A 56,123-nucleotide genomic window follows, 5' to 3' on the forward strand; every position below is an offset into this window, starting at 1 on the left:
CGGAGGAGGCGGAGGAGGCGGCGGCGGGGGCGGCGGAGGCGGCGGCGGTGCCGCATCTTCACCACCGAGCGAGAAGCGCAGACCGAAAGCAGCGATGTGCTGCACAGGGTCGGTTTCCAGCGTACCCGGCAGAAGCAGGTTGTTCAGGCCGGCTTCTTCGAAAAGGCGACGATACTTGTACTCGCCGAAAGCTTCGACGCGGTCAGAAAGCTGACCGGACACACCGACGATGCCCTGATAGGCGAAAGTCGTGTCGGCATCGTTCACGATCGGCAGACCGCTCGGCGCGTAATCGGCGTCGATAACATAGATACCCGCACCCGCTCCGATATACGGCGTGACTGCACCCAGATCGAAATCATACAGGATGTTCAGGAAAGCGCCGTAGGTTTCGATATCGCCGGTGCCATCAGCCAGTGCTGCAGCAATTGTCGTACCGGTGCCCGGGCCGCCGGTCAGGCGGTTGAGGTCGGTGATGCCGACAGCTGCGCCACCAACGGTGAGGTCACGGTGAAATTCGATGTCATAGGTGACATAGCTGCCGTCAAGTTCAACGCGCAGTCCGCTGTCGAATTCATAGCCGATCTGGCCCTGAACGTTCCAGCCGAGATCTGTATTGGTCTCGAACGCATAGGCGGTTCCAGCCGGAATTGCCAACACATCATTGTCGAATTCGGCGTCCAGAACGCCTTCATTCACTACATTTTCCTGAGTGGCGACGCCGCCACTGATTGCGATATACGGGTCTGCATGAGCCACGCCCGGAAGGGCAATGGCCAAGACAGACGCTGAAAGCAGAAGTCTTTTCATTTCACGTCCTCATACGACGCTGGGTTCCTCCCCAGCCTGTTACTCGCAACGGCAATTATGCCGTATTGTTCCGCACATGCGAAGTAAAAAATTCAGTAGTCTTCAGTGTGTTGCTAAATTACAGCACCTGAGGCGGCTGACCGTGTATTCAGAAGGCTGAAATACCTGTAATCGCACGCCCCAGGATGAGCGCGTGTACATCGTGAGTGCCTTCATAGGTGTTAACGGTTTCGAGGTTCAGCATATGCCTCATCACTTGATATTCCTCGGAAATTCCGTTGCCGCCATGCATGTCACGCGCCATGCGGGCGACATCGAGCGCCTTGCCGACATTGTTGCGCTTGACGACGCTGATCATCTCGGGCGCAAACTTGCCTTTATCCATTAGCCGGCCGACGCGCAGGGAGCCCTGCAGGCCGAGGGAAATTTCCGTCAGCATATCGGCCAATTTGAGCTGGTAGATCTGCTTGGAGGCAAGCGGCACACCGAATTGATGGCGATCGAGGCCATATTGCCGCGCGGCGTGATAGCAGAATTCGGCCGCCCCCATGCTGCCCCATGAAATGCCGTATCGCGCACGGTTGAGGCAGCCAAACGGGCCTTTCATACCTTCGACATCGGGCAGAAGCGCTTCGGCAGGAAGCTTGACCTCATCCATCTGGATCATGCCGGTGGTGCTGGCACGAAGGCTCAGCTTGCCGCCGATTTTCGGCGCTTCAAGGCCGGCCATGCCTTTTTGAAGCACGAAGCCGCGGACCTTGTCGCCATGTGCTTCGCTCTTGGCCCACACAACGAATACGTCAGCGAAAGGTGCGTTGGAAATCCACGTTTTTGCGCCCGAAATCGAATATCCGTCGCCGTCTTTCTTTGCGTATGTGCGCATGCCGGCAGGATCGGAGCCCGCGTCCGGTTCGGTAAGTCCGAAGCAACCGATCAGTTCGCCGCTGGCAAGTCCCGGAAGGTATTTCCGGCGCTGCTCGTCCGAGCCATAGGCGTGGATCGGGTACATGACGAGCGAAGATTGCACGCTTGCCATTGAGCGATAGCCGCTATCCACTCGCTCGATTTCCCGTGCCACAAGGCCATAGGCGACATAGCTCGCGCCCGATCCGCCGAATTCCTCGGGAATGGTCACGCCGAGCATGCCAGCTTCGCCCATCAGCGGGAACAGTTCGGGCGTGTCGGCCTCTGTCGCATACGCCTCGATGACGCGCGGTTGCAGTACGCTTTGGGCAAAGCCGTGCGCGGAATCGCGCACCATGCGCTCTTCCTCGGTCAGCTGGTCATCGATATTGAAGGGGTCGGCCCAGTCGAAAGGTGCCATTGCAGCCATGAAAGTGGTCTCCTTTGAAACCACCCACTAGATAGTCTGCTGCCGCGCGGCAAGCGGGCATATGGGCCTATACCGAAACCTGCCGCGAGGAGTGAATTCGCGGCTTAGTGCACCAATTCCCGCGCGCGCTCGATCATGGTGATCAGCTGGTCGGGCGGGCAGGGTTTGGAAACGGCCTGCGCCTCCGGATAACGCTCTGCCACATCTTTCTCGGTGACATGGCCGGAATGGAAGATAATCGGCACGCCGGCTTCGGTCAGCGCATCGGCCAATGGAAAGACTTCGCCATCCGCGGTCATCACGTCGAGGATCGCAAGATCGGGCAATTTTCCATCGATGGCGATCATTGCGTGATCCTTGCAAGCGAATGGGCCTTCTACCCGGTAGCCAAGATCACGCACCGTCTCTGTTAAATCGAGCGCGATGATGAATTCGTCTTCCACTACGAGAACCTTTGGAGGTCCGTCCTTAATCTGCGTTGCCATAGTTCCACCCTCGGCATGAATTGTCTTCTTACTGCAACATACGCAGGGTTTCCGGGAGCGTTCCCAAATAGCTTACCGGGTGGTTAATCTTGCCTCGAGGGAGGATTTAGAGATTACCGTATTTCTCATTGTATCCAGCCAGATCATCCTTGGCGAGAAACTGTGCTTGCTCCACCCAATTGTCGCGCCGGATGCGGCCCTGAAAGCGGCCGAGCTTTGCATCCATGCGTTCGATATCGGCATCGTCCCACGCAGCGATCTGGGCGAAACGCCGGACGCCATTATCGTGCAGGATGGTCACAAGCTTCGGCCCCAGGCCCTTGATCCGGCGCAGATCGTCGCCGTTTTCATCTGCGGCCTCGGCCGGGGCTGCAGGCGTTTCGGATGCATTACGAGCTTCGAGCGGAGAAACGCCCGCGCCGGCTTCGGAATCGGCCTCTACCGGCGCAGCTGCGACCCTGTCCGTATTTGCGGCGGCCGAGACGGGACCTGCTGCTGCAGCGGGCGCGTCAATCAACGCCTGGTTACGCTTGATGCTGCTTTCACCATCGACGATATCTTCACGCGTAACCTTCGTCCGGCGAGAGGATTGCAGCAGCCAGAAAATCAGCAGGAACAGGAATACCAGCGCAATGAGGATAAAGATCCAGTATTGCTGAAGTATGTCCTGCATCGCGTAATTTCCTCATTCTCTGTTTGCCGGGCGCATCGTCACGCGCACCTACGATCGATTTTTGCCGTTCATGTAGGCCAACGCATGAGAAGCGCAATGTTTCACCTTTGCGGGACTTTCTTTACTCGCGCCGAGCAAATGGCGACAACCGATTAGCTAGGTTCGGACTTCGCATCATTGGCACGCTTGAACAAAACTTTGTCTTCCGGACCAAAGCCATATTTCCAGATCACCAGCAGGTAGATTGCGAGGATCGCCGGGATGCCGAAGATCAGCTCGGCCCATTCAGGCAGCAGGATTGCGATTTGGCCGACCAGCACCGCCGCGCCTGTCGCCCAGACAAGCGCAAAGCGCAGATTGCCGACCGGCGCTTTGAGCAGCCGTTTTAAGAGCAGCGCCTTGATCAGGCTGGACGCGCCGAGCGCCAGCAGCAATGCCGCCGCCGCACCGCTCGCCATATAGCCTTCATCGAGGCCCCAATGTTGCGCGAGCATGATCAGGCCCACAGTCAGCGCAGCCTGCAAGGCGATGACGCCAACGGAAATCGCCAGATTGCGTTTCTTGGCGATGTAGACGAGCACGCCTTCGGAAACGACCGCCATGCTCGCCACCGCTTCGGCAACCAGCAGCAGGGCGAGAGCAGCCGTGCCGCCCACAATGTCCGGCCCGCCCAGCCCCATCACCGCTTCGCCCGGAATGGCGAGCGCGAGCGCAATTCCCAATTGCAGCGCGATAATCCAGAAGCCGACTTGCCGCACCTGCTTGGCAATCGCGGCATAATTTCCGGTTTTCAGGTTTTTGGTGATGACGGGTGAGAGCACGGGTTCGAAACTGGTCTTCAGTTTTTGCGGCAGGCTCGCGATTTCCTTCGCAAAATAATAGATGCCCACCGCCGTAGGAGACGTGGCCAGGCCGAGCAGGAACACATCAATCAAACGCGTGCCGCGCTCGATCACGTCCGCACCTGCCAGCGGAAAGGCGCGGCCGATCATCTGGCCGAGATAACGCGGGCGGGGGCGCCATGCCCTGGGCTTGCCGTAGGTGCGGAAGAATGACCATGCGGCGGTGAAAAGCGCAGCATAAACCGCCGCCAGATACGCCAGCGCAACGCCTCCATCGCGCAGCGGCGGAATGAAGAAGAAAGCCACCACCGCGATAGAGCGTGTCCACGGCTCGACAATGGCGCGGGCGCGCACGGTTGTCGCGATGTCGAATTTATAGGCCTGCGCGGCGAGCAGGATTTCCGTCAGGGCAAAAGCCGGAATCGCTGCGATAATGAGAATGTCATATTGGCCGCTCGTCCCATTCGGGAAAATCGGATCCGGCCAGATCACCAGCATTGCCACAAAGATCGCGGAGATCAGCAGCGAGGCCAAAATGCCGTCAAACACCAGATTGACGCGGCGCTGCCCGTCCTCTTCCGCTCCCTGCGTCAGCCTCTGCGCTAGGCCGCGTTTTTCACCAAGCGCACAAATCAACGCGAACAGCTCCACCACCACCACGGCAGAGGCGAAGCGGCCCATTTCCTCGGTGCCGTAAAGGCGATAACCGAGGAAGAGAAAGGGAATGCCGCCGATCAGCCGCAGCACAAAGCCAAGCGTATTCGTGCGCCCACCTTTGACGAGCGCATTCATGTCATCGCGCTGATCGGCGCTTTCAGGGCCGGGAGCGGCGGGTTGGCTCAAGCCTCGTGGCCTTCTGCCTTGAGCGGGCGGGAGAGCAGTTCGGCCACGACTTCACGCGCGCCGCGTCCTTCGAGCAGGTGATTGACCGCTTCGACGATAGGCATTTGCACGCCTTTGTCGCGCGCGATTTGGCGCAGCACCGACGCGGTGTGCGCGCCCTCTGCAACTGTGCGCTTGTCTGCCAAAGCTTCCTCAGCGCTCATGCCTTCGCCGAGTGCCTTGCCCAGCGAGAAATTGCGGCTGGAGGTGGAGGAGCAGGTGAGGACCAGATCGCCGAGGCCGCACAGGCCGTTCAGAGTCTCCGGTTTGCCCCCAAAGGCAACGCCAAAGCGCAGCATTTCGGCAAAGCCGCGGGTGATGAGCGCGTTGCGGGCGTTTTGCCCCAGTTCCAGCCCGTCAACGACACCGCAGGCGATGGCGAGCACGTTCTTCACCGCGCCGCCCACTTCCGCGCCGACGACATCATCGGAATAGTAGGGGCGGAAATTGTGCCGCGCGATGGCAGGGGAAATGCGATCCCACTGATCCTCACCGCCGCCGCAAGCGAGGGTGACAGCGCAGGGCAGGCCATCGGCCACTTCATGCGCGAATGTGGGTCCGGACAGGACAGCAAGATCGCTAGCGGGCGCAATATCATGCGCGACGTGGTGCATCATGCGGCCTGTGCTCGCTTCGATACCTTTGGAGCACAGCACGAGGTCGCGCGGGTAACTGCCGAGCTTCTCCAGCGTCGCGCCCATATGCTGCGCCGGCGTGACCAGCAGCAGGATATCGCACGCGGCCATTTCCGACAGATCGCCGGTCGCCGCGATGGACGGAGAAAGCTCGGCAGAGGGCAGGTAGGGCATATTGCGATGCGAAGTGTTGATCGCGTCTGCCAGCCCGTCTTCCATCGCCCAGAGCTTCACCGTGCGGCCATCGCTGCCGAGCGATTGCGCAAGCGCAGTGCCCCAGGCGCCTGCGCCAACTACACCTATAGAAGCCTGCGTCATGCCTTTACTCCTGCGCCCCTTGCGGGCTCTGCATCGGGATCGAGCGGCCAGCGCGGCCTTGCTTTCAGATCGAGCGGATCGGCATCGAAGCCTGCTTCCAGCCGCTCGACACCCGCCCAGGCGATCATCGCGGCATTATCGGTGCACAGCGGCAGTGGCGGCGCGGCGAAGGGCAGGCCGAATTCGCCTGCGAGTGTCTCCAGCCCGCCGCGCACGGTCTGGTTTGCGGCAACGCCGCCTGCCACCACCAATGCGCTTACCTCGTCCATCGTCTCCAGCGCCTTTCGCGTCCGGTCGAGGATACAGTCTAGCGCCGCCTGCTGAAAGCTTGCCGCCAGATCGGCTCTGGAAAACTCTCCGGTTTCATGCGCGCGCAGGACGGCGCTCTTGAGGCCGGCGAAACTGAAATGAGGCTCCTTGCTGCCTTTGAGCGGCCGGGGCAGGGGCACGGCTTTGGGATTGCCTTCCAGCGCCAGTTTCTCGACTGCAGGTCCGCCCGGATAGCCAAGCCCCATGATCTTCGCGCTTTTGTCGAAAGCTTCACCGAGCGCATCGTCGATGGTGGTGGCGAGGCGTTGGTATTTGCCGACACCTTCCACTCGCAGGATCTGGCAATGCCCACCACTCACCAGCAGCAGGGCGTAGGGGTATCGAAGTGAGGCATCAGCGAGGCGCGGGCTCAGCGCATGGCCTTCCAAGTGATTGACGGCATAGAGCGGCTTGGCGCTCGCCATCGCCAGCGCCTTTGCAGTGACAAGGCCTACCATAACGCCGCCGATGAGGCCGGGGCCTGCGGTCGCGGCAATCGCATCGCAATCGGCAAGCGGAACGTCGGCTTCGCGCAGCACCTTGTCGATCAGAGGAGTGAGCCGCTCGGCATGGGCGCGTGCGGCGATTTCGGGGACAACACCGCCATAGGGTGCGTGCTCTTCCTCCTGGCTGGCGATAGCCTGTGCCAGAATGCGCCTGTCCCCCATCACCAGCGCGGCGGCGGTTTCATCGCAGGAGCTTTCTATGCCGAGAACCAGCGTCATGGCGCTTCCCCTTAGACGAGTCCCTCGCTAGGGCAAGCAAACGCATGTCTGAATATCCCTTTCTGAAGCTCGGAACCCGTCAGTCCCCGCTCGCCATGGTGCAGGCGGAAGAGACCCGCCGCCGACTGTGCGAAGCGCATGGCTGGCCCGAAGAGGCAGTCGAGCTGGTGCCGGTGGTGGCAAGCGGCGACAAGGTGCTCGACAGGCCGCTGGCGGAGATCGGCGGCAAGGCCCTGTGGACCAAGGAGTTGGATGCGTGGCTGGCCGAGGGCAAGATCGACGCGTCGGTCCACTCGCTGAAAGATGTCGAAACAATCCGCCCCGAAGTGTTCACGCTCCATGCCATCCTGCCGCGCGCGGACAAGCGTGACCGGCTGATTGGCGCCGCGAGCATTGCGGAGCTGAAGGAAGGTGCGGTTGTCGGGACCAGTGCCCCGCGCCGGGCAGCGCAATTGCTCAACCAGCGGCCCGATTGTTCGGTCGTGATGTTTCGCGGCAATGTTGCGACAAGGCTCGGCAAGCTGGACGCGGGCGAAGCGGATGCGACTTTCCTTGCCGCCGCCGGTCTTGAGCGGCTGGGGCAGGATAACATTGGGGCGCCGCTCGATGCCGAAAATTGGCTGCCTGCGCCCTCGCAAGGGGCGATTGCGGTGGAATGCCGCGCTGACGATGCACGCACGCAGGAATTGCTCGCGCCGCTCGATCACGCGCCGAGCCGGGCGGAAGTGATGGCTGAACGCGCTCTTTTGCTGGCGTTGGGAGGCAATTGCCACTCGCCCATCGCCGTGCTGTGCACTCATCACGAGGGCAAACTAACCATGTGCGCCGCCATTTTCAGCGCCGATGGGGCGGAGCGGGTTGAGGAGAGCGCGACTTTCGCCGCCGGTGATAACGAGGCTCCCAAGGCTCTCGGCACAGCCTTGCTCGACAAGGCCACGCCCGCGATCCGCGCGGTGTTTGACGAGGCTCCATGATTTTTGCGATCCGCCCCGAACCCGGCCTGCAATCCACTCTGCAAAAGGCGCGCAGTCGAAATCTGGCGATCATCGGTCGTCCGCTCTTCGAAGTGGTGCCGATGAGCTGGGAGGTACCCGATGCCAAGGACTTCGACGCACTGCTGATTGGCAGCGCCAATGCTTTTCGTCACGGCGGGGAGGGGCTGGAGAGCCTCAAATCACTGCCGGTCCATGCGGTTGGCGAAGCAACGGCTGATGCTGCGCGCGAGGCTGGTTTTGCCGTAGCAGAAACCGGCACGGGCGGTCTGCAAAAGCTGGTGGATAGCGCAAAGGGTGAAGTGCATTTCCTGCGGCTGGCAGGCGAAGAGCATGTCACTCTCGGTTTGCCTGCCAAGGTGAAAATCACCACACGCGTGGTCTATTCGGTCCGCACAATTCCCCTTACGGGCAGCGATGAAGTCAGCCTGCGAGCTGGCGACCCCATCGTCCTGCTGCATTCTGCCAAGGCGGCTGAGCATTTTGCTTCCGAATGCGATCGGCGTGGGCTCGATCGCGGCGCATTTGCGCTTGCGTGCATCGGTCCGCGCGTTGCGAATGCGGCCGGCACGGGCTGGAAAGCCTGCAAGAGCGCTCCACAGCCTGATGATGATGCGCTCTTGGCCTTGGCCGATGACATGTGTCATTAATGTGAACCGCGCTTAAGGGAAGGCAGCGAGCACCTGAATTCGGGCGCGCAGAAGGACGCAATGGACCAAGGTTTTGATTTCCAGCCCGCCACAAAGCGGCAGGCCAAATCGCCCTATCGGCCAATCTTGATCGCCGTAGGTGCTGCATTCCTGCTGGGCGGCGCGAGCATGTATGCGCTTGCGCAAAGCGAATTGTTCTCCGGCCTTATCAATGTGCGCGAGGATGCAGGCGAAGTTGCCGCTGAGAGCGACACGCCCGCTTTGCCGGCAGCCGGAGCAACGGCAGAACCAACCGCCGAACCGACAACGCCTGTCGAAGAGGCAGCGCAAGAAGCGCGCCAGGCGGCCGAGCAAGTGGAGCAGGTGGTGGAGCAGCAGGGCGGTCTTGATAGCCGCATTGCAGCGATGGAACAGCGCCTCACCCGGCTTGACCTGCAATCGCAAGCTGCTGCCGGGAATGCGGCCCGTGCCGAGGCGCTGTTGATCGCGTTTGCCAGCCGCCGTGCGCTCGAACGCGGAGCTCCGCTGGGATATCTTGCGGACCAGCTGCGGCTGCGCTTTGGCGAAAATCGGCCGAATGCCGTGCAAACGGTGATCGACGCGGCGCAGGAGCCCGTCACGCTGGATCAATTGCTCGCCCGACTGGAAGGCCTCGCTCCGCAGCTGGACGATGCGCCCGAAGGTGAGGATGTATTCACTCGCCTGGGCCGGGAATTATCGGAAGTGTTCGTTGTGCGCCGCGAAGATACCGCTTCGCCTGTGGCAGAGCGTCGCCTCGAACGCGCGCGGCTGTTCCTGCAGAGCGGACGTATCGAAGCGGCGATTTCGGAAATCCGCAACATGCCCAATGCGGTGATCGCGCGCGAGTGGATAGACGATGCAGAGCGTTTCGCAGCCGCCCAGCGTGCATTGGAAACCCTTGAGACCGCTGCTGTGCTCGATCCACGCGAATTGCGCGATGGAGAAGGCTCACGCGTGGAGCAGCGCAGCCCGGCGGGCAATTCGCGCAACTAAGCCCAAGGCTTTGAGGGCGCCTAGCCTTTGAGCAATTCGGGCAGATCGCCGCTCATTCCGCGTGCTTCATCCATGAACCAGCGCTTCAGCGTCGGCATACGCTGCACCGCGCCCATGCCAAGACGACGGATGGCGCTGGGCGCTTTGCCCGGAATGCCGAACAGGCGGGTGAGCCCATCGGTGGCGAGCGCGACCATGAAACTATCCAGCCCGCGCCATTTCTCATAGCGAGCGAGCACTTGCGCATCGCCCGGATCGAGACCGATCCGCATACCTTCCGCAATGACCTGCACCAGCGCGCCGACATCGCGCAGGCCAAGATTGAGACCTTGCCCCGCAATGGGATGAATGCCGTGTGCAGCATCGCCCACGAGTGCGAGGCGATTGTCGACGATCTTGGCCGTGTGATGGAAGCCGAGCGGGTAGGAGCTGCGCCCGCCGTTGAGTTCGATGTCGCCGAAAATACCATGCAGGCGCTTTTCGACTTCGGCTTTGAAGGCGCGCGGGCCAAGCTTCATCACGCCTTCGCCATCGGCCTCGCTGACGGTCCAGACAAGTGCCGAGCGGTGGCGGCCCTGATCGTCATCGAGCAACGGCAACAGGGCGAAGGGCCCCGCTTCGTAGAATATTTCCCAGGCGACACCGTCATGCGGCTTCTCGTGGATAAGGCCCTGGATGATTGCTCGGTGGCTGTAATCCCATTTGGCGATGGAAATGCCGGCCCCGTCTCGTGTGGGTGAACCACGACCCTCCGCGCCGACGAGGAGGCTCGCTTCCAGCACAGCGCCATCTTCCAGCGTGACCGACACGCCATGTTCGCCGCGATGCCGCTCGACGACATTGGCCTTGGCATGCCAGCTGATAAGCTTCTCATCCTTGGCCGCTTCGAACAGCGCGAGACGAAGCTGGCGGTTGGCGAACATCCGGCCGAGCGTGCCTTCATGCTCTTCGGGCACGAAATCGATCCGGCCTGGGCGCATGTTGTCGGTGACGGCAATGCTTTCGATCCGGCAGCCATGCGGTTCCAGCTGATCGGCAAGGCCGATATTCTTGAACAGGTTCCAACTCGCGGTCGAAATCGCCGAAGCGCGCCCGTCAAAGCCCTCTGCCAGAAGATCCGCCGGGTCGGCCCGGTCTACCACATGCGATGAAATGCCCTTGCGCGCAGCCGCCAGTGCGAGGGTCATACCCACGAGGCCGCCACCAAGGATCAGGAGTTCGCGCTTGTCCGCCATCGCCAAGCTACCTAGGTGTGCGGGCATATGCAGGCAAGTCTATCCTTTGGCCTATTGTTGTGGCGGCTGGTGCTTGCTGTGCTGGTGCCCGTGCTCATGCTGGCCGGGGCGAGTGTGCCTGCGGCGGCGCAGGTCCAACGCGAAAACCAGATTTCCGCCGATCTCAAGGCGGAGAATGCGCCTGCCGCCGGAGAAACCCTGTGGGTCGCGCTGCGCTTCAGCCCGAATGAAGGCTGGCACGGCTATTGGTCCAATCCGGGCGAGGCGGGCCTTGGCATGGAGCTCGACTGGCGATTGCCCGATGGCTGGCAGGCAGGCGAGCCGCTCTATCCGGTGCCGCACGTCCTCACGCTCTTCAACATCGCCAACCACGCCTACAAGGATGACTACGCGGTCCTGATCCCGCTTGAGGTGAGCGGTGATCCGAATGGCAATGTCACTCTCGACGCGCGCTGGCTCGCCTGTTCGGATGAGCTGTGCATTCCGGAGCAAGAGACGCTGTCCCTTCGCTTCCCGCAGGAGGGCGCGGCGCTGGATGCGCAATTCGATGCGCACCGCGGAGCGATACCGCCCATGCTCGATCAGCAGGGAAGTTATGCGTTTACGGATAATCTGGTGAGGCTCGCCATCCCGCTCGCGGAAGGCGTGGAGCTGGCGCAGCCGCATGCCTTTATCGAAATTCGCGACACAATTGATTACGGCGCGCAGCAGCGCTTCTTCCGCAATGGCGATATGGTGGTGGTCGAAATCCAGCGCGGACAGCTGCGGGCTGAGCCTGATGCGCTGAGCGGGATCCTCGCTTTCGACGATGCGGGCAATGGTGTGCGCTTTACAGCAACTCCCGGCGAAGTGCCGACAGGCGGAACACCAATTGGCGGTTCGCTTTCCAGCAGCCCGTTGCCTCTCCTGCTGGGCGGAGCGCTACTTGGCGGCTTGCTGCTCAATCTGATGCCTTGTGTCTTCCCCATCCTGAGCCTGAAAGCGCTGACGCTGGCGCGCGCAGGCGAAAGCGAAGGGCAGGCGCGGCGTGAGGGGCTCGCCTACACGGCAGGGGTCTTGCTGGCGGTGCTCGCGCTCGGCGCGCTGATGCTGGCCTTGCGCGCAGCAGGAGAGCAAGTGGGCTGGGCGTTTCAATTGCAGCAGCCGCTGGTGGTAGCCGCATTGCTGGTGCTCGCGGTATTGATCACGGCAAACCTTGCTGGTTTCTTCGAGATACCCAGCATGCCCATCCGCACCGGCGGTCGCGGGAGCGCTTTTGCGACCGGTCTGCTGGCGGCCGTTGTCGCGACACCATGCACCGGGCCTTTCATGGCCGCAGCGCTTGGCGCGGCGCTCTTGCTGCCTGTGCCGCAGGCGCTTCTGCTGTTTGCCGCGCTGGGGTTTGGGCTCGCGTTGCCGTTCCTGCTGCTGGGTTTAATACCCGCTTTGCGAAGCCGCTTGCCCAAGCCGGGGCCGTGGATGGAGAAATTCCGCAAGATCATGGCGGTGCCGATGGGTTTGACGGCGCTCGCGCTGGTCTGGCTCGCTTGGCGGCTGGGTGGACTGCATTTCGCCTTCAGCGCGCTTGGCGCTGGTGTGACACTCGCGGTGCTGTTCGGCTCTTTCAGCCGCGCGGCGCCTGCGATGAAGGCAATCCTGCTCATCATCCCCGCCTATTTCCTGATCGCCACACCGTTCCGCGTGGATGAGGCGGCGAGCGTGACGGAGGAAAGCGTGCTGGAGCCGGTGATCTTCAGCGAGCAGGCGCTGGCCGAGGCGCGCGCATCCGGCCAGCCGGTCTTCCTCTGGTTCACCGCCGATTGGTGTGTCAGCTGCAAAGTAAACGAAGGCGTGGCCATCGAACGTGAGGCGACCCGCGCGGCTTTTGAAGAGGTAGGCGTCATCGCGATGCGTGGTGATTGGACGAGGGCCGATCCGGAGATCACGCGCTATCTGGAGCAATGGGGCGTCGCGGGAGTACCGCTCTATGTGTGGTTCCCGGCGGGTGGCGAAGGTGAGCAATTGCCTCAGGTTCTCACGCCAAACAGTTTGGTCGATCGGGCCGAAGCCGCAGACTAGCTCTCGCTTTCCGCTTCGGCTTCCGTCTCCTCTTCGGGCTCCGCAACCTCACCACCCGCACGGCACCAGTCGAGGAATTGCCCGGGTATCCGGCTACTCGAAATCTCCAGCATTCCGCGCCCCGGCAAAGTCGCCGTCAAATCGCGTGTGCCGGCAAAGACATCGAGCTGCGGATCGTCTACCGGCAGCACGGCTTCCCACCGCCATTCGCCGCCATCCTCGGTCTGCCCGAGCGTCGCATCGGCAAGAAAGCGGCTGCGCATGCCATTTCCGACAAAGGGGAAAAGCGCGCTTTGCCCCGGCAGGGCCGCTGCATGGCGGATAATCGTGAAGCGCGCCGGGTCTTCGGACAGGTCGCATGCGAGTGTCAGCCACGGGTCGGCTCCTGGATCGCTGAAGAGGATAGCCTGTCCGTTCGCGGCGACCGTCCATCCTGCGCCGGACGTATCGGGAGAGGGGAAAGCGCGGGCTTGCGGCGGGCCGGTGTCGTCCAAGGCGATCTGCTGCACGCCGTCGGGCACCTGCTCAGGCGCGCTGCGATCGCAGGCTGAGAGAGCGAGTGAAGATGCAAGAAGAAGCGCGCAGGATCGCATGCCATGCAAATGATGCGGGCCTTTTCGCTTATCAAGTGAGATCGCAGGATTTTGCCCCGCGTTGGTGATTAGTCGACGCGGCGGGGTTGGTCAGTCTGTGGCCTCACGGATTGAGATCAATACTGTAAAGCGTACCATCGAAACCGAGCATGTAGATGGGCGTGGCATTGCCGACATCGATGTCACCGTCATCCATCGAGACGATGCGCGGCCTGTCGGCTTCCGGCACATCGCCCCAGAAATCGAGATTACGGTTTTCCAGCGGGCCATTATTGTTACGGTCCCAGGTCCAAATATTGTTGCTGGTGTCGGCTATCACGATGACACCGAACCAGGTATCGCCTTGCAGACTTTCCGACGCATCGACCCAGCGGCCAGCACCATCGGTATCGACTTCCTGAACCAGGACCGGACTGACAAATGTGCCCGGATAGGTTGCAGGCGGGGTCTGTAGGTCGGTGAGGCCATCGCGATAAGGCCATTCGAAATTCGCATCCGCTTGGCCCAGCTCGAAATCTGCCTGGTTAAGCTCGTTGAAACTTGCCCCCTGGTCGATCACCCAGCCTTGCAGATTGGTCGAAGTGAGGAGGCGCGGGCTTCGCACTCCCCACCCACGTGGAACAAGGTTTAGGGTAGCGAAGGGATCGGTCCCGTTGCCGGAGAACTGAAATTCGGTAATACTTCCTGCCGGAATACTTGGCGACTGAGCGAAGTTGCCGTTATCGAAAAGGCCAAGCAAGATATTGTTGCCGCGCCTCCCGAGCGAAGCGAAAAACTCCCGCCCTTCTCTTAGCCATAGCCGCCGCTCGCTCAGATCGCTCAGTCGAATGGAGCTCAATGTCAGCTTGCTTCCTTCGTAGAAAGCGACAAAAAACCTGCCGCTTCCGGTGAAATTCCCGTCAGTGACCATGTCTTCGATTTCGACAGCGCCTGAGAAAAGGACGCCATGATCTGTCACCGCCCCGGTTTGCGCATCGACTGTAGAGACCTGTCCATTGCGGCTTACCACAAGCAACTCATTGGTATCGTCGATATATTCGACATGGCCGTTCTGCCCGAGGCCGCTGGCCACTTCCGCGACCAGCAGGTTTTCGCGATCGTTGGTGATAGTGATCATTAGCGTCTGGCGCGTGGTGGCTGTGCCGTCGCTCACGCTGACGTCGATTTCGTAAACATTGTCGCCATTCGCATCGCGCGGCGTTTCGAAGCTGACCGGATCGTTGAAACCGACAGCACCTGCTGCACCGAAAAAGCTGAAGAGTGCGGCATCCTTCCCGGCGACGAAATCGAAAGTCAGAGGATCGCCGTCCACGTCAGTCGCGGAGAGTTGGACTACCGTGCGCGTGTCAGTGGATGTGGTGCTTTCGACGAAAGAAATATTGTTGCTGTTGGTAAAGCTCGGCGGGGTATTAGCCGTGCCGCCTCCGCCGCCTCCGCCGCCTCCACCGCCATTGTTGCCCCCACCTGAGCCACCGCCTCCGCAACTGGCGAGCGCGAGGCTGAACGCGCACAGGATGGCTTTCGAGTTGGTCAATTTCATAATGCGTCCCTCCAACCGCCTGTGTTCGCAAGGCGATATCGCGAGGAACTATGCGTAATTGCCGCAGAACTTCAATGTATCACAGCGACATTTTCGCAGCTTATGCCTACTTCCCAAATTTCCGCTGCGTCTTGCCATACCGCAGCTTGCGCGTACCCGGGCGGCCTTCATTCGAGCGGCCCACGACAGGCGCCTTCTTCGCCTTGTCCGGCAGGCCGAGCTCGTCATTCTCCAGCCGGCGGATTTCATCGCGCAGGCGCCCGGCTTCTTCGAACTCGAGATCGGCTGCGGCGGCGCGCATGCGTTTTTCGAGGTCTTCGATATAGGCGCGCAGATTGTGGCCGACGAGGTTGTTAACCTCGTCGTCGCCAGTTCCGACGACCACACCATCCTTACTCGCGGTGTGAGCGACGATATCCTGGATGTCGCGCTTGATGGTGGTCGGAGTGATACCGTGTTCTTCGTTGTAGGCGCGCTGCTTTTCGCGGCGGCGCTCGGTTTCGGCCATGGCGCGTTCCATCGAACCCGTCACCCGGTCGGCGTAGAGGATCACACGTCCGTCGACGTTACGCGCGGCGCGGCCGATCGTCTGGATCAATGAGGTCTCGGAACGCAGGAAGCCTTCTTTGTCTGCGTCCAGGATCGCCACCAGTCCGCATTCAGGAATGTCTAGCCCTTCGCGCAAAAGGTTGATGCCGATCAGCACGTCATAGACGCCAAGCCGCAAGTCGCGGATCAGCTCGATGCGTTCGAGCGTTTCAACGTCGGAGTGCATATAGCGAACGCGCACGCCCTGTTCGTGCATGAATTCGGTGAGGTCTTCCGCCATCCGCTTGGTGAGCGTGGTGACGAGCGTGCGATACCCCCTGGCTGCGGTCGCTTTGCACTCGGCGATGCAATCCTGCACTTGGTCTTCGACCGGCTTGATCTCGACGGGTGGATCGATGAGGCCGGTGGGTCGGATGACCTGTTCGGCAAAGACGCCGCCGGTCTGTTCCATTTCCCAGCCGCCCGGTGTGGCAGAAACGGCAAAGGTCTGCGGGCGCATTGCGTCCCATTCATTGAAACGCAGCGGGCGGTTGTCGATGCAACTCGGCAGGCGGAAACCATATTCAGCGAGCGTCAGCTTGCGGCGATGGTCCCCGCGCGCCATCGCGCCGATCTGCGGCACCGTCTGGTGGCTTTCGTCGACGAACAGCAGCGCGTTTTCGGGAAGATATTCGAACAATGTGGGTGGCGGTTCGCCCGGCAGGCGTCCGGTCAGGAAGCGCGAATAGTTTTCGATGCCGTTGCAGGAACCGGTGGCGGCGATCATTTCGAGGTCAAAATTGGTGCGCTGCTCCAGCCGCTGCGCTTCGAGCAGGCGGCCTTCCTCGTGCAGCTCTTTCAACCGTTCTTCCAGCTCGAACTTGATGGCCGCACTGGCCTGCTTCATCGTGGGGCCGGGAGTTACATAGTGGCTGTTGGCATAGACGCGGACTTTCTCCAGCGTCTCGCCTTTCTTGCCGGTCAGCGGGTCGAACTCGCTGATCTCCTCGATATCGTCACCGAAGAAGCTGATGCGCCATGCGGTATCCTCGAGGTGGCTGGGAAAAATTTCCAAACTGTCCCCGCGCACACGGAAACAACCGCGCGCAAAGGCGGTGTCGTTGCGCTTGTACTGGAGAGCGACGAGTTTGCGAATGAGCTCACGCTGATCGACAGTGTCATCCTTTTTGATGTCGAAGATCATGGCCGAATAGGTCTCGACCGATCCGATACCGTAGAGGCAGGAAACAGACGCCACGATCAGCACATCGTCACGCTCCAACAGCGCACGGGTGGCCGAGTGTCGCATCCGGTCGATCGCCTCGTTTACCGAGCTTTCCTTCTCGATATAGGTGTCGGAGCGCGGGACGTAGGCTTCGGGCTGGTAGTAATCGTAATAGCTGACGAAATACTCGACCGCGTTCTCGGGAAAGAAACTCTTGAACTCTCCGTACAGCTGCGCGGCGAGGATCTTGTTGGGAGCGAGGACGAGGGCAGGGCGCTGCAATTCCTCGACCACTTTGGCCATGGTGAAGGTCTTGCCCGATCCCGTTACGCCAAGCAGCGTCTGCGTTTTCTCGCCATCGTTCGCGCCTGCCACAAGCTCTGCAATGGCAGTCGGCTGGTCTCCTGCAGGCTCGTAATCGGACACCAGCTTGAACTTCTTGCCTGGCAGCGACTTTTCGGGCCGTGCGGGTTTGTGCGGAGTGAATTCACCGGTTGTATCGGGCTCTTCAAGACCGCGACGGATTACGAGTTCTGCCATGCGCAGCGATATGGGGACACAATGGTGCTTGCTCAAGCGCTCCAAAGCCTTCAGCATGCACGCAACTGATCTGACGGGAGTTTCCAATGCGTTTTGCAATCATGGGTATCGCCGCTTCGGCCTTCGCTTTGACCGCTTGCGGTGGTCCGCAATCGGCGGAGGATCCGAGCGATCCCGAGCAGGTGGCCGAAGTTGCCGCCGGTCTCGCCACGCCCCAGCCCGGCCAGTATCGCACCACGGGTGAATTGGTCGAATTCGACATGCCCGGTGCGCCTGAGGAACAAGTGCAGATGATGCGCGGCATGATGGAAATGAATACCGGCCAGGAAGAGGTGATTTGCATCACCGAAGAGCAGGCTGATGAAGGCTTCCAGGAATTCCTTGTGGCGATGAACGACAATGCGGACACCTGCACTTTCAGCGAATTTACGGTCGACGGCGATCAGCTCAATGCCGCCATGCAATGCGATGACGGGCGGGGCAGCATGGGCAGTGTCAGCTTCGATGGAATAATCACGGAAACCAGTCAGGATATGACGGTCACGATGGATATGGAAAACGCCGCAGAAGGCCAGGGGATCCGCATGGTCGTGCGCAACCAGACCGAGCGGCTGGGCGATTGCCCGGCCTAAAGTTTACCGGGATAAACGCATCCCGCGATTTTCGCCCGGTTTTGGGACGGGGCCAATAAACAGCGCCCAAACATGTTTAGCGCGATTAACAGGGTGATGACGGCTTGATAACTCTCGCCCATGACCCGCGCAGCGGATGCTGTGCGCCTGCTGTTTCGAGGATCAAATATGCGCTTTACCCATGCCCTGCCGCTGATTGCTTTAGCCGCGCTCACCGCGTGTGGAGACGACGTTGACGAGGCGCTGACTGACGAGGCGCTGGCATCGGAAGATGTTGCGCCGGTGATCGAGGATAACGGAGTAATGCCGCAGCCCGGGCAATATACCACCCGCATCCAGCTGGTCGAATTCGAAGCGCCCGGCCTGACAGAAGATGCGATCGCCGAAGCGCGCACGGAATTCGAGGCGGGTGCTGCAGAAGAAAATTCCTATTGCGTCACCGAAGATCTTACGCGTGAGCAATGGCTTTCGGAAATGACGGAAGCTGATTGCACGCTTTCACGCTTCACGGCTGACGGCAATGATCTGGAAGGCGCGATGACGTGCAATTCGGATATCGGCCTTAATGGCCGGGTGGAGATTTCCGGACGCACGGCAGAAAGCGGCTCCAACTTGCAGATGAGCTATAATCTCGAAACGGCCGCGGGCGAAGGCACGGTTGTCTGGCAGACGGTTGCAGAACGCACTGGCGATTGCAGCTGAATGGCGATAGCTATGCTGGCATGAAATATGTCGCCGAAATGATCTTGCCAATGGCTGCCGTTGTTGCGGTTCCGGCTTTTGCTTTCTCAACGTCCAATCAGGACATCACCGCAGAAGCAGGTGGGGATGAAGAGCCCGATTTTCCTTGGCCGGACTTCCTCGATGTCACACCGCTTCCCGGAGCCTATGAGCTGGAAATGCGTGTCACCGACGTGCAATTTCCCGACAGTCCGGAAATGGCCTTTATGTCCGAAATCCTGATGAATGAAGTGCCGGAGGTGGAAAATTACTGCCTGACCGGAGAGCCCGAGCGCGTCGATTGGGTCAACGAATTTATGGATGGCGATTGCACGGGATCAGAGCCGCAGATGGACGGCAACAGCTTCACGCAAGTACTGCAGTGCCAAGAGTCAAATGACGGTCCGCCGGAAATGATGATCAATCTTTCGGCTGAAGCGAGCGATCAGGGCATGGATCTCGACATGAGTATTCTGATGCGCGATCAGGAAATCGGCAAGATGCGCATGGCGATGGAAATCGACCTGAGGCGGACCGGCGATTGCGAATAACGGCGTCCGGGATCGAATATTGCAATTCCGTGACACCGGCTGAACAACATTGCTGGCGCGCACATTTCATATAATCGTCACAATGTGTCAGCGATCAAACCCCTATCGGCCTTTGCGCCAGCCAATCCGGCGTCGCACGCGATGAAGCTGTCGGATGCCCTGCGCCAAAGGCTCAGCCTGTTGCGCGGTGAGCAGCCCAAGGACGCTCACACACCGCCGCTGCGCTATTTCTTTGCCGAGCTCCTGTCGTTCGGTGAACCGCTTGTTCGCCCGTTTCTCGCTGCGCCTGACATCAAGCTTTCAGAAAATCCGCGTGTCGTGATCCTGCTGCCCGGCTTCGCGACGGGACCGAACCGGATGCGCTATCTTGCGCGCCAGCTTGAACGGGCAGGGCATAAGGTCAAACGCTGGGGCATGGGGCATAATCTGGGGCCTACCGCAGAGACAATCGACATTCTGGCGGACCGGGTGAAGGCCGTCGAAGAACGCTATGGCCAGCAAGTCGTGCTCATCGGCTGGAGCCTTGGCGGAGTTTTTGCGCGCGAAGTCGCGAAGCAGGTGCCCGGCAGCGTGGCCAAGGTGATTTCCATGGGATCGCCATTCAGCCATTCGCCCTATTCCAACAATTTCTGGCGGCCATACCAGCTGGTCGCCGGACATTCCGTAGAAGAGCCGCCGATCCCTGCCGATACGCGCGTGAAGCCGCCTGTCGAGACCGTAGCATTCTGGAGCCCGCGCGATGGAGTGATTTCACGCCGCGCCGCATCGGGCCTCCCGCATGAGCGGGACAAATCTGTCGCGCTGCGCTGCTCGCATCTGATGTTCCCCAATGCGAAAGACTGCATTCTTGCGCTTGTCCGGGAACTTGAAGCCTGATCATCCTTTGAGTGACTGACGGTTTCGCACACACTTCGTGGGCGAATACACAATCGCTCACGGGGATCAACAATCGCTTCCAAGCAGCCCAATTTCGATGAAATGCACGCGCCCGATGGATCGGTGCGCGGCCCCTACGCCGAATACCAGGCATGGCTGGATGAGCAGGAAGCCGGCCTTATGCGCCGCAAGACGTCCGAAGCGGAGGGCTTCTTCCGCAAGACGGGGATCACTTTCAACGTCTATGGGGAAGAGGATGCCGAAGAGCGGCTGATCCCCTTCGATATGGTGCCGCGCATCATATCGGGCGGCGAATGGCGCCGGCTTTCAAGAGGCATCGAGCAACGCGTGCGCGCGCTCAACGCTTTCATGCATGATCTTTATCACAGGCAGGAAATCATCCGTTCAGGCCGCCTGCCGGAACGCCTGTTTCGGAACAATGCCGCTTGGCTGCCGCAGATGGTGGGCTTCACTCCGCCGGGCGGGGTCTACACACATATCACCGGCATCGATCTGGTGCGTACCGGGCCTGACGAATTTCTGGTGCTCGAAGACAATGCCCGCACGCCTAGCGGTGTCTCTTACATGCTGGAAAATCGCGAAACGATGATGGCGATGTTCCCCGAGCTTTTCAGCCGGGTGAAAGTGTGCCCCGTTTCCGATTACCCGCGTCGCCTTGCTAAAAGCCTCGCCGCATGCGCCCCCGAAGGCGCGCCTGACAAGCCGACAATCGCAGTGCTAACGCCGGGTATCTTCAATTCCGCCTATTACGAGCACGCTTTCCTGGCCGACCAGATGGGCGCGGAGCTTGTCGAAGGCAGCGATTTGCGCGTGGTCGATGGCAAGGTTCAGATGCGTACCACGATCGGTTTCAAGCCGGTCGATGTGCTCTATCGCCGAGTGGACGATGATTTCCTCGATCCGCTGACATTCAACCCCGATTCAATGCTCGGCGTGCCCGGCATCATGGATGTTTATCGCGCGGGCAGGATCACGATCGCCAATGCGCCCGGTACTGGCGTGGCGGACGACAAGGCGATCTATTCCTTCATGCCGGAAATTGTCGAATTCTACACAGGTGAGAAGGCGCTGCTGCCCAATGTCCAGACCTGGCGCTGCGCTGATCCGGACAGCTTGAAATACGTGCTATCCAATCTGGAAGAGCTGGTGGTCAAGGAAGTGCACGGATCGGGCGGTTACGGCATGCTGATCGGCCCGACATCTTCCAAGAAGGAGATTCAGGAATTCCGCGCCAAGCTGGAAGCCGATCCGGAGAACTATATCGCCCAGCCAACGCTGTCGCTCAGCACCTGTCCGATCTTCACCAAGAAGGGTCTCGCCCCGAGGCATGTGGATCTGCGACCTTTCGTCCTGTGTTCACCTGACGGGGTAGACATCACGCCGGGCGGTCTCACACGTGTGGCGCTCAAGAAGGGATCGCTAGTGGTTAATTCCAGCCAGGGCGGCGGCACCAAGGATAGCTGGGTGCTGGAAGACTGATGCCGGGGAACATTTCATGCTAGGTCGTACAGCCAGCGCCATCTTCTGGATGTATCGCTATCTCGAACGGGCGGAGAATACCGCGCGCCTGCTTGAGGCGGGGCACCGGATGACCATGACCCGCAGCGAGGACATGGCCGTGCAGGAATGGCGCTCGGTCCTCGCAACACTCGGCCTGCAACAGGCCTATGAAGCCAAATATAGCGATTTTGGCGGCGCGCAGGTTTGCGATTTCGTGCTGCGGGCAAAGGATAATTCGGAAAACGTCCTGTCCATGATCGAACGAGCGCGCACCAATGCGCGCGCCGCCCGATCGTCCATCACTGGCGAGGTTTGGGAAGCGATCAATGAAGGCTGGATGACGCTCAGCAATTTGCTGAAAAAGCCGGTGAGCTCCGGAACGCTCAATCAGTCGCTTGGTGCGGTTCGCCGCGTCAGCACGATGGTGCGCGGAACCACCCACGGCTCCATGCTGCGCAATGAGGCATACAGCTTCTCCCGGCTCGGCACCTTCATTGAGCGTGCGGACAAGACCGCGCGAATTCTCGACGTGAAGTATTACCTGCTGCTGCCTTCGCTAAGCTATGTGGGCACGCCGCTCGATACCGGACAATGGGACACTGTGCTGCGCTCGCTTTCGGCAGAGCGCGCCTATCGCTGGCTCAATGCAGGGCGGATGGATGCGCGATCCATCGCAGATTTCCTGATCCTCGACGATCGCTTCCCGCGCAGCCTCGTCTTCTGCTATTCCGAGCTGCGTGACACCATGGCCGATCTCGCCAAGTTCCACGGCAGCGAAGCTGAAGCGCATGAACATATGCGGCAATTCGACATGCGCCTGCGCGACACGAGTGTCGAAAACATTTTCGATCGGGGACTCCACGAATTCCTGCTCGATTTCATCGCCAATAATCAATTGCTCGCCAGCGCTATTGGCAGCGATTACCGGTTCAATTCCTAAGCGAGGATAGACGAGACACCATGCGCCTTTCCGTTCGCCATACGACCAAATATCGCTTCAGGGAGCCGGTTGCTCACGGCATCCAGCGCCTGCGCCTTACGCCCAAGGAAACGCAGGGCCAGCGTATTCTCGAATGGTCGATGGAATATGAAGGCGCGCATGAGCAGCTGAGCTATGACGATCAAAACTTCAATCACGTCACTCTAGTTGGTGTCGATGAGGGGACGACCGAAGTTGTTATTACCTGCAAAGGGCGCGTCATTACCGAAGATAATGCTGGCGTTATCGGGCAGCACGCGGGGCATCTCCCGCTGTGGGCGTTTCTTGGGCAGACCAAGCTCACGAAACCGGGGCCGAAAATCAAGGCGCTGATCACCAAGGTCGAACGCAGCGAAGACGGAATGGTCGATACGCTGCACGATCTTTCCCGCGTCATTCGCGAGAATGTCGAATACGGCACCGGCACTACGCGCGTCACCACGACGGCAGAAGAAGCCGCCGAAGACGGCTGGGGCGTTTGCCAGGATCACGCGCATATCTTCATTGCAGCCGCGCGCAGCCTCGATATCCCCGCTCGCTATGTCAGCGGCTATCTGATGATGAACGACCGGATCGAGCAGGAAGCAAGCCATGCGTGGGCAGAGGCGCATGTCGATGGCCTTGGCTGGGTCGGTTTCGATATTTCCAACGGTATCAGCCCCGATCCGCGCTATGTGCGCGTGGCGACCGGCCGTGATTACAGCGATGCTGCGCCCATAACCGGAATTAGTTTTGGTGCGGTGACCGAGGACCTGTCGGTCGACCTCGCCGTAGAGCAGCAATTTGAAGAACAGCAGCAGCAATGATCTGCGGACCCGATAGCCGCACCTGGAGAATTCGATGACCTACTGCGTTGGCATGGTGCTTGAAAAAGGCCTTGTCCTGATGAGCGACACCCGCACGAATTCGGGCGTCGATAACATTTCCGTCTTCCGCAAGATGAATACATGGACCGTGCCGGGAGAGCGGATCATCTCGATTATGACAGCCGGCAATCTGGCTACGACGCAATCGGTGATCAGCCAACTTGAAGAGCGCACAAAGGCACCGGAGGACCGCCAGAACGGCTTGCTGGAATTGCCGACGATGTTTCAGGTCGCGGTGGAAATCGGCAAGCTGCTGCGCGATACGATCGAGAAAACCCAGCAAGCCAATGGCGCGCGCGGCAAAGGCCGCTTTACCGCTTCGATTATCCTCGCAGGCCAGATCGAAGGCATGGAGCCACGCCTGTTCATGATTTACCCGGAAGGCAATTTTATCGAGGCGAGTTTCGACACGCCCTTCTTCCAGATCGGGGAGACCAAATATGGCCGCCCGATTATCCTGCGCGGCTATGACCGGACGATGAGTTTTGAAGATGCGACCAAACTGCTGATGGTCAGTTTCGATTCCACACTTAAAGCCAATTTGTCCGTCGGCATGCCGCTGGATCTGATGGTGATCGAGCGCGATAGTTTTGCCCCCACGCATGAGCAGCGGGTTGAGCACGACGATCCTTATTTCGATGCGATTTCCGCGCGTTGGGGGGACGCGCTGCGCTCTGCCTTTCATTCGCTGCCCGATTACAGCTTCGAAAAGAGTACGTAGCCTTACGTAGCTGTTTCTCCGGATTGATGAATTTGCAGCCGATCCGCAGGCTCGCATAAGTAAATTCCGCATAATTCATCCGTGATGGAGGCAATTTTTCGGCGGAATTGCGCCGATTTGCGCAATCGTGAACAGTAATTAGGTGCAAATCCGTATTTCTACGGAATGTAAATCCAATTTTTTCGGTTCAGTTTCAGGCGCATGGAACAGCGTCTCACCATGCATATCGTCGGCGGCAATAGCCGCTCCCGCGCCTCACAGTCGCGCCTTGTCCTATCGATGGGTCACCATGCGGAAGTCTATTCCGACCTGGTGGAATTGCTCGACAGGCCGCCGCATGACGGGGTCATTATCGCGTCGGACGATGTGGTCGAGGACGGGATAGAAAAATTGCTTGAAGAGCTCGCCGATCACGGCATCTGGATCCCCCTTGTCGCTGCGCGGGAGGAGCCGGGCGTCGACGAAGTGGTCGAAGCCATCCAGGCGGGCGCATTGGATTTCCTGACGCTTCCCCTCACCGAAGAGGAGCTGCGCCGCATGCTCGCCCATGTGCATAATGATGCGGGTCGCCATGCCGAGGCACGCCGCCGCCTGATTGATGCGCGCCGCAGGATCTCGGCACTCTCGAACCGGGAACGGGAAGTCCTCGATTGGCTGAGCGAGGGCTGCTCTAACAAAGCTATTGCGCGGGAGCTGGAAATCAGTCCACGCACGGTGGAAATTCACCGCGCGAACATGATGGACAAGCTCGGCGCCAATCACGCTGCGGAAGCTGTTCGGCTTCGGCTTGAAGCGGGTCTGGAAGCCGCTAAAAAAAACGATCAGATTGGGATGACGGTGGTGAACCGCCCTTCGCCAGCGCAGGATGACATGATGATCGGCGAGATTATCGTGACGCCCACCGCCTCGCAGGCCTAACGCCTCGCCAATGCACTATCAGCGGCAGTAGGAATTGCCGTCGATCACGCCTTCGAAGTGAAAATGATCGCGGTGTGCGGCGTTGTAGTCTGGGCCAAGCACCGTATTGAAACGGCGGCAGGCTGAACGCTGCACGACGCGCAGGAATTCGCGCTCTTCCGCAGATCCATTCCAATCATCCTGCACGCTGATCCGGCGACCGTCGGCCAGAATGAAACCGGCAATATCGATAGCGTTCGCGGAAGCATGCGCTGACCGGCGACCCGTTCCCGCGACATTGCGACAGGAATAGCTGCCCATCGTCTGGATGCTTGCCAGCCGTGTGCCGAAAATCTGCCGGGCTGCACGGTCCACGCCAAATCGCGCCCACGCCGCAAAGGCGGTGGAGACGGGGCATGTCACCGGCCCCAGATTGCTGACATCCAGCCTGCCGGAATCGCCCTGTAGTGCGTGCATCTGAACCGTATTCAAATTGCTGCATCCCTCATCCAGATAGCGATTGGGCAGCGCATCGAAACTGACGCCCGCATTGCCGAGATTGGAGAGGCACTGCGCCTCTGCCGGACGCATGGCGACGGCGGTTGCGGCGGCTAGGCGTGGCGCAGCCGAACCACTTGGCGCGCGTTCCGCCGTGCTGCGCGCGTTCCATTCCGCATTGCTACTGCTGCGATAATCGCGCTGCTGCGGCTGGTAATCCGATTGCGGCACGATGGAGCACCCTGCGAGAACAAGGCTAACGGCGGATATGAGGTATGCACGTTTCATGGCAGGTTACATGCGCATACAATGGTTAAGCCCGCTGTGGCAGGTAGGGTTAACGCAGCGGAAACGATTTCGCGCACGGATAGTCGTTACACAAGTAACCTTTGACTCTTGAGAGCGTATCTCTAGTGCCGCCGACGGGCCACGCGGTCCCAACGCCGCGCGTGCTCTCTGTAAGGAGAGAATACATGACTGCACAACCAGCGCTCCGTCCGGAGCGTCCTTTCTTTTCATCCGGTCCCACGGCAAAGCCGCCCGGATGGTCTGCCGACCAGCTTGATACGAAAAGCCTCGGCCGTTCCCACCGCTCCAAATATGCCAAGGGTCGCCTGAAATATGCGATCGACCTCAGCCGTGAACTGCTGGGCGTGCCGGACGATTACCTCGTCGGCATCATGCCCGGCTCTGATACCGGCGCGCTGGAATGCGCAATGTGGACGATGCTGGGCGCTGGCCCTGCGACGGTCGCGGCATGGGAAAGCTTCGGCAACATCTGGATTCAGGATGCGGTCAAGCAGCTGAAGCTGAAGGATCTGACGCCGCTATCCGCCGATTATGGCGAGATTCCCGACCTGGCGAGCATTCCGCAGGATCACGACGTCGTTTTCACCTGGAACGGCACGACATCGGGCGCGAAAATCCCCAACACGGACTGGCTTGAGCCGGGCCGCAAGGGCATTACCATCAACGATGCCACCAGCGCTGTCTTCGCGATGGAGATGGATTGGCCGAAGCTCGATGCGACAACCTATAGCTGGCAGAAGATCATGGGCTCCGAAGCCCAGCACGGCATGCTCATCCTCAGCCCCAAGGCTGTTGAGCGGATCGAAAGCTACGATCCCGAATGGCCGCTGCCCAAGCTTTTCCGCCTGAAGAAAGGTGACAAGCTCAACCGCGCGATCTTCGAAGGCGCGACAATCAATACGCCCAGCATGCTGGCAGTTGAAGATTACATCTGGGCGCTGGAATGGGCGAAATCGATCGGCGGGCTTTCCGCGATGATCGAACGCGCCAATACCAATTCCGGCATCGTGAAGGACTGGATCGAGGCGACGCCGTGGCTACGCAATATGGCGAGCGATCCGGCGCTGCAGACCAACTCCGGCGTGTGCATGGTCTTTCAGGGCGAATGGTACGAAAGCCTATCCGATGAGGACAAGGCGGCCGTGCCGAAGAAAATCGCCACCAAGCTGGAAGAGATGGACATCGGCTACGATTTCAATGGCTACCGCGATGCCCCTCCGGGCCTGCGAATCTGGTGCGGTGGATCGGTAGAAGCCGAAGACATCCGCCGCCTGCTGCCGTGGATCGAATGGGCTTACGAAGAGCTCAAGGCCGGCAATCTGTAATTCCTGAATTGTGAGTGTCACCCTGGCGAAGGCCGGGGTTCAGCTACGCCGCGCTGCGACTGGATTCCGGCCTACGCCGGAATGACAAGTGGAGAAATAAACATGACCAAACCCAAAGTTCTCATCTCCGACAAGATGGACCCGAACGCCGCGCGCATCTTCGAAGAGCGCGGCTGTGATGTTGATGTAATCACCGGCGAAACGCCTGAAGAATTGAAAGCGCGCATCGGCGAATACGATGGCCTGGCCATCCGCTCCTCCACCAAAGTGACGCCCGAAATTCTGGAAGCGGCGACCAATCTCAAAGTGATTGGCCGCGCGGGCATCGGTGTCGACAATGTCGATATCCCCAAAGCCAGCAGCCACGGCGTAGTGGTGATGAACACACCATTCGGCAATTCGATCACAACCGCCGAACACGCCATCGCTATGATGCTGACGCTCGCTCGCCAGATCCCCGAAGCCAACCGCCGCACGCAGGCTGGTGAATGGCCGAAGAAGGATTTCATGGGTGTTGAAGTCACCGGCAAGACGCTCGGCCTGATCGGCTCGGGCAATATCGGCAGCATCGTCGCGAGCCGCGCGCAAGGGCTGCGGATGAAAGTGATCGCCTACGATCCCTTCCTGACCCCCGAACGCGCGATGGAACTGGGCGTGGAAAAGGTCGATCTCGGCAAGCTGCTGGAGCGTGCCGATTTCATCACCCTGCATACGCCGCTGACGGATGAGACGCGCAATATCCTGAGCCGCGAACGGCTCGAAGCGGCAAAGCCCGGCGTGCGCATCGTCAATTGCGCGCGTGGCGGCCTGATCGATGAAGCAGCGCTCAAAGACCTGCTCGAAAGCGGCCATATCGCGGGCGCAGCGCTGGATGTATTTGCAGAGGAACCGGCGACCGATAATCCGCTGTTTGGCACGAAGAATTTCATCTGCACACCGCACCTTGGTGCCTCTACAACAGAGGCGCAGGTCAATGTCGCGCTGCAGGTGGCGGAGCAGATGGCCGACTATCTGGTGAGCGGCGGCGTGACCAATGCCCTAAACGTCCCATCGCTGAGCGCGGAAGAGGCACCGCGCCTCAAGCCTTACATCTCGCTGGCAGAAAAGCTCGGTTCGCTGGTAGGCCAGCTTGAAGGGCCGGATGTGAATGCGATCACCATCGAAGTTTCGGGCGCAGCGTCGGAGCTCAACTTGAAGCCGATCACGGCGGCTGTGCTCGCTGGCATGATGCGCAGCTGGTCTGACAGCATCAACATGGTCAATGCGCCGATCCTGGCCAAAGAGCGCGGTCTGGATGTACGCGAAGTGCGCCATGCCAAGGAAGGCGATTATCACACGCTGGTGCGTATCATTGCGACCACGCCGGAGCGTCGCCGCGAAGTTGCGGGCAGCCTGTTCGGCGATTCGCAAATGCGCCTTGTGGAGATCGCCGGAACACGGATCGAGACCGATCTGGAAGGCCACATGATCTATATCGTCAACGAAGATAATCCCGGCTTCATCGGTCGTCTGGGCTCCGTACTGGGCGAAGCGGGCGTCAATATCGGGAACTTCCACCTCGGCCGCCGACTGCCTGACAAGCATAAGGGCGGCGATGCCGTGCTGATGCTGACGCTGGATCAGGCGCCGAGCAAGGAAGTGCAGGATGCCGTCTGCGCGCTTGAAGGTGTGAAGAAGGTCAGGGCGCTTTCGTTCTGACACTCTTCCGCTTAAGAGGCGCGGCATGACCGATCCGACGCAAGATTTGCTGCCCGAAGGGCTCGAAGACCGACTGCCGCAAAGCGCGGCTGCTGCATCGCGTATTCAGCGCGCGATGCTCGATGCGATGGGCGCACACGGCTATGACCAGGTGCGCCCGCCGCTGATCGAATTTGAGGCGAGCATGGCGGCGCGGATGGACGGGGTCCGCACGCGCAACCTCTTCCGTTTCGTCGATCCGAAAAGCCTGCGCGGACTTGCGCTGCGATCCGACATCACGGTGCAGGTGGGCCGAATTGCGGCGACTGGCTTGGCCGACGCGCCGCGTCCCTTACGCCTGTGCTATGCCGGACAAGTCGCGCGTATCGCTGGCGATATGCTGGATCCGCGCCGCGAGAATTTACAGATCGGCGCAGAGCTGATCGGGACGGACAGCGTCGCGGCTGCGGGCGAGATCGTCGCGCTGGCCATCGAAGCTCTTGAAGCAGCTGGCGCCAAGGGCATTTCCGTCGATTTTACCCTGCCGGACCTGGTCGATACGCTCGCCGACGGGTCATTGCCGTTGGATGCGCAAACCCGCGCTGCAGTTCGGCGGGAGCTCGATACCAAGGATGCCGGCGGACTGGTCGATGCGGGCGGCGAGGCTTACCTTCCGCTTATCCATGCCGCAGGACCATTTGAGGAGGCGGCAGACAAGCTTTCCGCCATCGACGCGTCTGGTGTGCTTGAAACGCGCATCACCGCACTTCGCCAGATCGCTGAGGGCATCAAGGGGCGTGCACGCATCACGCTCGATCCGTCCGAGCGTCATGGCTTTGAATACCAGAGCTGGCTCGGCTTCACGCTCTACGCCGATGGCGTGCGCGGCGCGCTGGGTCGGGGCGGCACCTATTGCATCGGCGGCTCGGACGAGGCTGCAACGGGCTTCTCGCTGTACCCCGAAGAGCTGATCGAGGCGGTCAAAGCGGACGAGCAGCTGGGCGACAAACTCTTCCTGCCGCTCGACCACGACCGGGCTGCCGCAGCGAAATTGCGCGCCGAAGGTTGGCGCACTGTCGCAGCTTTATCGCAAGACGATGACGGAAAAGCGCTCGGCTGCACCCACGTCTTGGCGGATGGCGAGCCGAGCGCTCTATAGGCTGATGCCTTAGCAGAATTCTGCCGGGTCAGGACCAATCCGCCCGTCTTCGCTGTCCAGCGCATCGATTGCGGCAATCTGATCATCGCTGAGCGCAAGTTTCAGGGCGCTGAAATTGTCCTTGATGTGATCTTCGCTGCTCGCCTTTGGAATTGGCAGCAATCCATGATGCAGATGCCATGCTAGCACCACTGCCGCGGCTGAAGAGTCGGTTTCATTAGCGATGCGGCTTATGGTCTCGTTTTCGAGGCCGTCTCCCTGCCCGAGTGGGGACCAGCACTGCGTCACAATGCCCATTTCCTCATGCACTCGGCGCAGTTCGCGCTGCTGGAATGCGGGGTGCAACTCAATCTGGTTGAGCGCGGGAACGACGCCGGTCGCATCGACGATGGCCTTTAAATCCTGCTCGCGGAAGTTCGATACTCCGATCGACTTGGCGAGGCCTTCATCGCGCAGCTCCACGAAGGCTTTCCATGTATCGACGAACTTGCCCTTGTCGGGGCAGGGCCAGTGGATAATCAGCATATCGACATGTTCGCGGCCAAGGCGTTCGAGGCTATCGCGCGCGGCCTGTTTCGCGCTTTCGTAACCCTGATGGTCATTCCAAACTTTGGTCTGGAGGAAAATGTCCGACCAGTCGCCAATGCCTTTGCCGACGCCTTCCTCATTCTCGTAAATTGAGGCCGTGTCGATCAGCCAATAACCGGTTTCAATCGCGGTCTTCACCGGCTGGGTCGCATCATCGCCTTTCATCTTGAACGTTCCGAAGCCGAGCTGCGGAATCTGGCGATCGTCATTGAGCGTTAGCGTGGGGTAATCGGTCATAAGATCTCCTTTGCCCGGTCAACGGACAAAAGCGATCTTCTTTCCAATTCAGACGGAATTCTGAACTCAAGTGGCCGCTTGCATGAAGCCCAGGTCGGGATTGTCGAACCTGCCGATATTGGGCGAAATGCTGGGCATCTCGCTGGGTGATACGCCGAACCATTTGGCAAGCGTCGCCGAATATTCGTCCACCGATGTGGTCGGCAGCAGGCGACCGCGGCCCACATCGTCCGGACCATCGACCGCGATCTTGGGCGCTGTGCCGTAGAAGCGGCCTCCGTTAACGCCGCCGCCCATGATGAAGTGATGGCTGCCCCAGCCGTGGTCCGATCCGTCACCATTGCTCGAAAGCGTGCGTCCGAAATCGGAAGCGGTGAATGTCGTCACCTGGTCGGCCACGCCCATTTCCAGCGTTGCGCGATAGAATGCATCCATCGCGGAATCGACCTGGCCCAGCAGCGCTTCATGCGATCCAATCAGGCCGTCATGGTGGTCGAACCCGCCAATGCTAACGAAAAAGACCTGCCGATTGACTTGCAGGGAGCCGCGCGCGGCGATCAGGCGAGCGACTGTACGCAGTTGCTTCGCGAGACCGTTACCCGAACCGAAATCGGTCGAGAGATTTGCGCTTGCGAGCGCCGAATTGATGAAGTCGGCATATTCGATCGAGCGAGCCAGCGTCTGCGCGTGATCGGCCTGCAGCATGTGCCCGTGATGTGTCGTCAGCAGCGAGTTGATCGCACCGCTCACATCGTTGGAGCCGTAAACGCGTTTCGTCAGACCGCGGATCGTCGTCGCCGTGTCGCCGGAAAGCTGGTACGGCTGCGCTTCATTTCCCGCAAGGAAGACAGCATTTCCGCTCGCATTGATCGCGGTGAACATCGAATTGGTGTTACTAGACTGCGCAAGGTCTCCCATCCGGCCGCCCCAGCCGGTTACCGAACCTTCGGGCTGCGAGCTTTGCCAGGTCGATTGCTGATCATTGTGTGAAAAAAGCTTTGCCGGGCGCGGATAGCTGGAATTGTTGCCGCTTTCATATTGCTGCTTCGTCAGCGGCACGACCAGCGGACCGACATTGAGCAGCGGAGCCATCGCGCCTTCGCGGTAGCGTGCGGCCAGACGCGGCATGGTGGGCGCAATCGCCAGCGTCATATCGTCGGTCAGCGTCTGGCCCTGCGGCGCCCGCAGCACCGTGTTCGCCAGGCTCGATTGCGAAAGCGCAATACCGCCGTCAGCCGACCGCCCGCGAATATCGAGATAGCGCGCGTAATTGGCGTCATCGAAAGGGATCAGCGTGTTGGCATGGTCATTCCCGCCGTACAGGAACACGCAGACAAGTGCCTTGTAGCCGCCTGCAGAGCTGAAGGCCGCCGCTTCGCTCATGCCGGCAAGGCCCATGGCATAAGATGATGCAGCCCCGACTGCGGCGAGCTGGCTGGAGCGGCGCAGGAAAGCGCGACGCGTTATTTCAAGGTTTTTGCCGATAAACATGCGCGAGCCCCTCCTATCGCTGGACCGTGTAGTCGTTGGAAATCATGACCATGAAAACCGCCGCATAAATGCGTGCGCGTTTCGCATCGTCACTATCGCCTTGGCCAACAGGGCTTGCATCCAGAGCCGCAGTGATGGTGCTGCGCGCCGTGTCGCTCAATTGACCGGCGGTGAGCAGCAGATCGAGCTGATCGACAAGGGCTGCGGTATCATGCGCGATCGGCAATTGGTCCGCGTAATCGGCTTTGACGTCGCGCGTCTTCCACCACTCGCCCTCGATCGCGCGCTCCATGAAATTCACATAGCCTGCGACGCTGGTTTCATTGGTGATCTGCATTTCTGGGGCCACGAGCCCCGCGGATGCGGTTTCCGACACTTGCGGGACGTAGCCGGGGCGGAAGAAATTGAATACCGAGGGTGATCGCAGAGGCGACTGGCCGAGCCCGGATGCCGCATCTCCCATATCGCGCAGCTGCCAATTACCGCTGACGGACCTTGCGCCGAAAGTGCGACCCCATTGCACGAAGCGCAGCATCGGCTCGCGCACTTTGCCGAATTGGGCGCTGCTGAGATTGCCGGTGTCGAGCGCTTCATCGTCGAGGAGGATAGCCTTGAACACGGCTCGCAGATCGCCGCGCACACCCGAACCGTTATCGTTGAATGCCTCTGCAACGCGCCGGACGTAGGCGGGGCTGGGGTTGCTCGTCACCAGGCGCTGAATCATTTGCTTGCCGAAGAACGGCCCGACATTGGCGTGGTTGAACAGCGTATCGAGCGTGATGCGAAGTGTTTCTGTAGCACTGGTGCCAGCAGGGATCGTGACGCCCAGGAAGCTCTTTTCCTCAGCCGAATGATAATCGCGCCCAGCAAGCCAGGTCTGGCGCCAGCGATTGGTGTCTGCCGTCATTGGCTGGCGGGCATATTGTGCGTCGGGAATTTGCCGCGTCCCGCCGATTTGCTGCGTGAAACCGATGCCGCTGAAATCGAAATCATAGCCGGTAAAGGCTTTTGCGATGCCCGTTACATCGTCATTGTCATAGGTTTCGATAGGCTGCGAACTGCCATCGAGACGAAGCGAGCCATCGATATTCAATTCATACAGACCGATGGTGAAAAGCTGCATGATTTCGCGGCCAAAATTTTCGTCAGGCACGCGCCCACTGCTCGGATCGGCTTTGCGATTGCCCCTTGTGTTGAGGTAGACGCCCATGGCTGGATTGAGCGTAATGTCTTCCAGCAGGTCGCGGAAATTGCCGAATGCGCGCTGGTTGAGGATATCCCAATACGCCGTGATCGCGCTGCTTCGCCAGGTCATATTTAGCGAATTGAGCGACACGACGAAGAATTCCGACATCGCCAAGGCTGCGCGCTTGCGCACCGAATTGCCGCCGGAAAACAACTGGCTCCAGATCATGTGATCGCCCGGCCGGCTCTGATCGTACCAATTGTTCGTATCGACCGTCTCAAACCCGCGCGACTGCAGGAATTGTGCGCCGGTCTGGTTATTCGGCGCCTCCATGCGCGCATTGAGCCATGGCTCATATCCGCGATCGCGCAGCGATGCGATATCGCCGGTGGAGGCACTGAGGGAGGCGCGCAGAAGGAAGCGAGCCGCCTCCTGATCGGTTTGCGGTTTGACGACCGTCGGCGTGGGAGTGGGCGTTGCGCCGCCAGAGTTGCCACCGCCGCCCGCGATGGGTCCGCTGCCCCCTCCGCCGGAACTGCCGCCCCCGCATGCTGCCGTAGCGCTGGCAAGTGCGGCCACGCCGGCTGCGCGGCCCAAAGCTTGAGCGGTCGATCCTGTATCTGCCTCAGGAGCGTCCCATGTCTCGGGCGCAGCAGTGTCTTCGTCGCGCAGCGCGGCTTCTTTGGAGTGGTCGTCCAGCATTGGGCCCCTCGATCCCTACAATCCAGCAGCACAGGCCTGCCGCAGCATTGTTAATGTGCAGCTTCCAGCCATGGTTAATTAAACGAAACCTGTGACTGAAATCCGCTTTCCCGTCTCTCCAACAGGCGTAAGCCATTGCCCCATTCCGCGCGAGCGCCTAGGGCGCGCCTTGGCTTGAAAACTGCAGGATTGATCGCATGGCAAATGTCACCGTTATCGGCGCTCAGTGGGGCGATGAAGGCAAGGGCAAGATTGTCGACTGGCTGGCATCGCGCGCCGATGCTGTCGTGCGCTTTCAGGGCGGACACAATGCCGGCCACACGCTAGTTGTCGGTGACCAGACTTATAAGCTCAGCCTGCTGCCAAGCGGTATTGTCACCGGCACGCTCAGCCTGATCGGCAATGGTGTGGTTCTCGATCCGTGGGCGCTGCGCGATGAAATCGCCAAGCTGGAAAGCCAGGGCGTGTCGATCACGCCTGATAATTTCGGTATTGCCGACAATTGCCCGCTGATCCTGCCGCTGCACCGCGATCTTGACGGCCTGCGCGAAGCCGCGGCTGGCAAAGGCAAGATCGGCACCACGGGACGCGGCATCGGCCCTGCTTATGAAGACAAGGTAGGCCGCCGTGCGATCCGCGTGTGCGATCTCGCACATCTCGATGATCTGGAACCCCAGCTTGATCGTCTCTGCGCGCATCATGACGCCCTGCGCGCCGGTTTCGGCCAGGACCCGGTGGACCGCGAGGGACTGCTGGAAGAGCTACGCGACATCGCACCTTTCGTCGCGCAATTCGCGCAGCCGGTGTGGAAGCGCCTCAACGATGTGCGCAAAACGGGCGCGAAAATCCTCTTCGAGGGCGCACAGGGCGTGCTGCTCGATGTCGATCACGGCACCTATCCCTTCGTCACCAGCTCCAACACGGTGAGCGGGACGGTGGCCAGCGGTTCGGGCCTCGGCCCGGGCAGTGCGGGCTTCGTACTCGGTATCGTAAAGGCCTATACCACCCGCGTCGGTAGCGGCCCATTCCCGACCGAGCTTGAAGACGAAACCGGACAGCGCCTCGGCGAACGCGGCCATGAATTCGGCACTGTCACCGCGCGAAAGCGTCGCTGCGGCTGGTTCGATGCGGTGCTTGTGCGCCAGACTTGCGCTCTATCTGGCGTGACCGGAATTGCGCTCACCAAGATCGATGTGCTCGACGGGTTCGAGACGATCAAGATTTGCACCGGCTACAGGCTGGGCGACAAGGTCCTCGATTACCTACCCAGCCACGCTGCGGAGCAGGACGCGGTCGAGCCGATTTACGAGGAATTCGAAGGCTGGGAAGGCACGACCGTCGGCGCGCGCAGCTGGGCGGATCTACCAGCGCAAGCGATCAAATATATTCGCCGCATCGAAGAGCTGATCGAGTGCCCGGTTGCGAGCGTCTCGACCAGCCCCGAACGCGACGATACGATTCTGGTGCGCGATCCCTTCGCGGATTGATTACTCCCCGCGCTCCTCGCGCAGCATCGCGACCTGCACCTGCAGGCGTTTAATTTCGCGTAGCACGTTCAGCATGTTCATGCGGCTGAACAGCCATTGCTTGATAAACCCTTGAAAAACGAGGACGGTCAGGGCTGCAATCGCCCACATCAGATGTTCGAACTGGTGATGCGTCGTCACCACCATATAGATGCAGAACAGGAACAGCGCGCCGAACACGATGCTGAGGCCGAAGACCAGCTTGGTCCAGCCGCCCATCGGGCCGCTCATACTGTCGCCGATCTGGCGCCACAGGCCTCGGTCGGACGCTTCGAGCTCGCTCAAAAATTTCTTGTCATCGGCATCCAGCACGTCGCGGATGCGGTCGTCGATATCGGTCATGTGACATCTCCTGATAGGGCCGCTTTCAATTTGCGGCGGGCATGGAAAAGGCGCGTTTTGGCTGTGCCCTGCGGCACGCCCTGCACCTCGGCAATTTCGGCGAGAGTAAATCCCTCGACGTAGAACAGATGCGCGGCGAGGCGCTGGTCATCCGGCAATGTCGCGATCGCCTGATTGACCGCCAGCGCGTCATCCCCGGGCGACCCGGCGGCTGGCAGCTCATCCGGTTCGACTGCTCCCGCGCGCTGACGGCGCACCTGCTCGCCGCGAATGGCGTCGGCACATTTGCGCCGGAGGATAGCGAACGTCCAGGGCGCAAACCGCGCCGGATCGGAAAGAGAGCCGATCCCGCCGATGATGGCGACCCAGCTCTGCTGTGCTGCACTCTGCGCAAGATCCGCATCGCCCAGCATGCGCCGGGCAGCGCGGAGCAGGCGCGGGTGCCAGCGTTTCGCCAGCCGCTCTCCGGCCTGACGGTCTCCGCCGATAAACAGCGTGACGAGCAATTCGTCGTAAACGCGCTGTGTATTGGCCACCGTCCCCATCCTTTCGTCCTGTTCCGCTTGGTAAGTCGGTGCAAGGGCCGAAAAGGTTCAATACCCCGCCAAAATTCACTGATATTCTTGACAAGTTCTACAAATGTTCTCACCCTGTTCTCATTAAACGAATCAGGGGAATGTGGTGATGGCTGAGGCCGATTTTGCGTATTCATTGGCTGTCGATGCGGCTGGCCTGCCATTGGCGGTTTCCATTTTCGCCGATGATCGGGTGCTGCTCGATCAAATGCAGGATGATGTCGCACAGGCCGGCCTGACGGTGCGCGAAAGCGGTGATCTGGCGCAATTGCTGGCGGGCGATGTTCGAGCTTTGGGAGAGTTGGTGCTTGTCGATTGCCCCAATCCCGATGCAGCGGCGATGGCTGTGCTGGCGCGGCTGGACAGCCGGGCGGGCAATTCGGGCGCGCGCCTGATCCTCTCAACTAATATCGAAGCGCTTGATGCCGTTTTTGCTTGTTGCTGCCAGTCGAGCCCTCAAATTCTGGTCAATCCGCTGCGCGCTGAACGCGTGATCGCGCTCGGCCGTGTGCTCGCAGACATTCCCAATCTGCGCGTGCGCGAATTGTCGGAGGAAGACCGGTTGACGCTGTTGCGGCTCACCGAGCAGGTCGGGCATATTGCGGAGCGGCTGGACCGGCTCGATAGTGCAAGCGGCTGGGGCCAGAATGCCGGCGGCGGCGCTTTTCGGTTCGAAAGCCCGAAAGAGGGATATCGCACCGAGAATGATCTGATCCGCAAGCCGCGCCCGCCGCTGCCTGACGCGCGGCTGGTCCGGCAGATCATTGCCCAGCGTAAGGCACGGGCGAAATTTTTCGACGACTACCTTTTTGCCGATCCTGCATGGGATATGCTGCTCGACCTGACCGCAGCGCGAGTGGAGCACCAGCGCGTTTCAGTCACTTCGCTGTGCATTGCATCTGGCGTCCCTGCGACGACCGCACTGCGATGGATCGGACAAATGATCGAAGCCGGGCTGTTCGAGCGCGTGGAAGACGATGCCGATCGCCGCCGCGCCTTTATCGATCTGAGTGACAAGGCAGCGGACGCCATGGCGCGCTATTTCGAGGAGATCGGGCAGGGCGCACTCATGGCGGCGTAAGCCAGACCTAGCGGTTGTCGAAGGCGTCCTGTGCGCTTGCGCGATCGGTAATGCCGTTCGCCACCAGCACCTGCAGCAATACGCGCGCCTTGGACGGCCCGAGCGCGCGCGCGGCAATAAAGCCTTCGTCTTCATCGCTGGGTTCAGGATCGACAAGTCCCTCATCCACACGCGTCGCGCGCACCACCGGTATGCCGAGGCATACCGCCTCTGCCAGAGCTTCGCGCACCATGTCGGGCATATTGCCTTCGCCCATGCCAGCCAGCACAATCCCTTTCGCACCCTTCGCCACCGCGTGTTCCACATAGCTCGCGTCCATTCCGGCAAAGGCATGCAGGATCGGGACGGCCGGGAAAGTTTCGGGAAAGGCGAAGCGGGCCGCTTCATTCGTGCGCCAGGGAGGTGAGAGCCAATCGAGCGTGGAGGGCGTAGCAAGAGCTATCGGCCCACGCGGAAAACCGTCGAATGCGTTGGACCCGGCGGTGCGTGCTTTACGCACATCGCGCGCGGAGAATACATGATCGCTCATAACCAGAAGCACGCCGCGTCCGGCAGCATCCATGTCTGCGGCGACTTTCACTGCATTGGCGAAGTTCCTGAGGCCATCGCTGCCCACAGCATCGGCTGGCCGCATTGCCCCAACCACCACCACGGGCTTCGTGGTGGGCAACGTCAGGTCGAGCAGAAAGGCAGTCTCTTCCGCCGTGTCGGTCCCATGCGTGATGATGACCCCGCCACACGCAGGATCGCGCATCGCCGCAGCGCAGGCGCTGTGCAATTCGCGCCAGATTTCAGGTCCGATATTGGCCGAATCGATGGCGGCCACCTGCTTGCCTTCAAGCCGTGCATTTACGCCCAGTGTGTCGAATTCGACGAGAAAATCGGCAATATTGATCTGGCCGGGCCGATAATCGCGCCGCGTGGCAGAGCCAGCCTGCCCGGCAATCGTGCCGCCCGTAGCAAGGACAAGGATGGAGGTTTCGGCGGATGGCAAAGCTGGGGAACTCCCGGAGCGTGTTCCTCCCGCGCTTGCGCTTGGGAGTTTTTCAGCCGTGAATGTCCCCCGGACATTCACGAGTCATGAAAAACTGGTGGGCGATGACAGGCTCGAACTGCCGACCCTCTCGGTGTAAACGAGATGCTCTACCAACTGAGCTAATCGCCCCTACACTGGTCGTGTAGCTGGCGCGCCTTAGCGAAAGGTTGATCGGGGCAAAAGAGAAAATATGCAGAAAATCGACATTGCGATTGCCGGATGCGGCATTGCCGGGCTGGCGGCTGCGCTCATGTTGCATCGGCAGGGACACCGCGTAACGCTGTATGAGCGATTTGCCGAAGCGCGCCCCATAGGCTCCGGCCTGATGATCCAGCCGACGGGGCTGGCGGTACTTGACGCGCTGGGCCTGGCCGAGTCTGCTATCGCGCGCGGTGCGCCGGTCGACGGCTTATGGGGGCTCAATATCGAGGGCAAGCCTGTGCTGGAGGCCGCTTATGTCGATCTCCCCTATTCCGATGCGGTGGGTATCGGCATTCACCGTGCGAGCCTTTTTGCGGCACTCTTTGACGCTGTGCAGGCCGAAGGTATTGCGATTGAAACCGGACGTGAGGTCACCGGGACATCTGTCGATACCGATGGTCGTACGCTCTCTTTTGTCGATGGCAGTGCATCGTCCGGATTCGATCTGGTGATCGATTCGCTTGGTGTCGGTTCGCCGCTTGTCCCACCTGCGGATGCCATCCTGCCGTTCGGCGCGCTTTGGGCGACCGTCGATTGGCCCTCATCGGGGCCATTCAATCCGCGACTGCTCGAACAACGCTATCGCCGTGCGGATCAGATGGTGGGCTTGCTGCCGATCGGCCAAGGGAAAGCAGCGTTCTTCTGGTCAATGAAGGGTCAAGATTACGAGGGCTGGAAAAATAGGGGGATGGCGGCCTTCTATGAGGAGGTTTGCACTCTGTGGCCTGCACTTGCTCCGGTCATGGAGCAGTTGACCGATCCGGAGCAACTGACTTTAGCCCGCTATGCCCACCGCACCAGTCCGCATGCCACAGGTGATCGAATCGCGCACATCGGGGATAGCTGGCACGCTGCCAGTCCCCAGTTGGGGCAGGGTGCCAATATGGCGCTGCTCGATGCGCGCGGCCTCGCCGTGGCCATGGAAAATTCAGGCGATCTGGAAGAGGCTTTGTCCACCTATGTGCGCCTGCGCGCATCGCACGTCCGGCTGTATCAGGCGCTGACCTGGCTGTTCACTCCGCCATTTCAGTCGGATTCGATCTGGCCTGCGATATTCCGCGATCTCTTTATGGCGCCGGCTTCGCGCGTGCCGCCGGGTCCGGCATTAAAAGCGCATCTGGTGGCGGGATTGGCTGGTGCGCGCTTGTCGGAGTTGGACCTGGCCAAACCGGATTACACGGCGCTCAATCAGAGCGAGCCGAGGATCTCTTCCCGTGCAGATGCGCTGGCCCAATCATAGGCGCCGATCACGCGCCAGACTTCGCGACCCTCCGCATCGTAGAGAATGGTGAGCGGCAGCACCGCACCGCCGCCATAGGAGAAGGCGAGCTCGTTTTCCTCGTCCATCCATTGCGGGAGGTTGGGGAGGTCGTTCGCCTCGAAGAACGGGACCACCACTTCTGCGCCGCGCAGGTCCTCGCTGATAGTCATCACACGGACCTGACCGTCCAGATCGGCGGCTAGGCTATCCAGCAAGGGCATTTCTACGACGCAGGGCGCGCACCATGTCGCCCACAAATTGACCAGCACCGGTTCGTCCAAATCGGTGAGCGTCAGCATCTCGCCATCGGGCGTCGCGACGGTAACTTCGGGAATGGGGTCACCGGCAAAACTGCGATCCAGCGTGCCGGTCAGCACGTCAGCTGCGCTTTCGCCCTCAACAGCCGTGCTTTCTTGCGCCTCGTCTGCCGCCCCGGTATCGCACGCGGCAAGCAGGCCTGCGGCAAGGCACGCACATGCGATCGAAGGAAAGTTGATCTTGGCCACGGATGATTCCTCTAACGCCCAGTCGGGCAATACGATGTGGGGCGGCAGGTTCGCAGATGGACCTAGTGCGATCATGCGCGAAATCAATGCCTCCATCCCCTTCGACAAGGCGCTGTGGCGGCAGGATATTGCGGCGAGCAGGGCGCATGTCGCGATGCTGGCCGCCTGCGATATCGTAACCGATGATGACGCCGAAACGATAATCGACGGACTTGAGAAAATCGCGGCAGAATATGAAGCGGACGGGGTCCCGGAGAACTGGGACCTCGAAGATATTCACATGACGACAGAGGCGCGGCTGGCTGAGCTGATCGGCCCTGTCGCCGGACGCCTGCACACCGCGCGCAGCCGCAATGATCAGGTGGCAACCGATTTTCGCCTCTGGACGCGCGATACGATCGACCAGACGCTGGCGGGCCTACAAGCCTTGCAGTGCGCGCTGGTCAGCCGCGCGGATGAACATTCGGGCAGCATCATGCCGGGTTTTACGCATCTGCAAACTGCACAGCCGGTAACCCTCGGTCATCACCTGATGGCCTATTACGAAATGGTCAGCCGCGATGTGGCGCGCTTTACCGAGGCGCGCGCCAGGCTCAACCAGTCGCCGCTCGGCAGTGCTGCGCTGGCGGGGACGGGTTTCCCGATCGATCGCGAAATGACCGCGCAGGCGCTCGGCTTCGATGCGCCCACCGCGAACAGTCTCGATGCCGTGTCGGACCGCGATTTCGCGCTCGATTTCCTCGCTGCAGCCAGCCAATGCGCGCTGCATCTCTCTCGCCTGGCTGAGGAGTTCGTGATCTGGGCGAGCCAGCCCTTCGGCTTCGTGCGCATGCCCGATGCGCTCTCGACCGGCAGCTCCATCATGCCGCAGAAGAAGAACCCTGACGCAGCTGAGCTGGTGCGCGGCCATGCCGGGCGCATTGTCGGCTGCCACACTGCGCTGATGGTCACAATGAAGGGCCTGCCGCTAGCCTATTCCAAGGATATGCAGGACGATAAACCTCCCGTGTTTGAAGCGGCGGGACTGCTGCAACTTTGTATCGCGGCGATGACAGGAATGGTCGACGGAGCCGATTTCCGCACCGAGCGCATGCGACAGGCCGCAGAACTCGGCTACGCGACCGCCACGGATCTCGCCGACTGGCTGGTGCGTGAGGCGGATATCCCATTCCGAGAGGCGCATCACATTACGGGCGCTGCGGTGAAGCTGGCGGAAAGCAAGGGTGCAGCGTTGGACGAGCTGTCGCTTACGGAACTGCAGGATATCGATGCGCGTATTGATGATCGCGTGTACAGCGCGCTGTCGGTCGAGGCATCGGTCGCCGCTCGCGCATCATACGGGGGCACTGCGCCGGATCAGGTGCGCAAACAGGTGGCAAAGGCCCGCCAGAAATTGGGAATGGACACATGAAACGCATTGCCCTCGCATTGGTCGCCACCGCCGCTCTTGCCGCATGCGGGCAACGCGCGCCGCTTGAACCAGCCGCCGGCGAAACCCTTCCGCCGCCACCATACGGCGCGAGCGAACCGCTGACAGCAGAAGAGTTGCTCGAACCCGATCCGCAAGCTGTTCCCGAACGCAGTGTGGAGCTGCGCCGCGAAAGTGAAGAGCGTGAGGACGATCCGTTCGATCTTCCACCGGAAAGCTGAGTTTTGGACCATTTTCAGATCCGCAATGGCGAGCTTTATGCCGAAAATGTGCCGCTTTCGCGCATCGCAGACAAGGTCGGCACACCCGTTTACGTCTATTCGCGCGCCACGTTCGAGCGGCATGCCAGAGTATTCAAGGAAGCCCTGAGCGGCCTCGAAAAGCCGCCGCATCTCGCCTTTGCAGTGAAAAGCAATCCCAACCTTGCGGTGCTCAAATTGCTGAGCCGCGAAGGCTATGGCGCGGACGTCGTTTCCGGCGGGGAACTGGCGCGCGCTCTGCAAGCTGGCATGCCGGCCAGGGACATTGTTTTCTCTGGCGTGGGCAAGACGCGCGAGGAATTGCAGGCTGGCCTCGAAGCGAAAATCGGACAGTTCAACATTGAAAGCGCCGAAGAAGGGCTGGAGCTTGGCCGGATCGCGCAAAGCTGGGATGTCGTTGCGCCCTGTGCCTTGCGAGTGAATCCGGATGTCGATGCGGGCACGCATGACAAGATTTCGACCGGCAAGGCGGATAACAAATTCGGTGTCCCGATCAATCGCGCGGGTGAAATTTTCGATACTTTGACCAAGGCTCCTGATTGCGCGCTCAATCTGCGAGGGATCGCGGTCCATATCGGTAGCCAGCTTTCCGATCTTTCACCGCTGGAGCGGGCCTTTGAGAAGCTTGGCAGCCTGCTCCGCGATCTCCGCGCGGCTGGCCACACGATCACCCATGTCGATTTGGGCGGCGGGCTTGGTGTGCCCTATCGCAAAGGCGAAGTGACACCGTCTCCTGCCGAATACGGCGAAATGGTCGCGCGCATCACGAAAGGCTGGGATGTTACGCTGATGTTCGAGCCCGGACGTGTGATCGCTGGAAATGCGGGCGTTTTGCTGACCCGCGTGATCCGCGTGAAGAAGGGCCTCAACCATCCCTTCGTGATTGTCGATGCGGCAATGAATGATCTGGCCAGGCCCGCGCTTTACGGGGCGTGGCACGATTTCGATGCGGTGCGCCCCTCAGGCGAACGGATGATGGCCAATATCGTGGGCCCGATTTGCGAGACCGGTGACACTTTCGCAATGGACCGGGAGATCGACGCGCTGGCCTCAGGCGATCTTGCCGTGTTCCGCACTGCCGGAGCCTACGGTGCTACCATGGCGAGCAGTTACAATTCGCGCGGCTTCGTGGCTGAAGTCATGGTGGATGGCAGCGACTATGCCGTAGTCGCCGATCGCATCCTGCCGGGAGCCATCGCCGATGCAGAGCGCGTTCCAGACTTCCTGCTCAGCTAGCCGATGCAGTCGCTCCCGCTCTTCCACCAGCTGACCGGCAAGCCGGTTATCGTGCTGGGCGAGGGCGAGATGGCGGAGCCAAAGCGGCGGCTGGTGGAGCGAGCCGGCGCGCGCATAATCACCGACATGCAGACCGGAATAGATGAAGGGGCGCGAATCGCTTTTGTCGCGCATGACGACGCTGCTATGTGCGAGGCGGATGCGATCCGTCTGCGTTGCGCGGGGTTGCTGGTGAATGTGGTCGACCGGCCCGATCTGTGCGATTTCACCACGCCGAGCATTCTCGATCGCGATCCGGTGCTTGTCGCTGTCGGCACGGGCGGAGCATCGGCGGGCCTCGCCAAGCAATTGCGTCTGCGGCTGGAAAAGCTGCTTCCCGCAGATCTTGGGAAGCTTGCCTTGAAGCTATTTGGCGCGCGCGATGCGATCAAGGCGCGCTTTCCGATCATGGCAGAACGCCGCCGCGCTCTCGATGACGCGATGGCTGAGGGTGGCCCGCTCGATCCTCTACGAGAAGGCGGACCTTCCCGGCTCGATAAATGGCTGGCAGGCGCAGGCGATATCGCCTCCTCGCAGACAATCACCTTCACTCTCACAAGCGATGATCCCGAAGATCTGACGCTGCGTCTGTCGCGCCTTCTCGGAAGCGCCGATGCCATCATCGCCGATCCGGAAATCCCGGCAGAAATCCTTGCACGTGCCAGGGCAGATGCGCAGCGCTTAACCCAGCCCTTCGAGGGCCCGGAACCAGATGGTTTGGTCCTCGTACTCAAAAGAGGAAAATTACAATAAACACAGGAATTACAGCAATTTAATTTCAAAACGTCAGTCTCTGACGGCAGGCTTCATGCAGGTCGACACGGTGTCGGCCATGCAAATGGAGAACTGCAATGAAACTTCCCAAGATCGATGTCGCCAGCCTGCCGGACCTCGATAAACTGACAGGCTTTTTCGGAGCTTCGGAAGGCCCGGGCCATGATGACACGATCATTGTCATCGCCACCATCGTTTATGACAGCAACCCACCGTTCAGTGGGCTGTTCTGATCGGGTTGGGTCGAGGCGATGGACATCCATCCTGAGATCGCAGCGTTGCGGAGAGATCGCTCTCCGCAACGCGACGCCCAAGCCGCGATGGAGCGTGCGCGCATCGCGTGGCGAGCTGAGCCCGGAGCGCAGCAAATGCTTTCCGAGTTGGAGCGCTTTGGCGCCGGAGCTGGCTTGGAGCAATGCCCGCAGCTCGAAAAACTTTTCACCGAATGCGGCGAAGCGGAACGACTAATGAGCTTGCTTTCGCGGCATTATTGCGCCGCGCTCCGGGACACCCCGATTGGTCATCCGCCCTTTCGCACGGGGTTCGACGGCAAGGCCAGTTCGACACTGCTCGCCAGATCCGGCCGCGCCCAATTAATGGTGCAGACCCGCGAGCCGGGCTTTTATGGCGCCGATGCTATCACGTTGAGCGATGCGGCCCGCTATGATGCCGTACTCGCCGGGAAGGCGGAGGCGAGCATCGTCCGGGTGCGGCGCGCTGGCGAGGATCGCGTGTATATCAGCGCGCAGTCGATGCCGCTGACAGGAGAAGAGCGCATCGCACTGGATCGCTCGTCCGAAACGCTGGTCGTCGAAAGAGTAGAGCAACGCTTGGTCAGCCTGCAACTTATGCGCGATGCGGCCGATCCCGACCCCAAGCGAACCTATGACTTGGAAACCGGCAAGCTCGTCAATCAAAGCGCGGCTTCGGTTGCGATCAGTCGGCAGGAGGCCATGATTGCCCTGCTAGGGCGCATGAGGCGAAGCGATGTAGCACCCGAACTCGCCCGGATCGCGCTGGCTGAAAAAGACGTGTCTTTGCGCTGGCAGGCGCTTCGCGAGTGTATCGCGCTTGATAGCGAATGTGGTTTCTGCACGCTCGCGCGCATTGCCCGCACCGGTGACGATTCGCTTGCGGCAGCAGCAGGAGCGCTGCGCGCACAGCTGCTCGAAACCTACCCCGAATTTGTTCGACTGGAGGCCGAGAAATGCCCCGCGTAATCCACTGCGAAGATACCTCATCGTGTGAGCTTGGCGAATGTATCGAAGCGCTCCACGATGAGGGCTTCAATCCTTGGGAGGAGAATAGTCTGCTGGGCGCCGCACGCTGGCTGCGCAGGCTTAATAACAATCGCGAATTTCTCGCCGATCTGATGGTGGAGGAATTGAAGCACGGGCCGGAAAGCTCAAAGGTCCCGGGCGATTACGGGCCGCAAACGATTATGCTCTCAGCGCTCGGCAGCGAATTCTACCTGCGTGCCAATTTGTGGCCGAGCCGGGATGAACATATGTTTCGCGCATCGGGCCAGTCGGCTTTCTCCTACGGACTGCCGCATGACCATAATTTCGATTTTCTGACCGTCGGATATTTCGGACCCGGTTACGCAAGTGACTATTACGAATATGATTATGAGGCCGTTGCGGGCGTTGTGGGAGAAAAGGCCAAGCTGCGTTTCGTGGAACGCTCGACTCTCTCACCTGGCAAGCTGATGCATTACCGCGCGCACCGCGATGTGCATTCGCAATTGCCGCCGGAAAGCCTCTCGGTTTCGCTCAACATCATGCATGCCGGTGGGGCGCAAGGGTGGCTCGATCAGTATCGCTTCGATGTCGAGAATGATGTGATTGCCGGAGTGGTGAGCTCTGGCGGCAGTGAGATTTTCCTCCGGATGGCGGTCGGGCTGGGGGGGGATGAAGCGCGCGATCTTGCGCATCATTTCGCGGGGTCGCACCCTAGCGACCGCATTCGGCTGGTGGCGCTGGAAGCGCAGGCAGGAGTGATGGATCGCGATGCGCAGGACGCACTTTGGCGCGCGGCGGAAAGCTCCGGCAGCCGCTTGATCGCAGGCGAGGCAAGGCGGCGTCGCGAGGCGCTCGAGTTGGCTTAAAGGATACCGCCCGCCAGCCGGTCAATCGCGCCTTGCAGGATGACGGCAGCTGCATGGCTGTCGATCCGCTCGGCGCGTTTGGCGCGGCTGAAATCCTGCGCAATCAGATCGCGCTCCGCACTGGTGGTGGACCAGCGCTCATCCCATAGCAGCACAGGCAGGCCGAGGCCGATGTCCCTCTGGACAAGGTTGCGGGCAAAGCTGCGGCTCGCCTGCGCGCGCGGACCTGCACTGCCGTCCATATTGAGCGGCAGGCCAATCACGACGCCCGCGACACCGCGATCCTTGCAAATCGATTCCAGTGCCGCCTTGTCGCGCGCAAATTTGCCTTTCGGCAGGGTCTTACCCGCGGTGGCAAAATTCCAGCCCGCATCGCATGTGGCAATGCCGATGGTCTTGGTGCCTAGGTCAAGGCCGAGAAGCACGCCGCCATCCGGCAGCGCGTCACGAAACTCGGCAGCGTTTTCGGTAATCAGGAGGCCGGCTGCCATGCCGCCACTCGCCGCACCACGTCCCGATTGAGGTTCTGCCAGAAGAGCGGAATATCATAGACGTGGTAATTGTTGCCCGGCAGCACATATTGGCCAAGGTCCGGCGGATTGCCGATGATGAGCAGGCCATTATCGGCGCAACTCGCGGGGACTGAGCCTGCCAGAAGCGTTCCGGTGGAAAGATCGTCTTCCGGAACTAGCGTGCCGAGGTTCAATTCCGCATCGGCGCTGCCGCCCAATTCTCCGGTGAGCGGATTGACGCAGAGGATCGGGGACTCGCCGCGCGGCTCTCCATCCATGCCGGGAAGCTCGGTGTAGCGGCGCAGGAACTGGCCCGGCTCGGGCGGATCGGCAAAGCTTGCCCAGCTAACGATGCAGCCGCCCTGTTCGGCAGTGGCGCATGCGGGGAGGCCAAGGCTCGGCAAGTCATGCTCGATGCTGATCGGCCAACCGATCGGATAGGCCATGGCGACACGCTGTTGCAGCGGCGTGCTGGCGACCTGCTCTTCGAGCAAGCGCGTCACATGATAGCCACCCTGGCTGTGTCCGGCGATGACGATGGGCATGTCTTCAGGGATTGAGTCGAGGAAGAAAGTAAAGGCTGCTTCAATGTCGGAATAGGCGGCATCGAGCGCGTTCTGCGCCTGCGGATCGATAGTGATAAATGCGCCGAACGTCGCCTGGCGATAGCGCGGGACCCAGATCTCGCTCGCCTGGTTGAAAGCGCTCGCCATGCCGCGAACCATCAGGCGGGCGCGCGCCTGCGATTCCTCATCGTCGATCGGCGCGTTCCACTGGCGGCCATCGAAATAGCTGGTCGGGTGGACGAAGAACACTGCGAAACGGCGGCGCTCGATGTCCGGGGTTGGAGTGGGTGAGGGCGGCGACGCTTCGCCCTCTTCGGATGCGCCTTCGAATTGTGGCTGCCAGCGTGCCGGATCGTTCTGAGCGCTCATGCCTGGACGGCTGAACCACATGGCCGGATCCTGATAGGCGTTGTCTGCCAACGCATCTGGTGCGACGAATTCGCTGTCGGGCACGAAGGTAATCTCTGTCAGCTCTTCGCCGTAAAGGCGCAGCACGAATGCGGCTCCGCCCACCAGTATGATCAGGAACACTATTGTGTAGAGGAACTTACGCAGGGTCTGTCTCCAATGGACTTTGGCCGTTTATGCGCGCCGCTTCATCATCTGCATCATGCGCTGCGGCGCGCTGTTCCAGCGCCACCTTGATCATGGCGAGCAGCGGATCGGCGAGGAACAGGCCAAGGATGCCGAACAGGATACCCATTATCAGCTGAAATGCGAGCACGAGTGCAGGGGCCAGATCGACCGTCTTCCGCGCAATCATCGGCACGACGATATAGCCATCGATGTTCTGGACGAAGAGGTAAACGAAAATCGTGTAGATCCCCATCTGCACTCCGCCGGAAAAGCCCACCAGCACCATCAGCACGCCAGAAATGATCGCGCCGATATTGGGCACGAAGGCAAGCAGTCCGGTCAGGATCGCCAGCAGCGCAGCCATCGGGATTTCGTCGCCCGTGACCACGCCATATCCAAAGAGCATGAGATAGGTGAAGATGCCTTCCACCACCATGCCGACAAGCCGCCCGGCCATAAGTCGTCGCATGGTGGAGCCCATCTTCTTCGCGGTTTCGAAGAAATAATGCCGGCGGCCCTTGGGCAGCATCCAAGCGACGCCGCGCTCATACAGCTGCGGTTCGAGCGCAAAATAAATGCCGATGATGACGATCAGAATAACGGTGGTCACCCCGCCGAGCAGGCCACCAAGCGCCTGTGTAACGGTGCCAAAGCCGCTGGCCGCCTGGCTCGCCATTGCCTGCAGGCTGTCCATGCTGACTTCAAAGCCCTGCTCGCGCATCCATGCGAATACGCGCATTGCCTGTTCTTGCACGATTGACGGAAACTCAGCGGCCTCGCGAGAAATCTGCGAGCCCGCAAACATGCTGAGCCAAAAAAGAAAGGCCGAAACGGCGATAAGGACGATCGTCACGCGCCACATCCGGCCGATGTCCAGAACACGACCCAAAAGGCGCGAGCCGCCGTCGACCATGGCCGCAAAGACCATGGCGCCAAAAATGACCAGCAGGCTGTGCGAAATATAGACCGCCAAGGCGATCAGGCCAATGACGGCGGTCCACACAAATGCGCGCCATGCCTCAAAACGCAATTCGGGGCTGGAGATGCGCGCCGGGCTGGCACCCATGCCGCTTTCGACATCTTCGGGCTTGTCACTCATTGCGATGGCTCCACTCTCAGCTCCGGCCGTAGCGGTGTCCAGGCGCGCTCCCCGCGCAAGGCTCCCCACCATGAAAGCGGGTTGTAGCTGGAAGTTCCGTCGAGCGAAAATGTAATAATCTCAGCGCGTCCGCCCACGCTGGTAAGCGGCACGGGCCCGCCAAGGCCATTGCCGCCCTGCATCAGCGAAGGGGCGCGGCTGTCCGAGGAGTGATCGCGATTGTCGCCCATCAAGAACACGTGGCCTTCCGGCACGGTGACGGGCAGCATATTGTCGAAGCGCTGGCGCATATGATCGATGATCAGATAGCTCGCGCCGTTTGGTAGCGTTTCGCGATAAGTCGGCGGCTCGTAAACGTGTGTGCCGTTTTCCAGCGTGACGCGGTACGGCTCGAAATCATCGAGGCAGGGCGCTTCGCTACCGAAGGCGGTGGCGCACAGATTATCGTTTTCGGCTGGAAGGCGCACCGGCGGCTCCATATCCTGCGGCACCGGCTCGCCGTTCAGGATAATCTGTCCGTCCACCAGCGCCACCGTGTCCCCCGGCAGGCCGATCACGCGCTTGATGTAGTCGGTGTTTTCATCGGGCGGTACTACGATGACGATGTCGCCATATTCGGGCGTCGCTGGGGCAATACGCCAGTCGCTGCGCGGAAGGACGTGGAAGCTCGCCGAGACCCAGCTCCAGCCATAGGGATATTTGGACACGATCAAACGGTCGCCCACCATCAGATTGGGCACCATGCTGGCTGAGGGGATGTAGAACGGCTTGGCGATAAAGGTGTGGAACAACAGCACGACCAGCAGCATCACGGCAAGGCCGCGCAGCTCGGCCCACCAGTTGACCTTCTCATCCTGCTCTTTTTCGTCAGTCATGGGGGCGATTATTCTAGGGCTTGGGATGCGCTTCAAGGATCACGAAGGCCTGCGCCCATGGATGATCGTCGGTGAGGGTGAGATGAATGAACACCTCATACCCGTCCGGCGTCAGCTGTTCCAGCCGCGCTTTCGCTCCGCCTGTCAGCGCGAGCGTCGGCGCGCCGGAGGGCGCATTCACCACGCCGATATCCTTCATGAAGACGCCGCGTTTGAAGCCGGTGCCCACTGCCTTGCTGAACGCCTCCTTTGCGGCGAAACGCTTGGCATAAGTGCCCGCCTGCGTGAGCGGACGCCGCGCTGCCTTGGCATTCTCCACATCGGTAAAGCTGCGCTGCTTGAAGCGGTCACCCCACCGGTCGAGCGAATTCTGGATACGCTCGATATTGCAAAGGTCTGAGCCGAGGCCGATGATCATTTGCCCACCCCCAACCCCTCCCGCAAGCGGGAGGGGAGTGAGACTTGCCGAGCCGAAAGGCGAGGCGTAGTCGCAGCGGGGTGGGCTGTCTCGGTCATAATCACCGCGCCAGATCCATCAATTCGCGCATCCGCAAGACCGCCGGCTCCAGCCCGTCGAAAATCGCCTCGCCAATAAGGTAATGCCCGATGTTGAGCTCGGCGAGCTGCGGGATGGCGGCGATGGGCTGGACGTTTTCGTATGTTAGCCCGTGTCCTGCATGCGGCTCGATCCCGTTCTTGGCGGCGAGGGCCGACATATCGGAAATGCGCTTCAGCTCGCGCTCGACCTTTTCATGATCGCCATCCAGCGCGGCATGGGCGTATTCGCCGGTGTGGAATTCCACCACCGGCACGCCCATCTGCAGCGCGGCATCGAGCTGGCGCTCGCTCGCCTCGATGAACAGTGAAACGCGAATGCCGGCATCTTTCAGTTGGGAGATGATGGGGGTTAGATGATTGTGCTGGCCTGCAGCATCGAGGCCGCCTTCGGTCGTCCGCTCCTCGCGCTTTTCCGGCACGATGCAAGCGGCGTGCGGCTTGTGCGCCAGGGCGATGGCGAGCATTTCCTCGGTTGCCGCCATTTCGAGGTTGAGCGGTAAGTCGGTCGCACCCTGAATACGTTTCAGGTCATCGTCACGGATATGCCGACGGTCTTCGCGCAAATGCGCGGTGATGCCATCCCCGCCACAACGCGCCACGATTTCCGCCGCGCGCACGGGATCGGGGTGATCGCCGCCGCGCGCGTTGCGGATCGTGGCAACGTGGTCGATGTTCACGCCGAGGCGGAGTTTGCCTGTCATGCTTCACTCTCAATGTCACAAACGAATTTCGAGGCCAGCTCGAAGGTGGGGCCTGACTGTTGCCAGATTTCTCCGAAATCGAAGCCTTCTTGTGTAGAAGCCAAGACCAGTGCACGGTCGTGGTCCGGAAATACAAGGTTGCGCAGCTGCGTATTGCCGATCTCACCACGGCGCTCGACTATGCGCACCGGTGCTGCACACCCTGCGAGCGGGGCTTCGAAAACCCATTGGCCGAGCGCCATGTAGCCAAGGGAAGGATCGCTTTCCCACATGGTTTCGCGTGATTGTCGGGAAAGCAGGCGGCCATCCATAAGTGCACGATCGAGGCGCGCGACGGCCTCAAGCGATCCGACAAGATTTCCGCTCGCGCCATAGGTTAGCAGGTCGATCTGCGGGCTTCCCTCGTCTTTCAGAGAAATCCAGCGCCCGGAAAGGCCGGGCACTGTGATATGTCCTGCCGAGGCTTGCTGAGCCAAGCCATCGACCAGTTCGGCAAAATCGCGTCCGGTCGCGGCTTCAAGAATTTCGCCGAGCACCACGTAATCGCAATTGTTGTAGCGCCAGCCCTCGGTAGGGTTGGATTCGCGTCCCGCCAGGCACCACTCGACATTTGCGCCCGTGTCGCTCGACAGTATCGAACCTTCCGGCCCGTCAACAAAGGCGACCATCTCCAGACGGTGGAAAGCTGGGACGCCATCCGCGTCACGTGCGCTGTCATCGGGATTGCGCAGCCCGGTTTGGTGCTGCAGCAATTGCCTGATCGTCGGCGCGGGCAGATCGCCAGCAAGCGACGGAAGATATACATCAGCAGGCCTATCAAGCTCCAGCTCACCGCGCTCCACCGCTTGCATCACGAGGATGGCGGTCATCTGTTTGGTTATTGAAGCCAGCGGGCCGTAGTAGGCGCCTATCCTTTCGCAAGCGATCCGCACGCTGAAGTCCGTAACGCCCTCCGGGATGGACACGGCAAGGAGGACGCCCAGCTCGTTTGCTCGCTCGTAAAGGTCGAAAGCTTCGTAGGTATAGTCCGAAGTGAACCGGGCCTGCTCCCGCTCTGCTTCGGTGGGCTGCTGGCTGGGCAAGGGGTAGCAGCTCGAGCTCGCTTGCGCGCTCCCCGCATGGACGCTTGCGGCCGCGATGCCCAGTCCAATCAGCCAGCGCAATAGCATTTACGCGCGACTGCCCGGCTTCGTGATTGCAATCGCCGCAAGCTTTGCCGGCACTTCATCCTCGGCGTATGTCGGGAAGTCGATATCGATGAGGGGAAAGAATGGCACGCCCAGATCGACCGAGCCGTTGCTGCGATCGACCAGGCTGACTTCGGCGAGCACTTCTCCGCCTTCGCGCGCCACCGCTGCGATCGCTTCGCGGCTGGAAAGACCGGTAGTGACGACGTCTTCCACCATCAAAACTTTGGCGCCCGGCTGAAGAGCGAATCCGCGGCGCAGGTGAAAAGTGCCTTCGGGCCGTTCGAGAAACATCGCATCCAGCATCAACGCGCGGCCCATTTCATGCCCTATAATAATGCCGCCCATAGCCGGCGAAACGACGGCATCGAGCGTTTCGACAATGTTTCGCGGGATTTTTTCCGACAGCGCTTCTGCGAGCCGTGCCGCGCGCTGCGCGTTCATCAATACGCGCGCGCATTGCAAGTAGTGTCCGCTGTGCCGGCCGGATGAGAGTTTGAAATGCCCTTCAAGCAGAGCCCCGCTATCGCGAAATTCGGCAAGGACTTCATCCTGTGTCATATGGGCGGACCTCTCATACTTTCGATTGAACTGCAGCGCGTTGGACCAAGGACCACATAGACCCTGTCGAAAAAAGTCCCTAGTTGCGCTTGAGGCATGGGGCAAGCGCGCGTATAGGCGCGCACAAACAGCCCACACTTTGGTCGAGATGGCTGTTGGCCCGAGTAGAAAATTGGAAAGCACGTACGCTATGAATCTTGGCGACATCGCCCGCAACAAATTGCAGTCCCTGGCCCTGCTGGTAGCTGCCGTTTCCCTCGCAATCCTGCCGCAGAGCAGCTTTGCGCAGGAAATTTCCGAGCCGGCAACTTCGGTCGATGAAGCGGTGGCAGAAGGCCAAAGCGTGGCTGACGGCGAAGTGGTGACGGAAACCGATGCGCCTGCATTCGAGCATTTCGGCCCCGACATGATTCTCGGCCAGCCGACTTCTTTTGAAGATGATGCCATCGCTTCGATGACGTTCCAGGATCAGTACACAGTCAATGGTGATTACGCGCTGTGGATGCATGATGCGATCCTGATGCCGATCATCACCGCGATCAGCCTGTTCGTTCTCGGCCTGCTGATGTGGGTCATCCTGCGCTATCGCCGCGCGAAGAATCCCAATCCTTCGAAAACCAGCCACAACACGCTGATCGAAGTTATCTGGACGGTCGTCCCGGTTATCATCCTCGTCGTGATTGCGGTTCCGTCGATTTCATTGATTGCCAAGCAATATCAGGCCCCGCCTGAGGACGCGATCACCATCAAGGCCAATGGCTATCAGTGGTATTGGGGCTATGAATATGTCGACAATGGCGGCTTCGAAGTGATTTCGAACATGCTGTCTGTCGAGGAAGCGCTGACCGCCGGTGAGCCGCACCAGCTGGCTGTCGACAATCGCATGGTCGTTCCGGTCGGCGTGCCGATCCGCCTGCAGACATTTGGCGCAGACGTGATTCACTCTTTCGGCATGCCTTCACTCTGGTTTAAGCTGGATGCCGTGCCCGGCCGCATCAACGAAAAGGTGCTGACGATCGAGCAGGAAGGCATCTATTACGGCCAGTGCATGGAGTTGTGCGGTGCTCGCCACGGATACATGCCGATCACCATCGAAGCGCGCAGCATGGAAGACTTCAACGCGTGGGTGCAATCGCAGCCCGGTGGCATGACGCGCGCCCAGCTTGATGCTGAAGCGGCCGCAGCTGCTGCTCCGGCGCCGGAAGCAGACGCTGAAGGCGAAGAGGCAGATGCAGACGCAGAAGCTGACGCAGCCGATGCCGAAACAGCAGCCGCTGCCGCCTAATCGAATTTTAGAATAGACGTTCAAGAACAAGGTTCACGAAAATGGCCACCACCGCAGACGGTTTCCAAGCTCACACAGAAGACCATGCGCATGATCATGCCGATCATAAGCCTGGTTTCTTCGCGCGTTGGTTCATGTCGACCAACCACAAGGATATCGGCACGCTTTACCTGATCTTCGCGATTATCGCGGGTATCATCGGCGGTGCGATTTCCGGCCTGATGCGTTGGGAACTGGCAGCGCCGGGTCTCCAGGTCATGGGCCAGGTGGTAAGCGCGCTTGGAGGCGACGGCACTTCTTTCGACCAGCAAGGCCATATGTGGAACGTGCTGATCACGGCCCACGGCCTGATCATGGTGTTCTTCATGGTCATGCCGGCCATGATCGGCGGTTTCGGCAACTGGTTCGTTCCGCTGATGATCGGTGCGCCGGATATGGCCTTCCCGCGCATGAACAACGTCTCGTTCTGGCTGACCGTTGCCGGTTTCTTCTCGCTGCTCTTCTCGCTGTTCGTACCGGGCGGCGTGGGTAATGGTGCAGGTATCGGCTGGACAGCCTATGCGCCGCTTTCGACAACTGCGTCCCCGGGGCCGGCGGTCGATTTCGCGATCTTCTCGCTGCACCTTGCCGGTGCAGGCTCGATCCTTGGTGCAACGAACTTCATCACTACCATTTTCAATATGCGCGCGCCGGGTATGACCCTGCACAAGATGCCACTGTTCGTATGGTCGGTGCTGGTCACGGCATTCCTGCTGCTGCTCGCGCTTCCGGTGCTCGCGGCCGCCATCACAATGCTGCTGACCGATCGTAACTTCGGTACCACCTTCTTCACCGCTGCCGGTGGTGGTGACCCGGTCCTGTACCAGCACTTGTTCTGGTTCTTCGGCCACCCTGAAGTCTACATCATGATCCTGCCGGGCTTCGGCATGGTTTCGCAGATCGTTGCGACGTTCAGCCGCAAGCCGGTGTTCGGCTATCTCGGCATGGCCTATGCCATGGTCGCCATCGGCGTTGTCGGGTTCATCGTGTGGGCGCACCACATGTATACGGTCGGCCTCAGCGTGAATACGAAGATGTACTTCACCGCCGCCACCATGGTGATCGCGGTGCCGACCGGCATCAAGATCTTCAGCTGGATCGCCACGATGTGGGGCGGCTCGATCGAGTTCAAGTCACCGATGGTGTGGGCGATGGGCTTCATTTTCCTCTTCACCGTCGGCGGTGTGACGGGCGTCGTACTCGCCAATGGCGGTATCGATGACAACCTTCACGACACCTATTACGTGGTGGCGCACTTCCACTACGTGCTGTCGATGGGTGCCGTCTTCTCGATCTTCGCCGGGTTCTACTACTGGTTCCCCAAAATGAGCGGCCGCTGGCACAGTGAATTCCTGAGCCACCTGCACTTCTGGACGTTCTTTGTCGGGGTGAACGTGATCTTCTTCCCGATGCACTTCCTTGGCCTGCAGGGAATGGCGCGTCGCTATCCGGATTTCACTGCTGCCTAT

At 60.4% G+C, this 56,123-nt stretch carries 55 protein-coding genes and 1 tRNA gene (1 of these 56 running past the window's edge); 28 read left to right on the top strand and 28 right to left on the bottom strand.

Annotated features, from left to right (window positions below; genetic code table 11):
* The 7 genes from I5L03_RS05450 to tsaD all read right to left on the bottom strand — a co-directional run.
* Positions 1 to 810 (bottom strand): outer membrane protein (locus I5L03_RS05450; protein WP_197920753.1); only part of this gene is annotated, 810 nt, incomplete at its 3' end.
* Between the two features lie 148 nt (positions 811 to 958).
* Positions 959 to 2,143: an acyl-CoA dehydrogenase gene (locus I5L03_RS05455; protein ID WP_197920754.1), complete on the bottom strand. Its 1,185-nt coding sequence runs from the start codon at positions 2,141 to 2,143 to the stop codon at positions 959 to 961.
* A gap of 104 nt (positions 2,144 to 2,247) precedes the next feature.
* Entirely contained in the window at positions 2,248 to 2,628 is a 381-nt protein-coding gene (locus tag I5L03_RS05460; protein ID WP_197920755.1) for a response regulator, read from the bottom strand.
* A gap of 106 nt (positions 2,629 to 2,734) precedes the next feature.
* Positions 2,735 to 3,301, bottom strand: coding sequence for a hypothetical protein (locus I5L03_RS05465; RefSeq protein ID WP_197920756.1), 567 nt, complete (start codon positions 3,299 to 3,301; stop codon positions 2,735 to 2,737).
* A gap of 152 nt (positions 3,302 to 3,453) precedes the next feature.
* Complete coding sequence (locus I5L03_RS05470) at positions 3,454 to 4,935, bottom strand: lipopolysaccharide biosynthesis protein (RefSeq protein WP_197921464.1); 1,482 nt, start codon at positions 4,933 to 4,935, stop codon at positions 3,454 to 3,456.
* A gap of 47 nt (positions 4,936 to 4,982) precedes the next feature.
* Complete coding sequence (locus tag I5L03_RS05475; protein ID WP_197920757.1) at positions 4,983 to 5,978, bottom strand: NAD(P)H-dependent glycerol-3-phosphate dehydrogenase; 996 nt, start codon at positions 5,976 to 5,978, stop codon at positions 4,983 to 4,985.
* Complete coding sequence (gene tsaD / locus I5L03_RS05480) at positions 5,975 to 7,012, bottom strand: tRNA (adenosine(37)-N6)-threonylcarbamoyltransferase complex transferase subunit TsaD (RefSeq protein WP_197920758.1); 1,038 nt, start codon at positions 7,010 to 7,012, stop codon at positions 5,975 to 5,977. The genes I5L03_RS05475 and tsaD overlap by 4 nt, the downstream gene beginning before the upstream one ends.
* Positions 7,013 to 7,056: 44 nt before the next feature.
* On the opposite strand from tsaD, the gene hemC reads away from it, so the two are divergent.
* The 3 genes from hemC to I5L03_RS05495 are packed head-to-tail and all read left to right on the top strand — an operon-like array spanning position 7,057 to position 9,668.
* Positions 7,057 to 7,986, top strand: a complete 930-nt coding sequence (gene hemC, locus I5L03_RS05485) for a hydroxymethylbilane synthase (RefSeq protein WP_197920759.1) — start codon at positions 7,057 to 7,059, stop codon at positions 7,984 to 7,986.
* The gene (locus I5L03_RS05490; protein ID WP_197920760.1) at positions 7,983 to 8,654 is read left to right on the top strand and encodes a uroporphyrinogen-III synthase; all 672 of its coding nucleotides are present in this window, start codon (positions 7,983 to 7,985) and stop codon (positions 8,652 to 8,654) included. The genes hemC and I5L03_RS05490 overlap by 4 nt, the downstream gene beginning before the upstream one ends.
* Before the next feature lie 60 nt (positions 8,655 to 8,714).
* On the top strand, positions 8,715 to 9,668 hold the full coding sequence (locus I5L03_RS05495) for a hypothetical protein (protein ID WP_197920761.1): 954 nt from the start codon (positions 8,715 to 8,717) through the stop codon (positions 9,666 to 9,668).
* A 20-nt stretch (positions 9,669 to 9,688) separates the two neighbouring features.
* Here I5L03_RS05495 and I5L03_RS05500 read toward each other — a convergent pair whose 3' ends face one another.
* Positions 9,689 to 10,930 (bottom strand): FAD-dependent monooxygenase, encoded by a 1,242-nt coding sequence (locus I5L03_RS05500; protein ID WP_234035096.1) that lies wholly within the window; start codon positions 10,928 to 10,930, stop codon positions 9,689 to 9,691.
* On the opposite strand from I5L03_RS05500, the gene I5L03_RS05505 reads away from it, so the two are divergent.
* Positions 10,931 to 12,961, top strand: a complete 2,031-nt coding sequence (locus I5L03_RS05505; protein ID WP_197920762.1) for a protein-disulfide reductase DsbD domain-containing protein — start codon at positions 10,931 to 10,933, stop codon at positions 12,959 to 12,961.
* Here I5L03_RS05505 and I5L03_RS05510 read toward each other — a convergent pair.
* The 3 genes from I5L03_RS05510 to uvrB all read right to left on the bottom strand — a co-directional run bounded on the left by I5L03_RS05510 (position 12,958) and on the right by uvrB (position 17,387).
* Positions 12,958 to 13,554: a hypothetical protein gene (locus tag I5L03_RS05510; RefSeq protein ID WP_197920763.1), complete on the bottom strand. Its 597-nt coding sequence runs from the start codon at positions 13,552 to 13,554 to the stop codon at positions 12,958 to 12,960. The two genes, I5L03_RS05505 and I5L03_RS05510, sit on opposite strands and share 4 nt — an antisense overlap.
* 103 nt (positions 13,555 to 13,657) lie before the next feature.
* A complete protein-coding gene (locus I5L03_RS05515; RefSeq protein ID WP_197920764.1) occupies positions 13,658 to 15,094 on the bottom strand; it encodes a hypothetical protein in 1,437 nt (478 codons plus the stop codon).
* Between the two features lie 106 nt (positions 15,095 to 15,200).
* Entirely contained in the window at positions 15,201 to 17,387 is a 2,187-nt protein-coding gene (gene uvrB, locus I5L03_RS05520) for an excinuclease ABC subunit UvrB (protein ID WP_197920765.1), read from the bottom strand.
* A gap of 86 nt (positions 17,388 to 17,473) precedes the next feature.
* Between uvrB and I5L03_RS05525 the strand changes: the two genes are divergently transcribed.
* The 9 genes from I5L03_RS05525 (at position 17,474) to I5L03_RS05565 (ending at position 25,171) form a co-directional block, all read left to right on the top strand.
* Entirely contained in the window at positions 17,474 to 18,019 is a 546-nt protein-coding gene (locus I5L03_RS05525; RefSeq protein WP_197920766.1) for a DUF3617 domain-containing protein, read from the top strand.
* Between the two features lie 120 nt (positions 18,020 to 18,139).
* A complete protein-coding gene (locus I5L03_RS05530; protein WP_234035097.1) occupies positions 18,140 to 18,721 on the top strand; it encodes a DUF3617 domain-containing protein in 582 nt (193 codons plus the stop codon).
* Positions 18,722 to 18,741: 20 nt separating this feature from the next.
* Positions 18,742 to 19,290 carry a DUF3617 domain-containing protein gene (locus I5L03_RS05535; RefSeq protein ID WP_197920768.1) on the top strand — a complete coding sequence of 183 codons (549 nt, stop codon included), beginning with the start codon at positions 18,742 to 18,744 and terminating at the stop codon, positions 19,288 to 19,290.
* 84 nt (positions 19,291 to 19,374) lie between these two features.
* The gene (locus tag I5L03_RS05540; protein WP_325100101.1) at positions 19,375 to 20,166 is read left to right on the top strand and encodes an esterase/lipase family protein; all 792 of its coding nucleotides are present in this window, start codon (positions 19,375 to 19,377) and stop codon (positions 20,164 to 20,166) included.
* Between the two features lie 102 nt (positions 20,167 to 20,268).
* Positions 20,269 to 21,666 carry a circularly permuted type 2 ATP-grasp protein gene (locus I5L03_RS05545; RefSeq protein ID WP_197920770.1) on the top strand — a complete coding sequence of 466 codons (1,398 nt, stop codon included), beginning with the start codon at positions 20,269 to 20,271 and terminating at the stop codon, positions 21,664 to 21,666.
* A 16-nt stretch (positions 21,667 to 21,682) separates the two neighbouring features.
* The gene (locus I5L03_RS05550) at positions 21,683 to 22,627 is read left to right on the top strand and encodes an alpha-E domain-containing protein (RefSeq protein ID WP_197920771.1); all 945 of its coding nucleotides are present in this window, start codon (positions 21,683 to 21,685) and stop codon (positions 22,625 to 22,627) included.
* Positions 22,628 to 22,647: 20 nt separating this feature from the next.
* A complete protein-coding gene (locus I5L03_RS05555) occupies positions 22,648 to 23,472 on the top strand; it encodes a transglutaminase family protein (protein WP_197920772.1) in 825 nt (274 codons plus the stop codon).
* Between the two features lie 34 nt (positions 23,473 to 23,506).
* On the top strand, positions 23,507 to 24,253 hold the full coding sequence (locus tag I5L03_RS05560; protein ID WP_197920773.1) for a proteasome-type protease: 747 nt from the start codon (positions 23,507 to 23,509) through the stop codon (positions 24,251 to 24,253).
* A gap of 201 nt (positions 24,254 to 24,454) precedes the next feature.
* On the top strand, positions 24,455 to 25,171 hold the full coding sequence (locus I5L03_RS05565) for a response regulator transcription factor (protein WP_197920774.1): 717 nt from the start codon (positions 24,455 to 24,457) through the stop codon (positions 25,169 to 25,171).
* 18 nt (positions 25,172 to 25,189) lie between these two features.
* Here I5L03_RS05565 and I5L03_RS05570 read toward each other — a convergent pair whose 3' ends face one another.
* Positions 25,190 to 25,936, bottom strand: a complete 747-nt coding sequence (locus tag I5L03_RS05570) for an extensin-like domain-containing protein (RefSeq protein WP_197920775.1) — start codon at positions 25,934 to 25,936, stop codon at positions 25,190 to 25,192.
* A gap of 185 nt (positions 25,937 to 26,121) precedes the next feature.
* Here I5L03_RS05570 and I5L03_RS05575 point away from each other — a divergent pair, with 185 nt between their 5' ends.
* The 3 genes from I5L03_RS05575 (at position 26,122) to I5L03_RS05585 (ending at position 30,118) form a co-directional block, all read left to right on the top strand.
* Positions 26,122 to 27,282 (top strand): phosphoserine transaminase, encoded by a 1,161-nt coding sequence (locus tag I5L03_RS05575; RefSeq protein WP_197920776.1) that lies wholly within the window; start codon positions 26,122 to 26,124, stop codon positions 27,280 to 27,282.
* Between the two features lie 102 nt (positions 27,283 to 27,384).
* Positions 27,385 to 28,980: a phosphoglycerate dehydrogenase gene (gene serA / locus I5L03_RS05580; RefSeq protein WP_197920777.1), complete on the top strand. Its 1,596-nt coding sequence runs from the start codon at positions 27,385 to 27,387 to the stop codon at positions 28,978 to 28,980.
* 25 nt (positions 28,981 to 29,005) lie between these two features.
* Positions 29,006 to 30,118, top strand: coding sequence for an ATP phosphoribosyltransferase regulatory subunit (locus I5L03_RS05585; RefSeq protein WP_197920778.1), 1,113 nt, complete (start codon positions 29,006 to 29,008; stop codon positions 30,116 to 30,118).
* Positions 30,119 to 30,127: 9 nt separating this feature from the next.
* Here I5L03_RS05585 and I5L03_RS05590 read toward each other — a convergent pair whose 3' ends face one another.
* From I5L03_RS05590 to I5L03_RS05600, 3 genes are all read right to left on the bottom strand, one after another.
* Positions 30,128 to 30,943, bottom strand: coding sequence for an aldo/keto reductase (locus tag I5L03_RS05590; protein ID WP_197920779.1), 816 nt, complete (start codon positions 30,941 to 30,943; stop codon positions 30,128 to 30,130).
* Between the two features lie 66 nt (positions 30,944 to 31,009).
* On the bottom strand, positions 31,010 to 32,434 hold the full coding sequence (locus tag I5L03_RS05595; RefSeq protein WP_197920780.1) for a DUF1501 domain-containing protein: 1,425 nt from the start codon (positions 32,432 to 32,434) through the stop codon (positions 31,010 to 31,012).
* Positions 32,435 to 32,447: 13 nt separating this feature from the next.
* Positions 32,448 to 34,322 (bottom strand): DUF1800 domain-containing protein, encoded by a 1,875-nt coding sequence (locus tag I5L03_RS05600; RefSeq protein ID WP_197920781.1) that lies wholly within the window; start codon positions 34,320 to 34,322, stop codon positions 32,448 to 32,450.
* 197 nt (positions 34,323 to 34,519) lie between these two features.
* Between I5L03_RS05600 and I5L03_RS05605 the strand changes: the two genes are divergently transcribed.
* The gene (locus I5L03_RS05605; protein ID WP_197920782.1) at positions 34,520 to 35,809 is read left to right on the top strand and encodes an adenylosuccinate synthase; all 1,290 of its coding nucleotides are present in this window, start codon (positions 34,520 to 34,522) and stop codon (positions 35,807 to 35,809) included.
* Here I5L03_RS05605 and I5L03_RS05610 read toward each other — a convergent pair whose 3' ends face one another.
* Together I5L03_RS05610 and I5L03_RS05615 are read right to left on the bottom strand one after the other, a co-directional pair.
* The gene (locus I5L03_RS05610) at positions 35,810 to 36,190 is read right to left on the bottom strand and encodes a DUF6768 family protein (protein WP_197920783.1); all 381 of its coding nucleotides are present in this window, start codon (positions 36,188 to 36,190) and stop codon (positions 35,810 to 35,812) included. It abuts the gene before it with no gap.
* Positions 36,187 to 36,726 (bottom strand): RNA polymerase sigma factor, encoded by a 540-nt coding sequence (locus tag I5L03_RS05615; RefSeq protein WP_197920784.1) that lies wholly within the window; start codon positions 36,724 to 36,726, stop codon positions 36,187 to 36,189. The genes I5L03_RS05610 and I5L03_RS05615 overlap by 4 nt, the downstream gene beginning before the upstream one ends.
* Positions 36,727 to 36,874: 148 nt before the next feature.
* Between I5L03_RS05615 and I5L03_RS05620 the strand changes: the two genes are divergently transcribed.
* A complete protein-coding gene (locus I5L03_RS05620; protein WP_197920785.1) occupies positions 36,875 to 37,846 on the top strand; it encodes a winged helix DNA-binding protein in 972 nt (323 codons plus the stop codon).
* A gap of 7 nt (positions 37,847 to 37,853) precedes the next feature.
* On the opposite strand, the gene I5L03_RS05625 is transcribed toward I5L03_RS05620, so the two are convergent.
* Positions 37,854 to 38,840, bottom strand: a complete 987-nt coding sequence (locus I5L03_RS05625) for an asparaginase (RefSeq protein WP_197920786.1) — start codon at positions 38,838 to 38,840, stop codon at positions 37,854 to 37,856.
* Between the two features lie 95 nt (positions 38,841 to 38,935).
* Positions 38,936 to 39,011, bottom strand: a tRNA-Val gene (locus I5L03_RS05630).
* 61 nt (positions 39,012 to 39,072) lie between these two features.
* Here I5L03_RS05630 and I5L03_RS05635 point away from each other — a divergent pair.
* Positions 39,073 to 40,323, top strand: coding sequence for an FAD-dependent oxidoreductase (locus tag I5L03_RS05635; protein ID WP_197920787.1), 1,251 nt, complete (start codon positions 39,073 to 39,075; stop codon positions 40,321 to 40,323).
* On the opposite strand, the gene I5L03_RS05640 is transcribed toward I5L03_RS05635, so the two are convergent.
* Complete coding sequence (locus tag I5L03_RS05640) at positions 40,272 to 40,850, bottom strand: TlpA family protein disulfide reductase (RefSeq protein ID WP_325100102.1); 579 nt, start codon at positions 40,848 to 40,850, stop codon at positions 40,272 to 40,274. The genes I5L03_RS05635 and I5L03_RS05640 overlap by 52 nt on opposite strands.
* Positions 40,851 to 40,884: 34 nt before the next feature.
* Here I5L03_RS05640 and argH point away from each other — a divergent pair, with 34 nt between their 5' ends.
* From argH to I5L03_RS05675, 7 genes are all read left to right on the top strand, one after another.
* Positions 40,885 to 42,261, top strand: a complete 1,377-nt coding sequence (gene argH / locus I5L03_RS05645) for an argininosuccinate lyase (RefSeq protein ID WP_197920789.1) — start codon at positions 40,885 to 40,887, stop codon at positions 42,259 to 42,261.
* The gene (gene lptM / locus I5L03_RS05650) at positions 42,258 to 42,500 is read left to right on the top strand and encodes an LPS translocon maturation chaperone LptM (protein WP_197920790.1); all 243 of its coding nucleotides are present in this window, start codon (positions 42,258 to 42,260) and stop codon (positions 42,498 to 42,500) included. The genes argH and lptM overlap by 4 nt, the downstream gene beginning before the upstream one ends.
* 3 nt (positions 42,501 to 42,503) lie before the next feature.
* Complete coding sequence (gene lysA, locus I5L03_RS05655) at positions 42,504 to 43,775, top strand: diaminopimelate decarboxylase (RefSeq protein ID WP_197920791.1); 1,272 nt, start codon at positions 42,504 to 42,506, stop codon at positions 43,773 to 43,775.
* Positions 43,776 to 43,778: 3 nt separating this feature from the next.
* On the top strand, positions 43,779 to 44,567 hold the full coding sequence (locus I5L03_RS05660) for a precorrin-2 dehydrogenase/sirohydrochlorin ferrochelatase family protein (RefSeq protein WP_197920792.1): 789 nt from the start codon (positions 43,779 to 43,781) through the stop codon (positions 44,565 to 44,567).
* Positions 44,568 to 44,665: 98 nt separating this feature from the next.
* Entirely contained in the window at positions 44,666 to 44,821 is a 156-nt protein-coding gene (locus tag I5L03_RS05665; protein WP_197920793.1) for a hypothetical protein, read from the top strand.
* 363 nt (positions 44,822 to 45,184) lie between these two features.
* Complete coding sequence (locus tag I5L03_RS05670; protein WP_197920794.1) at positions 45,185 to 45,808, top strand: hypothetical protein; 624 nt, start codon at positions 45,185 to 45,187, stop codon at positions 45,806 to 45,808.
* A complete protein-coding gene (locus tag I5L03_RS05675) occupies positions 45,796 to 46,695 on the top strand; it encodes a transposase (protein WP_197920795.1) in 900 nt (299 codons plus the stop codon). Before I5L03_RS05670 ends, I5L03_RS05675 begins: the two co-directional genes overlap by 13 nt.
* Here I5L03_RS05675 and ruvX read toward each other — a convergent pair.
* From ruvX to pyrE, 8 genes are all read right to left on the bottom strand, one after another.
* The gene (gene ruvX, locus I5L03_RS05680) at positions 46,692 to 47,186 is read right to left on the bottom strand and encodes a Holliday junction resolvase RuvX (RefSeq protein WP_197920796.1); all 495 of its coding nucleotides are present in this window, start codon (positions 47,184 to 47,186) and stop codon (positions 46,692 to 46,694) included. The genes I5L03_RS05675 and ruvX overlap by 4 nt on opposite strands.
* Positions 47,168 to 48,304, bottom strand: a complete 1,137-nt coding sequence (locus I5L03_RS05685; RefSeq protein ID WP_325100103.1) for a DUF3089 domain-containing protein — start codon at positions 48,302 to 48,304, stop codon at positions 47,168 to 47,170. Before I5L03_RS05685 ends, ruvX begins: the two co-directional genes overlap by 19 nt.
* A gap of 16 nt (positions 48,305 to 48,320) precedes the next feature.
* Positions 48,321 to 49,448, bottom strand: coding sequence for an AI-2E family transporter (locus tag I5L03_RS05690; RefSeq protein WP_197920797.1), 1,128 nt, complete (start codon positions 49,446 to 49,448; stop codon positions 48,321 to 48,323).
* The gene (gene lepB, locus I5L03_RS05695; protein WP_197920798.1) at positions 49,445 to 50,323 is read right to left on the bottom strand and encodes a signal peptidase I; all 879 of its coding nucleotides are present in this window, start codon (positions 50,321 to 50,323) and stop codon (positions 49,445 to 49,447) included. Before lepB ends, I5L03_RS05690 begins: the two co-directional genes overlap by 4 nt.
* Before the next feature lie 13 nt (positions 50,324 to 50,336).
* Positions 50,337 to 50,741, bottom strand: a complete 405-nt coding sequence (acpS, locus tag I5L03_RS05700) for a holo-ACP synthase (protein WP_197920799.1) — start codon at positions 50,739 to 50,741, stop codon at positions 50,337 to 50,339.
* A 100-nt stretch (positions 50,742 to 50,841) separates the two neighbouring features.
* Complete coding sequence (locus I5L03_RS05705) at positions 50,842 to 51,582, bottom strand: pyridoxine 5'-phosphate synthase (protein WP_197920800.1); 741 nt, start codon at positions 51,580 to 51,582, stop codon at positions 50,842 to 50,844.
* Complete coding sequence (locus I5L03_RS05710) at positions 51,579 to 52,751, bottom strand: serine hydrolase domain-containing protein (RefSeq protein ID WP_197920801.1); 1,173 nt, start codon at positions 52,749 to 52,751, stop codon at positions 51,579 to 51,581. Before I5L03_RS05710 ends, I5L03_RS05705 begins: the two co-directional genes overlap by 4 nt.
* The gene (gene pyrE, locus I5L03_RS05715; RefSeq protein ID WP_197920802.1) at positions 52,752 to 53,330 is read right to left on the bottom strand and encodes an orotate phosphoribosyltransferase; all 579 of its coding nucleotides are present in this window, start codon (positions 53,328 to 53,330) and stop codon (positions 52,752 to 52,754) included.
* A gap of 190 nt (positions 53,331 to 53,520) precedes the next feature.
* Here pyrE and coxB point away from each other — a divergent pair, with 190 nt between their 5' ends.
* The gene (gene coxB, locus I5L03_RS05720; RefSeq protein WP_197920803.1) at positions 53,521 to 54,615 is read left to right on the top strand and encodes a cytochrome c oxidase subunit II; all 1,095 of its coding nucleotides are present in this window, start codon (positions 53,521 to 53,523) and stop codon (positions 54,613 to 54,615) included.
* A 41-nt stretch (positions 54,616 to 54,656) separates the two neighbouring features.
* Positions 54,657 to 56,123, top strand: the 5' portion of a protein-coding gene (gene ctaD / locus I5L03_RS05725) for a cytochrome c oxidase subunit I (protein ID WP_197920804.1). 252 nt of this gene lie beyond the right edge of the window; 1,467 of the gene's 1,719 nt are visible here — the first part of the coding sequence; it begins with the start codon at positions 54,657 to 54,659; its stop codon lies beyond the right edge, outside the window.

This window comes from Aurantiacibacter sediminis (assembly GCF_016019885.1).
Taxonomy (GTDB): domain Bacteria; phylum Pseudomonadota; class Alphaproteobacteria; order Sphingomonadales; family Sphingomonadaceae; genus Alteraurantiacibacter; species Alteraurantiacibacter sediminis.

What these genes read in the sequence shown, in the direction of transcription:
- I5L03_RS05455 (WP_197920754.1), bottom strand. Translation starts at nt 2,143, where the DNA reads ATGGCTGCAATGGCACCTTTCGACTGGGCCGACCCCTTCAATATCGAT.
- I5L03_RS05460 (WP_197920755.1), bottom strand. Translation starts at nt 2,628, where the DNA reads ATGGCAACGCAGATTAAGGACGGACCTCCAAAGGTTCTCGTAGTGGAA.
- I5L03_RS05465 (WP_197920756.1), bottom strand. Translation starts at nt 3,301, where the DNA reads ATGCAGGACATACTTCAGCAATACTGGATCTTTATCCTCATTGCGCTG.
- I5L03_RS05470 (WP_197921464.1), bottom strand. Translation starts at nt 4,935, where the DNA reads ATGAATGCGCTCGTCAAAGGTGGGCGCACGAATACGCTTGGCTTTGTG.
- I5L03_RS05475 (WP_197920757.1), bottom strand. Translation starts at nt 5,978, where the DNA reads ATGACGCAGGCTTCTATAGGTGTAGTTGGCGCAGGCGCCTGGGGCACT.
- tsaD (WP_197920758.1), bottom strand. Translation starts at nt 7,012, where the DNA reads ATGACGCTGGTTCTCGGCATAGAAAGCTCCTGCGATGAAACCGCCGCC.
- hemC (WP_197920759.1), top strand. Translation starts at nt 7,057, where the DNA reads ATGTCTGAATATCCCTTTCTGAAGCTCGGAACCCGTCAGTCCCCGCTC.
- I5L03_RS05490 (WP_197920760.1), top strand. Translation starts at nt 7,983, where the DNA reads ATGATTTTTGCGATCCGCCCCGAACCCGGCCTGCAATCCACTCTGCAA.
- I5L03_RS05495 (WP_197920761.1), top strand. Translation starts at nt 8,715, where the DNA reads ATGGACCAAGGTTTTGATTTCCAGCCCGCCACAAAGCGGCAGGCCAAA.
- I5L03_RS05500 (WP_234035096.1), bottom strand. Translation starts at nt 10,930, where the DNA reads ATGCCCGCACACCTAGGTAGCTTGGCGATGGCGGACAAGCGCGAACTC.
- I5L03_RS05505 (WP_197920762.1), top strand. Translation starts at nt 10,931, where the DNA reads ATGCAGGCAAGTCTATCCTTTGGCCTATTGTTGTGGCGGCTGGTGCTT.
- I5L03_RS05510 (WP_197920763.1), bottom strand. Translation starts at nt 13,554, where the DNA reads ATGCGATCCTGCGCGCTTCTTCTTGCATCTTCACTCGCTCTCTCAGCC.
- I5L03_RS05515 (WP_197920764.1), bottom strand. Translation starts at nt 15,094, where the DNA reads ATGAAATTGACCAACTCGAAAGCCATCCTGTGCGCGTTCAGCCTCGCG.
- uvrB (WP_197920765.1), bottom strand. Translation starts at nt 17,387, where the DNA reads ATGGCAGAACTCGTAATCCGTCGCGGTCTTGAAGAGCCCGATACAACC.
- I5L03_RS05525 (WP_197920766.1), top strand. Translation starts at nt 17,474, where the DNA reads ATGCGTTTTGCAATCATGGGTATCGCCGCTTCGGCCTTCGCTTTGACC.
- I5L03_RS05530 (WP_234035097.1), top strand. Translation starts at nt 18,140, where the DNA reads ATGACCCGCGCAGCGGATGCTGTGCGCCTGCTGTTTCGAGGATCAAAT.
- I5L03_RS05535 (WP_197920768.1), top strand. Translation starts at nt 18,742, where the DNA reads ATGAAATATGTCGCCGAAATGATCTTGCCAATGGCTGCCGTTGTTGCG.
- I5L03_RS05545 (WP_197920770.1), top strand. Translation starts at nt 20,269, where the DNA reads ATGCACGCGCCCGATGGATCGGTGCGCGGCCCCTACGCCGAATACCAG.
- I5L03_RS05550 (WP_197920771.1), top strand. Translation starts at nt 21,683, where the DNA reads ATGCTAGGTCGTACAGCCAGCGCCATCTTCTGGATGTATCGCTATCTC.
- I5L03_RS05555 (WP_197920772.1), top strand. Translation starts at nt 22,648, where the DNA reads ATGCGCCTTTCCGTTCGCCATACGACCAAATATCGCTTCAGGGAGCCG.
- I5L03_RS05560 (WP_197920773.1), top strand. Translation starts at nt 23,507, where the DNA reads ATGACCTACTGCGTTGGCATGGTGCTTGAAAAAGGCCTTGTCCTGATG.
- I5L03_RS05565 (WP_197920774.1), top strand. Translation starts at nt 24,455, where the DNA reads ATGGAACAGCGTCTCACCATGCATATCGTCGGCGGCAATAGCCGCTCC.
- I5L03_RS05570 (WP_197920775.1), bottom strand. Translation starts at nt 25,936, where the DNA reads ATGAAACGTGCATACCTCATATCCGCCGTTAGCCTTGTTCTCGCAGGG.
- I5L03_RS05575 (WP_197920776.1), top strand. Translation starts at nt 26,122, where the DNA reads ATGACTGCACAACCAGCGCTCCGTCCGGAGCGTCCTTTCTTTTCATCC.
- serA (WP_197920777.1), top strand. Translation starts at nt 27,385, where the DNA reads ATGACCAAACCCAAAGTTCTCATCTCCGACAAGATGGACCCGAACGCC.
- I5L03_RS05585 (WP_197920778.1), top strand. Translation starts at nt 29,006, where the DNA reads ATGACCGATCCGACGCAAGATTTGCTGCCCGAAGGGCTCGAAGACCGA.
- I5L03_RS05590 (WP_197920779.1), bottom strand. Translation starts at nt 30,943, where the DNA reads ATGACCGATTACCCCACGCTAACGCTCAATGACGATCGCCAGATTCCG.
- I5L03_RS05595 (WP_197920780.1), bottom strand. Translation starts at nt 32,434, where the DNA reads ATGTTTATCGGCAAAAACCTTGAAATAACGCGTCGCGCTTTCCTGCGC.
- I5L03_RS05600 (WP_197920781.1), bottom strand. Translation starts at nt 34,322, where the DNA reads ATGCTGGACGACCACTCCAAAGAAGCCGCGCTGCGCGACGAAGACACT.
- I5L03_RS05605 (WP_197920782.1), top strand. Translation starts at nt 34,520, where the DNA reads ATGGCAAATGTCACCGTTATCGGCGCTCAGTGGGGCGATGAAGGCAAG.
- I5L03_RS05610 (WP_197920783.1), bottom strand. Translation starts at nt 36,190, where the DNA reads ATGACCGATATCGACGACCGCATCCGCGACGTGCTGGATGCCGATGAC.
- I5L03_RS05620 (WP_197920785.1), top strand. Translation starts at nt 36,875, where the DNA reads ATGGCTGAGGCCGATTTTGCGTATTCATTGGCTGTCGATGCGGCTGGC.
- I5L03_RS05635 (WP_197920787.1), top strand. Translation starts at nt 39,073, where the DNA reads ATGCAGAAAATCGACATTGCGATTGCCGGATGCGGCATTGCCGGGCTG.
- argH (WP_197920789.1), top strand. Translation starts at nt 40,885, where the DNA reads ATGTGGGGCGGCAGGTTCGCAGATGGACCTAGTGCGATCATGCGCGAA.
- lptM (WP_197920790.1), top strand. Translation starts at nt 42,258, where the DNA reads ATGAAACGCATTGCCCTCGCATTGGTCGCCACCGCCGCTCTTGCCGCA.
- I5L03_RS05660 (WP_197920792.1), top strand. Translation starts at nt 43,779, where the DNA reads ATGCAGTCGCTCCCGCTCTTCCACCAGCTGACCGGCAAGCCGGTTATC.
- I5L03_RS05665 (WP_197920793.1), top strand. Translation starts at nt 44,666, where the DNA reads ATGAAACTTCCCAAGATCGATGTCGCCAGCCTGCCGGACCTCGATAAA.
- I5L03_RS05670 (WP_197920794.1), top strand. Translation starts at nt 45,185, where the DNA reads ATGGTGCAGACCCGCGAGCCGGGCTTTTATGGCGCCGATGCTATCACG.
- I5L03_RS05675 (WP_197920795.1), top strand. Translation starts at nt 45,796, where the DNA reads ATGCCCCGCGTAATCCACTGCGAAGATACCTCATCGTGTGAGCTTGGC.
- ruvX (WP_197920796.1), bottom strand. Translation starts at nt 47,186, where the DNA reads ATGGCAGCCGGCCTCCTGATTACCGAAAACGCTGCCGAGTTTCGTGAC.
- I5L03_RS05690 (WP_197920797.1), bottom strand. Translation starts at nt 49,448, where the DNA reads ATGAGTGACAAGCCCGAAGATGTCGAAAGCGGCATGGGTGCCAGCCCG.
- lepB (WP_197920798.1), bottom strand. Translation starts at nt 50,323, where the DNA reads ATGACTGACGAAAAAGAGCAGGATGAGAAGGTCAACTGGTGGGCCGAG.
- acpS (WP_197920799.1), bottom strand. Translation starts at nt 50,741, where the DNA reads ATGATCATCGGCCTCGGCTCAGACCTTTGCAATATCGAGCGTATCCAG.
- I5L03_RS05705 (WP_197920800.1), bottom strand. Translation starts at nt 51,582, where the DNA reads ATGACAGGCAAACTCCGCCTCGGCGTGAACATCGACCACGTTGCCACG.
- I5L03_RS05710 (WP_197920801.1), bottom strand. Translation starts at nt 52,751, where the DNA reads ATGCTATTGCGCTGGCTGATTGGACTGGGCATCGCGGCCGCAAGCGTC.
- pyrE (WP_197920802.1), bottom strand. Translation starts at nt 53,330, where the DNA reads ATGACACAGGATGAAGTCCTTGCCGAATTTCGCGATAGCGGGGCTCTG.
- coxB (WP_197920803.1), top strand. Translation starts at nt 53,521, where the DNA reads ATGAATCTTGGCGACATCGCCCGCAACAAATTGCAGTCCCTGGCCCTG.